Raw genomic sequence first — 57,671 nt, 5'->3', positions numbered from 1 at the left:
ATTGGCATCCTCTTTGGCTACTACCCAGTGACCAAGACGCTCGACGATGTCACCCAACTTCCACTGTGACGACCGGGACAATAGCGCCCAGCCCGCTTGACTGGCCGATACTTCGTCCCAAACTCTCCGCCAGTAGGAGCGTCGACTCATGACGCCTAGCTGGATTTCTGTACCTCCACCGAACTGGATGGATGAGACGTACTCGTCAACTTCACTTGCCGCTATCCCCGGCCCCGCGACTATCCGATGTCCCTGGGAACGAAAGAAGGTCCTGGCGAAGGCAAGATCGAGCTCATAAAACGGATCCCCCAATCGGTGCGGCACGGCGTGCACTGATACGGCCGACCGCGCACCCGCCTCGGAACCGCTAACATTCACATGATTGCCGTCGGGTGGCAGCGTCGAGAAGCTCGCCTGCGTGCCCCGGAGCAGGCTTGTGGCCAACATCGAAGCTCCCACCGCGCGCCATGGACTATGGACCTCGAGAAGCAGTGGGTCGCTGGCGTCTGAAGGCAGGAGATAGTCAACGGCATACGGCAACACCAAGGCCCGTGACGTGGACTTCCGTGTCGCTGTTAGGACCCCTTCTAAGATGCGGCCAACCATCATCGTAGAATCGATCGCGGAATGTACGGCGGCCGAGTGCAGCTCAACAGGGTCCGTAACACAAATCTGATACGGCCTCGGACCTACATCCTTGCCATGAACCTTGCGTACGCCTTCAGTTGAATAACGCAGAATCTCAATCGCAGACGACCTAGCCCAGCGAGGAATGTACGGTGTGCGCAAGGTCTGATGAGGCGTTGGATCCACCAACGAAACACTGGCCACACCACCTTTTCTGCCCGTGTGATGTCCGAGCGTGAGGCTGGCGAAAGTATCTCTGAGAAACCTGAGTTGACGTCGCCCATCGCTCCCGCGTGCACGAGAAAGGACTCGCTTGACAGCTCCAGGCCGCCCGAGGAGCCCTTCAATTGCAACTTGAAACTCTGGCTTGACAAGCGCATCACGAAGTGCCGCATCGACAGTATCCGGCGTGGCCCACTCCCAAGGCGCTGGCCTCGGCGCAGGTAGGCGTGCGTGCCTCCACGCACCATACTGAAGCAGATACGAGGTCACCACAGTCGTGACCAGCAGGCGGCGCAGTGTTTGGACTCAGACTGAGCGAAGAATGGTATTTCCTCTGCGGATGTAAAGGAACATTGTCCAGGAGGATGACTAGCGTGTGTCCACGAAACGCCTTCCCCCCAGGCGGTCCAGTGCCCATGTGCGAGGCCCTGAAGAAGCCTTTTACGAACTCGCTTAGTTCGCCGAACGTGTGCGAGAAGGCCAGGCCGGAGAGCCGCCCATAATTTCTCGGTGACCTCGGCACCCCTGGGCAGAGGGTGGAGCACCAGGCGTACACCCTCAATGTCCTCGAGATCTAGCGTCAGATGCGACGGCGCAGTGAACTGCGCTCGCCTTTCTTGTTGGAGCCGAGTAATATACATAACGTCGACGCCGACCAGGTCTGACTTATGCGGCAGATGCACGAGTCGTTGATCGAGCCCCAATTGCGTAGCTGCTGTGAGAAGTCGATCGGGTATCTCTCCCTCCACCATAGAAACCAGCCGAACCCGAGCGCCGAGGAGGAGGAACGTCATAACGGTTGAGAAGATCGTTCGAGCCTTCACTATGTCGCCCCAAACGCCTAGGGTCAGGTCCCTGAAATCAAGGCCATGGTCTAGGGCTGCAACTGCGGCGCTAACAGCTTGCGACGGATGCTCACCAGGACCATCCCCGAGGTTTAGGACTGGTTTGGACGTCCATCGAGAGATTCGGTGCGGCATACCGACCGCTGTCGTTCTGCAAGCAAAGAGATCGAAGATCTCTCCCATCACCTGATATGAGTCGGCTAAGTTTTCACCTTTGCTAATCGACAGGCGGGACCGCTCAACAATCTCTACCGCATGCAATCCGAGTTCCGCGCAGGCAGCCAAAGTCGAGAGACGCGTTCGGGTGCTCGGCTCTTCAAACTCTACGCCGATCGTACCCACGACGCCCCCCTGCACATCAAGCGCCTGACAAGCGGAGACGATTTCAGAAATGTCCCTCCTGATTACGCTAAGCATGAGCCCTCCACTCGCTACACGTCGACGTAACGGAAAGAGTGATGCGTTACAGGTCGTCGAACGAGTCGACGACCAAGTTCGGGCTCTCTGTCCCCAGCAGGTGCCGCACTTGCTCTATGGTGGGACTATCTGAGGCGACGATGAGGAAGATCCCGAGTCCAGAGATCTCGTTGATACTGACAGTCGCATCTCCTAGCTGATACCTAGTTCTGCGGTTATGCATGACGCGCTTGATTCCGTATCGAGATCCAAGGGACTCGAGTTCATTGTCCGGATTGGCAATTAGCGTCTTTTCCGTAATGATAAAAGTGTCGCCATCTCGCCGCATGCGGGTCCGGTGAACCTCACCTTCGTGACTTGTCAGCTTCAAAACATGACCAGGTGGCTGAAAGAAGTAGGTGTAGTGATAACTACTAATCCCTAGTCCAATCCCGCCGCTTCGTTCAATCTGGTCCTGGGCGGCGTCAACATCACCTATTCGCGCCTTAATTTCACGTTCCACGCTGCTCCTTCCACCGACTGTACGGAGGGTAACGCCCAGCCGTGGCCCTGCGGAACAGGTGTCGAAGACCGACACCCCTCAGTCTCTGAGGTAACACGACGTCCCAGTCGTGGTTGCCCTCAAGCAATGTTGGGCCCTGTCGGGCATCGGCGATGTCCCATCCCACAGTCTCGAGGCATGGGACGAGGTCGTGGCATCGCTGAGCTATCGCTACGACGTCCTCGATCAGGTCGGCTGATGGAAGGGGTGGAGGGGGATCCGTGGTTGGCGGTCCGTACTTGGGCATCCCCACGCCCCAGGCCGCGGTCGTCGAGCCCCAAGGCCAAGCAACGCCGCCGGCGCTCCAGTTGTCAACGACACTCCCCGCCGTGAGATTCTCGCGGAAGGCAAGGTCGACGACTGATGTCTCACCATGGCGCCGCCAGGTCAGAACGCGGAAGGTCGGTGTGGCGCAATTGGCGTGCCTGGTCAATCGAGGATCCAAGCGGCCCTCAACGACGAACCAAGCGTCATCGAGAGCAGTCGTTGAGGTCAGAGCACTGGCGCGCTGAGGCAGTGCTAGGTCTGTAGCGATGCAGCCGCTCCCCCAACGACCGGTAGCAGGCTTAACGATGTAGCGGCCAGCCGGAAGCAGTGGATCATTTCCCGGAAGCAGTGTGAAGTCCAATGTGACGGCAAAGCACTGGCTCCCAGCCACCAGCACATGAACCGTCGAGGACGGCAAGCCTGACGCCGCAGCCAACTGCTGCACCAGCCCCTTGATCTTCAGGACTGCAATACAACCCAGGCAACTATTGCCTCTCCGAAAATGGTTGCGCTGCTCATACCCAACATAGTCGCTTAGTTGCCGCCAATTGAGCGGGGCACCTATAAGTCCATATCTTGACAGGTCGGCCTCGGTCAGTCTCCGGCGGATAGCTACCGCTAGGGCCGCCGGCAGGGGCGCTTCGACCGCCTTACTTCTGATCAGCGCCCTACAAACCGGGAGAGCGTGATGCGCAAGATAGGTACTCGTGCGCACATCTACTGACGTGTCCGCAGCGCCGGCTAGGCGCAACGAAGTTGGCAGCTTCGCCACCCTTTGCAGATTTGGGCACTGAAGCCGCGCTGGCGACTTCACCCGTCTGAACCCAAGCAGTCGGCAATGGTTCGCAGGGTAGCCTCGACAACGTCGCCAAGCGCCCCGTCATTGTATATGCAGTCCCATGGGGCGCCCGATCTATCCCACTCGCTGTACAGAAAGCGGTATCGCCGTCGCGCATCTGTTCCATAGTCCGTCGCAGGCTTATGCATGAAGGTACTTCGCGATCGCTCGTCTAAGAACTCTCCTAGCACACGCTCGATTGGTGCAGTTAACTGAATCCTCGCGCACTTCACCGGACTGCCATCGAGAAGACGATCGACATTGGCTGGGTACAAAACCGCGCCCTCGAGGATAATGTGCTGAACGTTTGCGACAGAATGCACGAGTAAGTCCTCCAGCATTGCCTCTGCGGCAGAGTACTGCATCTCAAGACCGAGTCTGTGAGCGTCCTCGCTTTCAACGTTCGAGACAAGCTTCCATGCGCGGTGAGTCGGCTGCCGAAATGGGTTCGATTCCCCACCCCAAACTCTGGCCAGCATGTCTGTGCATATGATGTAGCGGATGCCGATACACGCAGCAACCGCGGCAGCTAGGGTCGACTTGCCAGCGCCTGTCGGTCCTGAGAACACCACCCAACGGGGGGCCCTATCTGTCGTCGCCTTTGCAAGATCACGACGAATACTCAGAGTTGCATCAAGTTGCTCGCAGCGGCGGAGGAGGCCCGAATCGATGTAGGTGGGATACAGGCCATTGCGTGGGCTTGACCCCGTCATCGTGAACTCGGAAGGTCGACGCCAAGCGCCGTCAGCTTCGCGAGCCGGGATGGCTGCAACTCGACGCCATAAGTGAGGGCGGTGGTGATGGCCCGGTGAGTCCGAAGGCCAGGTGCCGCAGGTGGCTCTCCACCAAGAGGGGGTGAACTCGTGATGTCCTCGATCAAGTCTCCAATGGCAGACGACACTGTGTCGGCAGATGCCCACAGATCTGCCTTAATAACAATGAATACCATGCCTCGAAGGTCCCCATGTCGAAGTCCGCACTTGACCCCCAGCAACCCACCAGCCAGCGCCTCGATCAGCACTGCGAGGCCGCTACCCTTATAGCCTCCAAAGGGAAAAATTGCCCCCTCAGTCGCCGCTGCGGCGTCAGTAGTCGGTTCGCCCTCGCTGTCCACCGCTAGTCCCGGCGGTAGTGGCTCGCCAGTCTTCGCCCTTCGCCGAACCTCGGCCGCGGGCAGCGGTGTCATGGCAATGTCGATGACCAAGGGCCCGTGCGTACTCGGCGCGCCGATCGCCAGCGGATTGGTACCTAGGACAGCTCGGCGCGCACCGATCGGCGCCACCCGTGCCTTGGCTACGCTGACGGCGATGGTGGCGTAGCGACCGGTAAGCGCAAGCTGATAAGGGTGGTAACCAGCCGCAAGAAATGTTGACGCACTGCGAGCCGCAGCGACGCCGATGCCGTGCTCGTCGGCCGCGCGACGTGCTCCATCCACGGCAGCCGCTGCAACCACCGGGCCAGGGTGCCCTTTTGCTTCGACGACAAGTCCAGCAGATGAGACGTTGTCCTCAACGAGTGGGATTTCACAGGTACGCTCTGTTCGCGTTAGCATCGCTTCAAGCATGTCGAATCCATGCGTTTGCCTACCACTAACCTCGGCATACATAACTTCGTCAGAGATGTTGGCAGCCCATATACCCGGAGCACCTGCACTCGTCAGCCGGTCCTTGATGGCGTCGGATATCTGAAGCCAGGGCAGTCGCACTATTTCTCCTTGCGGGAACCGGGTCCGGAAGGCTTCCACCCTTCCGGACGTGGATAGTAGATCACGTACGTATTTCCGGTCAGCGGCGCGTCCACGTCGAGGCGGACAGTGTTCCGATCCATAAACGCATTTGTTGAGAGGAATGGGGCAATTCGAGCTGTCTCACTTCTGTCCGTGCTACTCTTTCGAAAAAGTCTGCCAACAAAGCTCATTGCTTGGAAGTCGACAACCTTGAGCGCGGTGTCGAACTCCAGAGTAATGCTCAACCTATCGGTGGGATGATTCACGAACCAGTGATGCTCAACCTCGTCCACACCGAACAGGAAATCTTCAATGGGCGACAGAGGCGCGATGTCGTTTCGAGACAACGGCGTGTAACCAAGCCAGGGACTGCGCCATCCATACTTGGTAGTGTCCCCTTCTTTTAATGGCGGGTCGATTCCCACTTCGAAGGTGTACTTTGACGTCTGGTCCCGCACCCTGATCAATCGAAATTCACGTCTAGAATCGAGTCCGATTAGCATTATCGGCCATCCGCTCACGTCCGGCGGAGCAGGCTCACGAATCTTATAGTTCATGTACATAGAGTGTGTGCTGTCAGCGAGATTACCCCGAAGTGCAAGAATCTCGATCTGAGTCTCTACTTGAAGCAGCCCAGAGGACTGGAACCTCAATAGATGGTCGACGGCGAGGCGGCGATACGCTATACGTGGGGCGTCACCTCGACCGTTATTTAGCACCCGCGCAAGTGCGGCGAAGTACCGCATTAGCGCGATGGCGTTGTCGTCCGCGTCGGGTTTGGTTACGTCGACCGCTTCGAGCTCCCTCGGCAGAGACTTAGGGAGGGGGCGCGTTCTTGCGGCCAGAACGATCGCGACTGGGCGACCAAGTGCTTGCGCGGTTGCGGACTCCGAAATCAACCAGTCAAACGAGGCGGGATTGTCCACGCGAGGATCCTCCCACAGAACTACCGTAGCCTCCGTCTGCTCAATTAGTTTGCGCACCTTGTCGCCGATTAATTCCGGGCGAGGAGCATCTGCGGTTATAAGCTCGAGGCCCACAGCATCGGCGATCTTCTTGCAAAGCTCAGCAATGGGCGAGGGAGGGAAATGGCATGAGAGGAAGATTGGGGTTCGATCGCGCATGGACACTCCTACGACTGGGAACTGTTCAGGGCGTGCAAGGCCGCGCTCGCGCCAGAAGCACGCCCTAGGACCGCTCCCGCGGTGAGTCCCGATCCTCCCGGATAGCCAGGCCCGAACAATCCACCGACAATCTCCCCTGCAGCGAATAGACCCTTGATGGGGGCGTCCGAGTCACCGATCACCGATCCATCAATTCCCACCTTGAGGCCGCCGTAGGTGAAAGTGAGGCCAGACCTCGTCGGAAAGGCATACCAACCCTCTTGAATTGAGTAGCCCTTGCCCGACTCCAAGATAGATTCTTCAAATGTCTCCGGACTTACGGCTAACTCATGGGCGAGTTGACGCAAGGTCCGGGCAGAATAGGAGGAATCGCTGTCAAAGTAGTGCTTCGGAAATAGTGGATTAGCAACTACTTCACCCGAAAAGACCTGATAGGCGAATCCATTCGCTTTCTCGATCATTGCTGCGCCCAGGCTGGCATATGTGTGGTTACCATAGTCCTCGGACTCCTTGAAGAATCGCCGTCCGCTGGCGTCGACGACCACACCGAGAGGGTACGCATAGCGGTTCGCAGCATGCGCTTGGTGCATCTGCCCGGGATGACGATGCGCCGGCGCATCCAGGGATTGTGGTGTGGCGTGGCAACTATCCCATCTACCGGACGGCCGAGCCCCCATTGCCAGGGCGGTCTCGAGAACATGTCCGGTATTGAAGGGCACCCCGCGCAGCGGGACACTTCGCCACTTCTCGCCAAGATGCTTCACTCTCAGTCTCGTGCTCGCTTCGAATCCACCAGCAGCGAGCACGAGCGACCAGGCCTTCCATGTTCTGCCGACAGAATCCGTGACTACCCAATGACCCGAATCGAAGGCGAAGTGCTCAATTGTTGCGTTAAAGTAGATCCGGCCACCTAGGGAGAAAAAAGCCATGAGGTTCCTCCGCTGGAGGCCCTGCCCTCCGCCGTCCAAGTGAAGGTTGATGGCGCCGGGCAGGATCGTTCGCTCGTACTTCCATCTGTGCCCTATCGAGTGCATCCAAACGATGGTCTTCTCGGAACGTTCGATGATTGAGCGGATGAGGCTGCGGTCGAAACTGGGATCCGAAAGGCGCAGCCAGTCACGAAGGAAATCGGAACCAGAGTACGGATCGAATCTGTCACTCGAAGGAACACTGTCCTGTCTTCCCGACAAGAAGTCCGCCATCGCTCGTCCGTTGTGGATGAAGCGCAGGTTTTTTGTGAGACTACTGTTTCCGCCCGCTAGGTACTCCGGCGCTGACTCGAGAACCACCACGCTTCGCGCGCCTGCCTGGAGCGAAGAGATCGCGGAGAGCAGGCCTGCGCTTCCGGCCCCGATCACGACGATGTCTACGAGTTGCGACACTCTCTGCTCCTTTCACCGACTGAGGAGAGTAGTCTCGGCGATGATCTCGTGTCTCGTAGGGACGTCGAACTGAAGGGTGTAGGCACCCGCATGAAGGTTGATCCACCTAAGGTGGAATACCAACCCGACTCGTCCTTCTTGATCAGACCATCGTTCTGGACGGCTGTGATCGTGGCGTAGCAGCCAGTGCTTACTCCGCCCGCGTCGTCGGAAACGTGCACGGTGAACTTAATGTCGCGATCAGCCCGATACTGGTTCGGCCTCACCCTGTACTGGCTGTAGAAGCCGTCGATCTCCAGGCATAGATGAGAGTTCGCCGAACGTACAGGTGTAGCCGCACGAGTGGAGATGCCACGTGAACTGTCCGAGGGTGCAGGCCCCGGAGGCAACGCCGTTGCTGTGGTCGAGGCTCCTGGGTTGGTGGCGCTACTTGACGTCGGGTCCTCCACTGCAGTGCCGGACCATGTTGACGTCGGCACGTCGCCCTGACCGGCCGAACCACCACTTGACGAGATCGGTATAGGCCACGCCAGGAGCGCGACCAACACTCCCGCAGCTACGAACGTGTTGGCAGACGCGCGCCCCGAAGGACGAGAAATTCCAGGTGGCATGGACACCGCTGTTCCCTTCCTTCTGGTCCCGCCTCAGCAACCGAGCAGAGCAGAGGTAGTGCTCGACACTCCCGCATTGCGAGCCATGCCGCATTCAGTGCAAAGCTCACCAGACCCATCGGTTTCAGCCGTCAACTGTTACGGGGCAATCCACTCTCGTCACCGGGACGCAGCTCCAGCGGGCTCATGGAATGGCACTCAACGCGGTCGAGATGGCGGAACATCACGGCCGCACCGTCATCTTCTCCGGTGGCTTCACAGCTTCGCTGAGACTCTGGTTCCCGGAAACCAAGGAGGAGCACCACATCTGGGCAGGGACTCAGCTGTGGCGCATCAAATCACTCCCCGACGACCTTGTCGTCGTAGCCGGCGCGCGAGGGATGATGGCGGTTCGGCTCACGCACCGCTTTCCGGGTGTTACGCAGCCGAGTCCCGACGGTGACCCGTACGAATCGCGAGTAGACCGTACAAAGAATCGCTATCGGCGAACGTGACCGTGACACGTCCGGTCTCCTGGTCGACGCTGACCGTGTTCGACTGACGTCCTCTCATGGCTCCCCTTTATGTCAAGGCGTAGCTGAGTCGAGGTTTATGCTGGGGTGTGGTGGGTCCGGGTTGTGGCTTGTCCGAAGAGCCGATGTCCGGGGTCAGGTCGGTCACGCTGGATTGCAGAGTCGTCCCCGAATGCCCTCTCGGGCCTGCCGCATCGCTGGCCTTCTGGTCGCGCAGCATCCGTTGGTAGACCACATTGGACAGTCGGCGTTTGAGTGCGCGCATGGCCTCCATGGAGGTCTTGTCGGCGGCCTTGCGGGCGTTGAAGTAGGCGCGGCCTTCGGTGGGGTTGCGCAGCTGGACGGCGGCCATGATGTGCAGGGTCCGGTTGATGCGCCGGTTGCCCGCGCGGGAGAGCCGGTGGCGCAGTTGCTGACCCGACGAGGCGTCCAGCGGCGCGGTGCCGTTCCAGGAAGCGAACCGGTCACGGGTAGCGAATCGGGTGACGTCTCCGACGTCGGCGAGCAGCCGGGCGGCCCCAGACGGGCCGATGCCGTGCAACTCCAGCAGCGTTGATCCGCGGGAGACGACGAGCGCAGTGAGGTCCTTGTCGATCGATTTGATCTTCTTGTCGATGCCCTCGAGCTCACCGATCAGCTCGACCACGAGCCTGCGGCGGGTCTTGCCCACGATGTCGCGTGGCCGGATGGTGGCGATCGCCGCGCGGGCCTGCAGCGCGGAGAGGAAGCGTTTCGCCCCGCCGGGCAGCAGTTCGAGCAGCAACCGGTGCAGCCGGTTGATCGTCTGGGTCTTCGCGCGGCCGAGTTCGTCGCGGCGATCGACCAGCATCCCCAGAACCTGCAGGTCGGGATCGATCGCGATGGTCACCAGGTTGGGTGTGCGCAACGCGACGAGCGCGACCGAGTGTGCCTCGACCGGGTCGGTCTTGCGGCCGTTGCCGACCGCGAACACCCGCACCTGTGCGGACAGCTTCGCCGGTACGTCGACGACAGTCTCCCCGTCGTGCACAAGTCGGTGCGCAAGGTGTTTGCCGATGCCGTTGCAGCCCTCAACAGCCCAGACTCGCTCGGGAAATGCACGGCCCGCGCACAGCATCCGGCCATAACCGTCGTTGTCGGTGCCGTAGGTGCCCGTGGCCAGCACTCGAGCCTGCCGGTCGATCACCTCGATCGTCGCTGACCGCTTGTGCGGATCCATCCCGATGATCACTCTCACGATGCCTCCCTGGCCGCGGATCAAGAGCTGACAGCAAGGAGGGCACCGCTACTTCGAGCAGAACAAACCCCCTTTCGAGCCTCTCCTCACGCGGTGCCTGGTGAGACCGCAAGCCATGAGAGAGCCACACCAACGAACCGGCGGGCAGCCGCAAACGAGAGAGCGCCTCGCCAGGCACCTGGACCGAGTCTGGCCAGACACCGGTCGTGAACCAAGTCTCTAAGTAGCCGCCGAGCGTGCACGCCGGCCTCAGACGAGACAGAGTCGACGAGCCTTGGGAGCACGGAGTGGGAGCAGATTGGGAGCAGCTTCGTGCGTTGAACATGGCTGAACGGTCCTCAATGGACCTGAACGGACCCGCGCCGACCTGCAGGAGTCTCATTTCCGCAGGTCAGCGCGGTATCAGCGCCATAGTTCACACCGAAGAGGTCACTGGTTCGATCCCAGTATCGCCCACAGTGTGTTTACCTGATCAAACGGCCTGCCGATGGATTCCATCGGCAGGCCGTTTGCGTTGCGTAGGGCGGAACCGCCCTGCCAACCTCAGGTCTGCGGACTGCGAATCCACAGGTCAGCGACTTGTCACCCATCCAGCCTGTGATCTATTCGCCACTACCGAAGAGGTCACTAGGTTCGCTCTCGGGCATCATCCTTGCACCCGAAGCCTCTGACCTGCGCAGATCGAAGGCCTCTCGGTGCTCCTCGCTCCCTACTCTCGGAGCCTCGGTAGCAAAGTGGTAGCAGAATCGCCTCGTTGCACGTCACATCAGCCCCGTCGACGCGGGCATCCGAAGCAGACCAATCACTGCCTTGGCGGCGTCGATTTCAAAGCCGTGAACGTGTACGGAGTAGGCCAACACGACCTGAGTCGAGCGCGTTCCTGAGGCCTGCACTGGGCTACTTGCCGTCACGATCACGGATGAGAAGCCTGACCCGTGCAAGGCTGCCGGCGTCCTCTAGGTCCATCAGGAGATTCCGGACGGCCTGTGTCACTCAGGCATGTGTGGTGTGCGCGATGGTGCCGAGAATGCACACGCGCCTACCGGCGTGATGGACAGCGGCGAGGATGTTCTGGCGTGCGCCGGTCAGCGTGACGGTCTCGACGAAATCCATCGCCAGAACTACCTCCGCCTGAGAGCACAGAAACTCGGCCCACGTCACAGTCGCTCGGTGTGGCGCCGAGTCGACGCCAGCCGCTTTGAGGATCTCCCACACGGTCGACGGAGCGATCGTGACGCCGAGGAGGGCGAGTTCTCTGCGGATGCGCCGATAGCCTCACGAGGAGTTCTCGGCCGCCAGACGCAGGACAAGGCGACGAACCGATGCCACGGTGCGCGGACGTCCAGGCCTTCGACGCCGGCTCGCCTGGGTGTGGCGACGCTTCGCCAGGTCACGATGCCATCGCAACATCGTGTCCGGGCTGACCAGCAGTCGGAGTCGGCGCAGAGTTGCGCGGGCCAGCAGCGTCAGGAGCGCGGGGAGGAACGCCTGTCCTCAGGTCGGAGTTGTGGGCATCGATCACCGAGCTGGCGTTGCAAGACGGTGAGTTGGTCGCGAAGAGTGAGAATCTCGACGTCCTTCTCGCGGTCAGTCAGTGGCAGTAGCCGCAGCGCGGCGAAGGCGTGGGTGAAGGCAAGGTAAGCGGACCAGCACGGGACGCGATCATGCCCGACGACCGCCAGCCATGCCGCCAGAACGATGGAACGTTGACCGCAGCTCAGCCGCCGACTGCAGAGTTCTGGCACCCCACACACGCTCGTTACCTCAGCTAGGAGCCGCATGGCCCACAGAGGGCCTTCTGCGGCCATCTCGGTCAGCTGGGTCAAAGCCTCATCCGCACGGCCAGCACGGGTCTGAGCGTCGAAACGGTGGTGCAGGTAGGCGGGGGTCACTGAGCAGAGCCGGGTCGTTCCACAGCTGCAAGGCGTCTGGCAAGCGATCGGTCTTGGCCAGGAACGACGCCAGCGCGTCCCGGTAACGCGGTTCGCCAGTGCGGACGGCCGCTCGGAAGGTCTATCGCGGGCGTGCACGTCTGCGGAATACCGCGGCCAGCACCGAGATCGAGCCCGTGTTCACGCCGGAGAACACGAGCTGCGAGTGGTTGTTCCCGGCCGTCTGAGTCAGGGCTCAGGTGTTCCCGAAAGTCATGGAGAGTCGCAGTTCCGTTCCGAACGCGGATGCGTCTCGTGGCCTGTGCCTGGGAACAGGCGACTGCGCGTCGGCGAGCAGTGCTGTTGTCCTGTGCGACAACGGTGTGCCCGCCAACGCCTCTGCCGCGATCGCGCCGAGTTGCATCACATCTGTCAGCGGTCCTTCGGAGTCCTCTGCTTCTGTTCCGGCGAGGCCGATGTCGAGCAACCTCGGAAGCCGGCCGCCGTCCACGAACACGATGCTGTCCGGAGTGAGGGCTTGATGGCTGAAGCCGCGGTGATGCCACTCCTGCAACGTTCGGCACAGCGAATGCATCGCCTCGACGAACTGCGGCACGCGTGTCGCCGACAGCGGCGGAGGGAAGTACAAGTCGCGCAAGCTGGGTGCCGTCGTCCTGGCGACTACCAGCGTGATGTCGGTCGGCGTACAGGTGTGGTCGAGCAGCCGAGGAACGCCAGGAACTGCCGCTGTCGCGCTGAGCATGCGGCAAACGTCGAGCAGCACCGCGCGTCGCCGGGTCACGGCCGCGTTCGATCCGCTGGTGTGGAGCCAGTACGTAGTGACGGGGCCAGTGGCACGCATTCCGATGGACCGCTGGAACACCCAGGAACGACCCGGTCCGATCTGCTCCTCCGCCAGACTGAGCTCACCACTTTTCTGCGCTGGAGGCAGTGAAAGGACCTGCCCCATGTCGGGCAAGGGATACCGGGGCTGACCCGTGAGAACGCGGTAGAGCTCGTCCATGCCTTCGATCGTGAGTGACTCGACCACGTACCGACCCGCCGAGTAGGGCTGGAGGAAGACCGGGATCTCGTCGATCGACCGCCCTGGCAGCAGGACCGGCAGCACCTTGGGGACCCAGGTCGGCCGATCCATGGTGAGAAAGTCCCGCAGCAGGGCCGCTTCGAACTGGACTCCCCGACCGTCCGCTGCCGCGGCCGTGCCCTCCGCGCGTCGCTTGTACGCTGGTGATGCGATGACCAGCACGAAGTCGGCGTTCCGCAGTTGATCGATCATCCACACCGACCAGTCCCGCCGTTCGTGCGTGCTCCACTCGTCGAGGCGGACGTCGAGGCCGCCGCTCCTGCGGAGGAAATGCGCGAACCGGCGAACGTCCTGCCGGTGTTGATCGGAGTCGTGCGCATAGGACACGAAGACCCGAGGGCGCTTGTCCTCAACGGTCATTTGACACCTCGCGCCTCGTCCTGCGGGCTGATTCGAGCTCAGTACCGAAGAAGCCGGGGTGGTCGGAGACCAACTGTGAGTAGAGCGCGACCGCGGCGTCCGCCAAGGCGATCGCCGGTGACGTGGCGCCAGCGGCGGCGAGAGCCTCGGCACGAACGCGCAGCATTGAAGCGAGATACGGGTTGTGCAGAACCGGATCAGCCTCGGCCAGCCCCTTGAGCACGCGCAGTCCTGCGTCGGCGGCGAGCAACGCGAGGTCGTGCTTCTTCAAGGCGGACAACGCCTTCACCCGTTCCTCCTCTGCTGCCGCCGCGTCGGATGCGAACTCGTCAGATCCGGCGAACACCGCCAGCGCCTGGTCCGCAACGGTCAACGCCTTGCGGGCCTTCCCGATCTCGATCAGCGCCGCCGCCTGGGTGACCTGAGCGTGCGCCTGCATCGGCAGGTAGACCTCCGGGTCTTCCGCCGCAAGTTCGTTGAGGAACTTCAAGTGCTTCTTCACCACGCGGAGTGCCTCGTCCGCACGCTGGTTCTCCACCAGGCACACCGACAGGAGGTGCACTGAAGTGCCCAGGCCCGCACTGTGCTGTTCTGGCTCGTGCTTCGCGAGCGCGCGCCAGAGGAGGTACGCCTCTTCGCTCGCGGGCAGCATCGCCACCCGCTGATCGGCGTTCGACAACACGATCGCGTATTCGTTCAGAGCTGTGGCGAGGGTGACATCGACGTCCTCCTGTGGTCGCCGAGCTAGTAGAACGCACTCCTCCGCGACCGAGACCGCGCGAGCAAGGTCCCCGCTCTGGGCCAGCAGGTGTGCGAAGTCGGTCAGCAGCTTCACCAGCGAGGGTAAGGCGGACGGGTCGTGGCGCACGAGTCGGCGCTGCCACGACACGGCCTCGTCCAGGTCCGTCAGCGCTGTCACCACGTCGTCGGCCGCCTGCAACGCGTCTGCTCTCATCGCCAGGGCATCGACGAGTTGATCCAGGTGAGTCTCAGGCTCGATCTCGTTCAGTCTGCGGCACGTCGACACCGCTTCGTCCGCAGTCGCCAGCGCTTCATCTGCACGATCCAGCCCCAGCAAGCAGACGGTCATCACGTTCAAGGTCACGGCCAGTGACGGCCCGTGGGCACGAGGCAGGAAGTCCGCTGACTTCCGACGGATCTGCACGGCCTGCTCAGCCGAGGCCAGCGCCGCCTTGAACTCATCAATTACACACAACGCCAACGCCTCGTTGTACAAGGCCTCCGCGTACCGCGTCGGCTCAAGCTCCCGCGTTGTCTCGTACTGAAGTCGCCTGATGGACACAACCTCGCGGAAAACGCGCAACGCCTCTGCCTCCTCGCCCGCATCGAAGAGGGTTTCCGCGTAGGTCGTAAGTGCGCCGCACAACCACGTGGGGTCGGCATCCGGCGCTTCCTTGAGGATTCGCCTGTGCAGACGTGTGCTCTCCTCGGCGTGAACAGCCGCTTCCGTTGACCGTCCCGACGCCCGCAGCGTCGAGGCCAGGGTGCCGATCACTCTGGCCAGCTCGACGGAGTAGGCGTCCGGCAGTTCCACCGCGAGTTCCCGGTAGATGCCGACCGCCTCGTGTGCCGCTCGGACCGCCTCCTCGTGGTGCCCCGCTTCAGAGGAACTGAGCGCGACCTGGCCCAGAGCCAGGGCGACGTCGGGGCGATAGGCCTCCGGGTCGTTCCGCGCGAGTTGCCGGTAGTGCCGCAACGCAGCGACGGCGGCGTCCACCGCGGCGGGGTGGTCGCCCAGATCCCCCGCACGGATGGACAGGCCGTACAGGGCCATGGGCAGGTCGGCCGGGTCGAACCGCGCGCTCTTCTTGCTGAGGCGGACGAGTTCGTCGGCTGCTTCGCGTGCGCCGAGCAGATCGCCGGTCTCGGTCAGCGCGTTCACGTGGGTGTTGAGCGAGATGACTAGCCTGTGCAGATCGGCCGGATCTTCCACGGCTGTCTGACGGAGTGACACCGACTCCGTGGTGCGCAGGAGCGCCTCGCGGTGCCGCCCCCTGGCCTGAAGCCGGACAGCATGTTCGTTGAGCCGGCGTGCCAGATCCGCTTTCAGCTGACCGGACTTCCGGGATTCAAACGCGGCGCGGGCGGCTTGGGCGAGGCGATCGGCGAGGACTGCGGCCCATTCCTCCAGGGCTTGGCTTTGCAGAGGAGTCGCGTCGTACATGAGGGAGAGCAGTCCAGCGTCAGCATCAAGCGTCACCGTTTCCAGGGCACGGCGCAGCGGTGCCGGGTGCTCGACCGTGGTCGCCGCCTCCACCGCGACCGTCGCGAGTTGCCCGGAATGCCCGGTGATCAGGTCGTGGATCGCCGTCGCGGTTGAGCGGTGGATGTCCGCGCGGGCGAGGACGCGCAGCGCTCGCAACGCCTGTCTCCTCGCGACATGGGGAACCACGTCCGGCAGGAGATCCGGATCGTCCGAGATGACGACGCTGATGAGGTACTCACCGACCCTGTCAGGAACCAGCGGCCCCCAGTACGCGTTCCAGGCGGGGTACAGGGACGAGAGCCACCGTGCAGTGCCATCGCGAAGCTCCGGTGCGACGTTCATCCGGAGGAGGACCGCCTGGGCCTCGTCGCGATCGTCGGCCTGGCACAGTGCCGCCGCTCCGACCAGTCGTCGTCGCGCCGCGAGTCCCAGTCCGTCCAGACCGAACCGCGCGGCCGTGCGCTTCCAGAACTTCTGTTCGTGCCGAAGCAGGATCGCCTCGTCGTCCTCGTCCTTGGTCACGTCCACCGGGTCGACCGCCTGGAGCACCGTGATCAAGCCGGTGATCTGCAGGTTCAAGGCGCAGGCGAAGCGCTCGCCGGACACGTCCGGGAGGTTCAGGCCGGACAACGCGGTCTGAACCACGGCGGGATGGCCGACGACCTCGTGGATTCTCGCACTCAGGTCAGCGACCGCCGCGCGCAGCGCCGTCGATCTCGCGGCGGCCGTGGGCTCCAGTGGCGGCAGCGGTAGCACGGTTCCGACGGAGAACGACCGCAGCAGCGGGACCTCGCGCTGCAGCCGCGGCCACCACTCGTGCTGAGCACGGGCCAGCAACACCAGCCTGATCCGTGAGTTCGGTCTGCGAGCCAACGCTTTGCGCAGCACCGTCGCGAGTTCGACCAATTGGGAAAACCTGTCCTCGGCGTAGTCGACGACGAGCAGAAGTGGTGTGGTCACCTCATCCAGCATCGCCAGTTCTGAGCCGCCGACGCGATCGGCTAGAGATCCGGCGCTCCAGCCGCGTTCTCGGGCGAGCGCGATCAGATGGCGGGCCAGGCGCGTCTTGCCCTGACCGCCCTGCCCGGTGACGAGCCGCACCGAGAACCGGCTGGGTTCGTCGCGCCAGGACGTGAGTTCGGCGACCACGGCGTCCCGGCCGTGGAACTGCACGGCCTCCGCCTCCGGTGCCAGCAGGGAGACCGGCGAGTGCGCCTGGCGTGGTCCTTCGGTCGTCAGGATCGGCTGCAACTCCGCGGGAGCACAGGCGACAGGACCGACGTGGTCGAGAAACCCAGGGCGTTCCAACAGGGTCGTGACGGGGACGATCAGCAGGCGACGACCGCTGGTTCCGGCTTCGCGCACCACAATGCCGACCAGACACCCCTCCACCGTCGCTCCAGCCCCCGACGCTCCTTTCCAGCGCAGTTCCCCTTGAGGCGAAGGGGGAATCGGATGGTCGAGGGTGCCGCGCAGCAGACCGTCCGCGTCTGCACGGGCGTCGAGGCTGCCCGCGCCATGTGCCGTGTCGCGGAGCAGAACCGACTGGTCCGCGCGGCGGGCCGCCATGCCGGAGGGGAAACCGGACAGTTCGAACCTCACTTCACCGCGTTCGGTGGCGAGCAGGCCCCAGGCGATCGGTGGCAGGCCGGGCGGTTCGGTCCAGTCAGGTGTGTCGATGCGCAGCAACGCCGCATCGGCGTCGGCGTCGTGCCAGACGACGGTGCAGGACCAGTTTTTCGAACCGGCGGCGTGGCGGGCAATGATCGGCCCAGTCTGGTCGCGCAGCACGTGGCCCGCGGTCAGCACAAGTCCGCAGGCTAGAAGGTGGCCGGTTCCAGTACCGTAGCCAGAACTCCGTTTCACGTAGATCTCGACCACTCGGGCGTCCGGGCGTCGTCCGCTCTGGTTCTGTTCACCGTCGATGGGACGAGTATGCCTGTCGTGCGCCGTCTCGACCCGAACGACACTCGGCCGAACGTCGCCCGCGTGGTGGAGGTCTACCGGTCCGCCGACGACGAGCGGGGCTCGCTGGGATCTGGCACAGGACACCTCGTGGGCAACGACCTGATCTTGACGGCGGCTCACGTCGTCCGCGGCTGCCAATCGATGCATGTCCGGCTCGCCTCCGGCAGCGTGTTGCTGCGCTGCGAGGTCGTCTGGCAGCGCTACGACGGCCCCAACCGGGGCGTCGACGCTGCGCTGCTCCGGGTGATCGATCCGCTGCCCGCGCCACTGCGACCGACTCCGGTGCGATGGGGCAGGATGGTTTCCGGCGTCGCGTGCGAGGTCGAGGCGACCGGGTTCCCGGCGGGCATGCAGGTCTGGGATGACGGACGGCTGAAGTACCGCGACACCGCGCATTGCCGGGGTGAGATCATGCCGGGCAGCCGGATGAAGTCAGGTCGACACGACCTGCAACTGCACCGGCCGATCCCTCGTGAGGGCGTGAACCTACCGTCAGCGAAGCGGAGGCGGTCGTCGAGATGGTGCGGCATGTCAGGCGCGGCCGTGTGTGCCGGAGACCTCGTCGTGGGGATCGTGGTTGAGGACTGGGACCAGTCAGGGGGAAGCCTGGTCGTGGTGCCGTCCGGGGCGCTCCTCGCGGACACGGAGTTTCGACGCCACATCGGTGTCGCGCACGTCTTCCCGGTCGGGTTGGACGAGGTGCTGGAACGACCTGGCTCGCCGGCGCGCACACCGATCGGCCTGTTGCGTGCCGATGCCGCGACGGTGCGTTTCCACGGCCGAGACGACGTGGTGGCGGACGTTCTCGACTGGTGCGACGACTCGGACCCCTTCACCGTGCGACTGGTGACAGGTCGTGCGGGTGAGGGAAAGAGCAGACTGGCACACGAACTCGTCGGCCGACTGAAGGACGTCGGGTGGTGCGCGGGATTTCTCGACCCGACATGCCCGGACGAGCGCCTTTCCTCGCTCAGCGACGTGACCGAGCCCCTTTTTCTCGTCGTGGACTACGCCGAGGGCCGTTCGGAACAGGTGAAGAACCTGATCCGGTTGCTGGACAGTGGAAGCAGGTACGCGAACGCCAGCCCAGTCGTCCGGCTCCTGTTGCTCGCACGGGCCACGGGTACCTGGTGGGAAGGTCTTCGGACGAGCATCCGGCTCCTGCGGCACCTGCCGCAGCATCGCATCACCGTCCTGCGAGAGCTCGAACCCGGTGACGCCCGGTGTCTTGACGCCTACAAGGACGCGGTCGTCGACCTGCTGGCGGCGCTGGCGCGGATCGAGCGGTATCGGGAGGCCGTCGCGGGCATCGATCCCGCCGCTGTCGCACCGCCCTGCAGGCCGTTGCCCTCAGGCAGGGCACTCGCCGTCCAGATGGCCGCGCTCGTCGGCCTGCTGCAGCACCTCTCCCCGGTTGAGGCAGGTCAGGACGAGCCGGACGAGAAGATCATGCTTTACCACGAGGCCCGGTTCTGGGACGAGACTGCTCCGGTGCACGGTCTGCGGCACCTGCACCGCAAGACACTCCAGCAGCTCGTCGCTGCGGCGACGCTCTGCCCGGTGATCACCTCCGCGGAGGCGATCGACCTGCTCGGGCGGCTCAGCGTCCTGAACGGGGAAACGGAGAACACCAAGATCGGGGTGGCCAGCTGGCTGCACGAGCTGTACACCTCGGATGGCAGGTACTGGGACGCGTTGGTTCCGGATGCGATCGGTGAGTACCTCGTGGGCCAGGTGGGTGTGGAGTTCCCACGGCTGCTCGCCGACATCGGTGACCACGTGGACGAGAGTGGCGCCGAGCTGATGCTCGTCGTGCTGTGCCGCGCGGCGGTGCTGTTCCCCTCGTTGTCGGACTCGGTGATCCGGCAGGTCCTGTCCCGGCCGAGGCCGCTGGCGTTCGCGGCGATCACGGCGGCGATCCGCGGTGACCATCCGGTGCTGGTCGAGGCGCTGGGCCGGTTGGTCGCCATGAAAACAGTCGATCCGGGCCTGCTCGGTGACCTCGTGGCCGCCATCCCCAGGAACACCGTTGCACTCGCGCAGTGGGCGGTTCAGCTGGCTACCCGGCTGGTCGACCTGCACACCCCGGAGCCGGAGGACGGGCGTGGCGTCGCCGAGCTGGCCGAAGCGTGCAGGCAGCTCGCGTTCCGGCTTGCCGAGGTGGGACGCCAGGACGAGGCGCTCGGTCACGCGGCGGAAGCGGTGCGGCTGCACCGAGGCGTGACCGGGCGCCCCGGCGCCGCCCGGGACGGCCTGGTAGAAGCGTTGCTGGCGTACTCGGGCCGGCTGGTGGAGACCGGCAGGACGGTCGAAGCCGTTGATGCCGTTGGCGAAGCTGTGCGGCTGCGTCGTGCGATGAACAGCTCTAGTCCATCCGGCCGTGCCTGCTTAGCTGCCGCGCTTCATCAACAGGCCCTGTGTCTGCACGAAGCTGGCCGGTATGCCGAAGCCGTTGTGGCTGGCGGCGAGGCGGTGCGGATCCGCTCGTCTCTCATGGCGACGTCGAGGCACTTCGCGGCCGATCTGGCGAGTTCGAACCTGAACTACGCGGGCTACCTGCACGACGTGGGCAGGGGCCTTGACGGACTGCGCTATGCCCGTGAGGCGGTTACCGCTTACCGGGAACTCGCTGAGCGCTCACACGACACCTATGAGGTGCGCCTCGGTCTTGCACTCCAGAGTCTGACGCGGCTGCTTGCCCCGGTGGACCCGGTCGAGGCGATGGCCAGTGCAGAGGAAGCGGTCGCCGTGCATCGCCACTCCGTCAGGTCCGGCAGCGCCGGACCTCTGGTGGAGGCGCTGTCGATCGCCGTGGCCAACTACGGTCGCCGTTTAGCGGCCTGCGGGTTCACCCAGGAGGCGATCGAGGCGATGGAGGAAGCCGAGGAGCTGTGCGTCCGGCTTGCCGGCAGCCGTTCGAAGGCGGTGACAGACCGGCTGGCCGCGGTCCGGCGAGACCTCGTGGTGCTGCGCCGAGTGGCAGACTTGCCGTCATCGTGACCATCTGACGACCGAGGCGGATCATGGGCAGCGGGAATAAGGACACCGACAAGAAGGACGCTGCGGAAGGCGCCCTGTCGTCGGACGAGTGGACGAAGAGCGGCGAGGTGGACGACGAAATCGACGAACTGCCGGCGGAGTAGCCGACCATGCGGGGTGATCCTCGTGCGGTCCGGGTGCGCTGGACGTTCTCCGGAGACCAGCCGTCGCGGGTAGGGCGTGGCCATCTGCTGGACGGCGACCTGATTCTGACCGCGACGGGCGTCACCGACCGTGACCTCGCTGCTGTTCGCGTGCAACTCGCCGGATCGGCTCAGGAGTACAGGTGCGAGGTTGTCTGGCCTGCCCCTGAGACAGGCCTCCCGGCACCGGTGAGAGCCGGCGCCGTGGTTCTGCGGGTGACCGAACCCGGCTGGAATCGTCCGCCGGGGCTGCCTCCGTTGCGGTGGGGCCAGCTGGCGAGCAACCGGCCTGGGTGTTCCGTTGAAGTCGCAGGGGGACTGAACGGCGTGGTCAACGTCGGTGCGGCCGCGAAGAGACAGCGCTATCACGTGACCGTGGAACGGACGTACCGTTCGCGGATCGGTGACAGCTCCATCGGTGCGGCCGTGCTCTGCAACGACCTGATCCTGGGCGTCGTCGTGCTGGTTGAAACGGATCGTGAGTGGGCGTGGCTGAACGCGGCTCCGGTCCCGGTGCTGCTCGCTCAACCGGGGTTCCGCGAGCTCGTCGGCCCAGTGGTGGCAGAAGCCGCGGAACTGCAGCCTGTACTGGAACATCCGGAGTTGTCCGGTGCACGACCGCCTCCCGCGACCGATCGTGTTGAGGTCGTGAGTGGACTGCAAGAATGGTGTGGCAGCGACAGCTGGTTCTCCGTGCGGCTGCTTGTGGCGAGCAATACGTCAGAACGAACCGAGTTCGTGAACGAACTCCTCGTGGCGTTGCGAAACCTGGGCTGGAGCGGTGGCTCCCTGCGCGAGTCCACCGCGAGACCCGATCTGGACGTGGCCGGACACCTGACCGTTCCGACCCTTCTCGTGGTGGACAACTCGGAGCACCGGTCCGGGCAGCTGCTGGATCTGGTGGAAGCCGTGGAAAAGCGGTCACGGCCCGCGGGCGGAGCGGTTGCCGCCGCGAAGGTGAGGATCCTGCTGCTGGCAGCGGACGACGGTGACTGGTGGGAGGACCTTCGCTCAGAGCACTGGCTGCTGAGGGACCTCGGTCCTGGTGTGGTCATGTCCCTGCCGGCCCGTCCGCGATGACGAAGCTCAGGGCGACCGGGTTGAGGCCGTCGGAACTGTCAGCCGCGTACGTCCTCTTCAGCAAACCAACGCTCAATTGCTTCTTCGGCACGTTGACGCTCCCTGCGGGCCACCTGCTGCGCCTCGGCTGCCTTCTCCTCGGCACCTGAGCTCCTGTGAGCGCCGCGGCGAAGGATCGCGGCATCGACAGCGGAGTCAGCGACCAGGCACTGTGCGTGCCGAAAATTACGTCCGCACAGGTCAAGCGGCATGCTGATACTCATGAAGGACTCCACCGAGACGGTCCCGTCGAAGTACCGCGAGGCGTTCGATCCAGTCAGGCGCAAGGGGTTGAAATCGGGGTCGCAAGGGTGCTGCGGCGGCGAGGGATCGGTGGGGGCGATGCAGTTTGTAGTGCCGCTCATACGCTTGCAGCGCGTGCCGGAGATGGGCCTCGTTCCAGATCAGCGTGCGGTCCAGGAGCTCGCCGCGTAGCGTCTTGACCCAGCGTTCCATGATCGCGTTCATACGGGGTACCCGGACGCCGGTCAGGATCGTCGCGATCCCAGCACCGCCGAGGATCTCGTCGATCAGTGCGGGGTACTTGCTGTCACGATCACGGATGAGAACCCTGACTCGCGCGAGGCTGTCGGCGTCCTCTAGGTCCATCAGGAGATTTCGGACGGCCTGTCACCCAGGCATGTGTGGGGTGCGCGGTTGTGCCGAGAATGCGCACGCGCCTACCTGCATGGTGAACAACGGCGAGGATGTGCTGACGTGCCCCGGTCAGCGTGACGGTCTCGATGAAATCCATCGCCAGGACCACCTCGGCCTGGGAGCGCAGAAACTCGGCCCAGGTGACGGTCGCTCCGTGTGGCGCCGGGTCGACGCCGGCAGCTTTGAGGATCTCCCACACAGTCGAAGGAGAGACCGTGACACCGAGGAGGGCGAGTTCTCCGTGAACGCGCCGAAGCGAACCAGCACGGGACAACCAAGCCGTCGGTGCTGACGCTGGTTCGCGCGGACCAGCCACTCGGCAAGCTGGGCGTTGAAGTCGGCCGGCGAGGTGAAGCCGCGGCCGGGCAGGATCGAGGTCTCCAGATAGCCATTGGCCCGCTCGAACAGGCCCTTCGCCTCTGGATCGGCTGGGCGGCATTAGATGACTTTGATGCCGAGCGTTCCGCGGAAGGCGTTCATCGCCTCGGTCAGCTGCGGCCGCCCCGCCCGCCACTGCCCGACCGCGGATTCGTTGTCCCACGCCAAAGCCTTCGGCACCGCACCCAGCCGTTGATCAGCGCCCAATGTCCGGCCAGCAGATCCGGGCTCTGCCGTGACGGGATCATTCGCGCGGTGATCACCCGCGAATAGCCCGACACATGAACAGCACCGGCGGCCGCCCGCCTGCCCGAACCCGAGCGGGACGTCGACCGGCGGGAACCACAGGTCGCACTGCGCGAGCTCGCCCAAATGGTAGTCGGTCCGGCTGGCCGGGTCCGGCGGCGTGAACAGCGGCCGCAACTCGCACCCGGTCCTCGAGCACGGTCAACGACCTGCTCCAGCCGATCTGTTCCGCGATCGAGCCCTTGGCCAGCCGCTGATACTGCGGCGGTGCGTCGGCGGCCAGCGCCCGTCGGACGGTGTTCCTGCTGATACCGAGCTGACGGACGATCGCCTTGATCGGCGTCCCCTCAGCTCGGTGAAGACGGCGGATCTCCGCCCAGTCCTCCACGTTGAGCACTCCCTACTGTCGACGGGGGTCCGTTCACCCGTCGACAGGGGGTCTGTTTTCACGCGTCGCCGACACTCAGAACCCTCTGCGGTGTCACTGGAGCAGCGTTCGACCGAGCAGGCAGCAGTCGATCCCCGTTCGCAGAACACGCCTGTGTTCAGATCTTCCGTTGTCGCACAGCTTTGCGCTGTTCAGGCTGTTTCCGTCACGTACTCGACGTCTCCTTGGCCGAGGACGCCCTCAGCGAAGGTCACGGCACGAGCATCAGGCCTTTACGTCGACCAACGGCGCGCGTCGTCAGCCTCATAGTCCGCGCTTCCTCCGGACGACACCGCAACCGACAGGCTGGCCACGCACATCGCCATCCCGGCACCGCATTCGTCTTGCCCTGTGCAGTCCGCTGCAAACGGACTGCACAGGTACGTTCAGCCGGATTCCGACAGTCTCATCCAGACTCACTGACGAGCTTCCTGATCGTGCCTGCATCGAAGACCCAAGCCCGATCACCGACCTTTCTCCCTCCTAGCTTCTCGGCTCGTTTCACCACGGCCTGCCTGCTGATGTTCAACTGTGCGGCCACCTCTTCCGTGGACAGCAGGTCCGGTATCTCAGCCTGACGGTGTTCAAACTCGCCTTCGGTCATGGCAGCAACCGCCACGACCTCCCTCGTCCCGAGCCCGGCATGTCGAGCGGCATCCGCGGCCACGAGGATTCCCAGCTCGACAGCTTGGCGGAGAGTCTTCGCGGGCACGGTGAGCTGTGCTTGCAGTCGATTGCGGAACATGCCCCAGGAGCACTCGTACTCCGCAGGCATGTCCATAAGCAGATCAAGTTGGTCCAGAGTCGGCTCCGGTGCATCCAGGTCGACTTGAACGGAAAAGCTGTTCATCAGCCTCCTTGAAGTATGTATGCTCAGGGGTGCAGGTCCTGGGCCGGCTGCAACCAACCCAGGACCTCCTTACAGGACAGCGCTCACACCTGCCGCCTGAACCCAGCTGCGCGAAGCTGGGCCAAGCCGTTCTTCAGAGACCTACGGTCACTCGGAGTGCCGCTGAGCACAGTGACCAGGTGGCCTTCAGGGCCGTACACCGCATAGTGCTGCTTGCGGGTCAGCTTGTACGTGAAGCCCTGACGTTCGAGTTCCTTCAGAAGTTTGTCGATCTCTTTCGCCAATCGGCCTCCTTGAAGGCATGTCATCAGGTTGGCCATGCCAGACTAAACCTGAAGGGTGACGTGCGTCAACCTTCAGCATGAATATGGTTGTCGCCGGTAAACACCCTGTGACTGCGACGTGGCGCCTCGAACAGGATCGAGCAAGCTCGGACAGCCGCATTTCGATGGTCGTCCTTCACTGGTCAGGTCCAGAACGACCTCGAGACAGGGCCGATCGCGTCCGCTCGCCCCTTGAGACCAGCTTCACCGAAACGTGCAGACAACGGCAGGTGGACCGGCGGGTGCGCCGCCATGAACCACACTGGGAGGATGGGCCGTGCCCGGTACCGACGTTCAGCGGTCACAGCGGTGCTGTCGGCGGGGTCGAGCCCGACTTCGGAGCATCCGCCGGGAGATCCGGGATCGACGGCACTGCCTGCCGCAACGCTTTCGATGGGGTGCCGCACGAGCACCTCGTGAGTTCGGTCAAGGCGACGTCAGGGGCACCGAGCTCAAGATCGAGTGCGCAGACCGTGTCGTAGTAGCCATGCTTCCGCAGCAGAGGTTCGCCGCATCGCCGCACCGGACCCTTGCCCGCGCGTTCCCCCATCGGCCTGTCGGCGCGGCCGAGAAATGCGGTCGAGGTACCCGACGAGTTCGGCTCGAGTCGTTCGGAGCACGGTGCAGAACCTCGAGAGACGGGACGCATCTGAGACGAGCGCGAGGCCGTGCCGCTGCCTCCGCTCTCGGTTCGGCCCTCGCGACCTTCGCCGACAAGCGTTCGTCTACCTGGACGCGAGACCCGGAGACAAGAGTGTCAGGACGAGCCCCTGCGCACGTCGAGAGCGCTCAATGCCTGACGTCGTGCCTCCCCTGACAGCGCGGCCAACCGCTGCACGAAAGGCTCCTCCGCTACAGACGCGACCACCGAGACCTCCATTGAAGTCGAGACCGTGATCCCCGACTCGGTCGACGTCACGGCGGCCCCCTCCGGTACCGCGATGTGATGCTCGACAGGCCACCCCATCGCACGACACACCTTGATACGCGCGGCTTCGCGTTTGACCTCGGTGATCTTGCGGTACTTCGCCACGACGTCTTTCATGAGCGCGTCATGAGCCTTGAGCTCGCGACCATCCACTTTGAGGACGGTTCCGCGTGTGTTCGCCGTGAACTGCACGCCGCCCAACGCCGTGCTCTTCCCATGGGCGACGCGGACCACCCAGTCTGCGGACAGGTCGTCCAGAGCCACCGAACGCAGGTCGATCGCCTCACGTGACAGTCCTCGGAGCCGACCTGCGAGAACCGCGGCGGTGACGCGGGTGCCTTCGTCGGCACCGGTCTCTTGCTGTGGCCACGCGAGGAGTTCTCCGAGGTCGGGCCGCAGCAGCACCAGGAGCAAGGACTTCGCGCTGACCAAGGCCCGTACGTTGTGGCGGAACGGCTCAAAGTCGACTTCGACGTTGACGATCGACCGCACGCGCTGAAGATTCCGCATCACGGCTTCAAGAAGATCGGCAGGAAGGCCGGCCGTCTGGATACCCGCCGCGACCTTGTCGAGGATGACGTTGGGATCCCACGCATCGCCGGCGTCATGTTTGCCGATGGTGTCGTAGACCACGCGGAACCCGACGTGATCCGTCACCGAACGATCCAACTCCATTCGAGCATCGGGTGCGCCGTGATCGTTGAGCTCACGCCAGCTCATCCAGTCCGGCACGGTCAGGGTTGCCGGGAACTTCACCGCTCCGAGATACGCGGCCGCCACAGCCAGCTGTTCGCCACTGTCGGCGGCCGACACGGCCGCGTTGACGGCTCCGCGAATCCGGTCGATGCGTCGCCAGTCGATCGGTGCCGCCTCACTCGGCGCCGCGATTATGCTACTCGACCCGTCGGCGAACAGCGCCGGGGTGACTTTGAGGAGGTGGTCGTGGGGATGCACATTGCTATAGCCGCGTGCCGCGTGCTCGCGGAGATCTCGCTCGTCACGGAAGTGGATCGCGATGGCCTCGGCCAGGGCAACAGCTCGTACGAAAACCGCAGGGACGTCGAGCTGTCTTCTGCCGGCGACGCTCAGCGGAAACTCGATGATCACCGGTGCACCCGCGCCGCGCTCGGCGAGCACGGCGTCGACCAGTTCCCGTCCAGGCGGCCGGGTCAGCAACGGCACCCAGCCCGGACAGTGATCCAGCAGGTCGGAGTAGTACTTTCCGAACGACTCTCGTGGTGCGACCAGCCGCGAACTGAGAACACCGTTCAAGTTCATCCGGTTGGTCAGGAAGTAAAGAGCGGTAGGCACGAGTGCGACGTCAGATGGTCCTGTGGGCGCTGCCTCGATTCCGACGGGCACCTCGGCAGTCAACCCGACGGTGCCATCGTCGACAGGCACCGGCTCTCGGTCGGTGCGCGGCTCAGGCGGTACCTCGACGCCTTCCCCTGCCCCAGAGGCATCAGCGTTCTCAGGCGAGTCCGGCGCTGCTGTGCCTTCAAGAACGACGTCCTTGCCCGCGTCGGTTCCCAAGCCCTCAAGGGGCAGCCGGCCGTCCTCGCTCAAAGTTCTCGCACCAGACCTTTCACGTCGTTGAGGATCCCGGGCGGACCACCGATACCGCTGTACGAGAGGTGGAGCTCGTTCCTGGCTCGGGATGTCACCACGTAGAACATCATCCTCGCCGCCGCCGATGTCGGGTCAGCCGCCATCTGCTGTAGCTCGGGCACGAAGACCGTGTCGAACTCAAGTCCCTTCAGAGACTTGTAGTGGACGATCGTGACGGCAGGCCCGTCGAAGTCGAGGCGTCCGCAGCTCCTCTTGTCGGCGGAGAAATAGGCCTGCACGGGCAACGGCAGATGCCGCTTCTCGAGCAACGCGAGCAAGCGCTTCTGCACCCTCCGGGTGGCACACGCGATGCCGATGGTCAGATTGGTACGTCCCTTCACATAGCGGGCGACAAAGTCGGCAAGCTCCACATCGCTGTTGTAGCGCCGCAGCGTGGGAAGCTCACCGCGGCGATTCGGAGGGTCGGGGATGCCGGTCGGAGTTCCGCAGTAGTACTTCGCTGCCACCGCCGCGATCTCGGCCGTGTTCCGGTAGTTGCGCCGAAGCTCAACCCGCTCGGTCGCCTTGATAACGGCGGCGATCTCCTCAAGCGTCGTGTTCTGGTCCATGAGTTGCTGGTTCTCGTCTGCGAACACGGTGATGTTCTTGGCGAAGAACCGCGCAAGACGGTAGAAGCCGAGCGGCAGGTCTTGACCTTCGTCGACCAGGAGATCGTGCAGCACGCCGAGGTCGGGCGGTTTGGCGAAGAACCGGACCGTCATCTCTGTCCAGTCGTGATCGTAAGGGCTGCCTTCCATCGTCGGCGGTCTGTCCTTGAAGTGCGCTCGCCAAAAGCTCCAGAGCCAACTATGAAAGGTACGAATGAACCCTGCGATCTCAAGAGTCTCCGCAGCCTGCTTGGTGTACTGCTGAAGCACACTGTTGTACATGAGCAACGCAGGCTCGCGGTGATCGACCGTCTGCACCTGTGCGCGATAAAGGGCCATCACGGACTTGCCGGTGCCGGGCGGACCCGAGACCAGGTAGTTCCCGTCGAGGTCGAGGTTGTAGATGAGGTCCTGTTCTTTAGAGAGGTCCTCGAACGCGGGGAGCCTCAACTCAGTCCCCTGACTCCGTCTCCGGCAGCCTCCACCGCAGCCTCCAGCACGTCCTGGAAGTAACCCCGCACCGCATGACTACCGATGACGAGCACCCGGTCCAGCAGGTAGTTGCCACTTTCGCAACTGGTCTCCGCGAGGAGAGTGCAGGCGTGGCAGGCGGCGAAGTTGAGGCTGGCGAAGGTGGACGCCAGGTTCTCACCACAGAGCGGATCCAAAGAGCACCACATCGCGTCCTGCAGGGTTTCGATGATCGTCCCTTGCAGACGGGGATACTCCCCCTGTCGAACCAGGCCTCCCAGGGTGCCTTCGGAGTCGCCCGCAGCGGTGTAGATCAGCACACCGGCCTGTTTGGACACTCCGCCGGATTCCGTGCTGCTTCGAGCATAGACGCGCTCGCGAAGGCTGCTGGCCGCGTAACCGGACTCGAACGCCAATCGCCGCACCAACAGGTGGGCCAGGGTGTGGAGTAGCACGTAGCGCGGACTCAGAACCGGCCCGGTGCGTTCACGAAGCCTCGCGGACATGAAGGACGCGTCGAGTCGCTTTTCCAGCTCAGCTACCCGGTCGCGGACAGCATCCTCCTCCTCCCACACGGCGAGTCGACCTTCGTCGAGCGAAAGGAAGATCCCCTCTCCTCGGACATCGATCGCAGGTAACCAGGTCACCGAGGACTTGTGGCCGAGAGCGACGGACACCAGCCTGTCGCTTCCAGCGGGAGTCACTCGATGAAACCCTTCAAGCGCCCGGACTTCGCGCAGCCGGTCGGCCACCACGACCTTGTCCACACGATCCGCCAACGACGACATGACCTTGTCAGGGGTTGTCGACACAAGATCGACGTGTCTGGTTCGAAAGTAGGGGTCGTCGGAGTTGTCGGTGTCGGTGAGAAACGCCGCCCACTCCTCACTGAGAAGGTCACCAGGAGTCGCCTCGACAGCCGTTCCACGGCCCGCTGCCCGCTGCTTCTCATCCCGAACCAACGCTTTGACGAACTCCGGCTTGACTCCATGTTCGGAAACGAGCGTTTCAACCATCATCTTGAACATCTCGCCGCCCTCGTTGACGCCGAGGAGCGCCCGAAAGAAGTCATGGGCCTTGACAGCCAAGGCTATTTCGTTGTTCGCATCGGCCCGAGACGGGTTGGGAATCTCGATCGACGAGTGCACGAGCGGGAAGTAGACGTTGCTCGCACCGCGCTGGACCGCCAGCGGGATCTCCACGCAGTCCACCCGCTCGTTCCAACGCTGCCAGGGTTGACGTCCGTTGCAGCTGACTTTGATCGTCCTGAGCGAACCCGTGGACGTGATGCCCATCAGGTTCCGCCGGCTACCGCAGCTCTGACAGCGAACCTGCAGGGTGTCCAGACCACCGGCGCCCTTTCCTCCGACCGTCTCGAAGACGAGGACCTCCTTGTGACATTGACCGGCTTCAGGGCTGGGGTTCTGGGAGTGTGCCCACCGCTTCCAGTCGATGTCGTCCATGTGTCCGACAGGGCAGATCTGAATCCAACGCATCGGGACCAACTGCTTCTTGCCCGGACAATTGGCGCATGTCGGAGCCTTGCCCTCCTGTTCCTTGCTACGACTCCACCGCGTCATCCGCCGACACTGTTGGCAGAAGAGCCAGCTCGGGAATCTGGCGTAGGGGATGCCCCGTGTCGATGGGGTCCAGGCGTTGCTGCCGGCCGTCGGTGCCGAACGGAACTCGGTGACTCCGAGCGAAGCCGCCAGACGCTCGCTTTGGATCTTCTCGCCTCTGGGGCCCCAACGGAAGATGTCACACGCGACCAGCGACTCGCCCTTGAAGTCGAAGATGGCGCCTACTCCAAAGGGTACGATGGTCTGCGTCTGACGAATCTTTCGCTGCATCACGATTCCTGTCCGGTCGAGCCGCTGCTGCGATCCACCTCTACCAACGACTCGAGATCAACGTTGCGCATCGATCCGAGCGTCGGCCAGCCGTCCCCGGGTGCGTTGAAATGCTTGATGAGATTGATCTGAGCCTTGCCGTTGAAGCGGTAGTAGAGGATCTTGCTGTCCTCGTCGGCCCGCTTGGCGCGCTCGACCCAGTCGGCGATGAACGCAGCGAGATACTTGCTCGCGCCTTTCTTCTCACGCGGCTCGACTCGTTCGACAACGGCGATCAATTCGTTCGCCAGTGCTTTCACCTCACCGAGTCGGTCAAGGATCCTGCCGGCATGGCCGTCGGCGCGCAGCCCCATCCGATGGCGAACAAGAATGACCAAGGCCGCATGCATCGCACGATCGCGCGACGGCGGAGAGTACGGGGTCACGCTCGTCGGCTCCACATGTCGGTAGAGCGCCGAGTGATAGGCCCGGAAGTTCTCGTAGTGCGATCGGTCTCGCGGCTTGGTGGACCGGAACAAGCCGAACACGAGGCCTGGAGCGGTCGAACGCCCGACACGGCTTGTGGCCTGGATGTACTCGGCTGTCGCCTTGGGCTGCCCGTTGACCAGCATCAGCCCCAGCCGCGGAACATCGACCCCCACCGACATCATGTTGGTGGTGGCGATGAAGTCGATGACGGACCCGCTCGACACCGGCATGTTGAGCCGCTCGAGGAGACGTGGTTGCAACGGTCGTGAGATCGACGACGACAGTTCTTCGACGTCGTAGTCACGTTTCGGCCGACCGACGACCAGGCTGGTGAGGCGGGAGTGGATGTCGTCGCGAGCGATGGTCACGGTACGACCGAGCTCACGAAGCGAGCTGTGGTAGGCCACGACTGTCCAGTAGGCATCCTGGGCGTCGCCCGTCAGGCGGAGATCGACCGGCGCTTGCAGGAGCGCGGCACCCGAGTGGACGACCGCGGTGTCGGACGTGTGGCCTTGCGCCATGATGCCGACGTAGCGACGGCCCGGTAATTCCCGGTCGATCCGCGCGAAGTAGGAGTCGTCGGCGTTGATCCCGGCAGGCGGGAAGAGGTCGACTGGACGGCCGAAAAGTCCCATTATCTGCGCCGTCGCCCGGCGGATGGTCGCGGTGCTGGAGATGACCTTCGGCGGACGACCGCCCGACTCGCACAGCAGGTTGATGGCCGCTTCGTAGAGACCGACCGTCGTCCCCAGCGGACCGGTGAGCAGGTGCAACTCATCCTGAATGATCAAGGTCGGCGGTCGGCGATTGACGCCGTGTCCGAAAAGTCGCCCTGACTCCGGTACCCATGCCAGCTGCGCGAACTTGTCGACGGTGCCGAGAAGGAAAGTAGGCGGTGCGGCGTAGAGCGCGTCGTCGATCACATGCACCGGGATGCCCGAGCTGAACTCACATTTTCCGGACGGGCAGTTGAACGCGAACGACGTGTCCGTCGCGGTAATGCCGTAGAGAGTGTCATCTTCGTGGTGCTCGCGCGGAACGATTTCCGTACCACACCAAGGGCACCGGTCGAGCAGGAAGCGCTCATCAGTCTCCCCGGCGTCACGCAGGTCGTCGAAACGTTCACGAGCAACAGGAAAATGATTCGGCGACGTCGCCTCACCGACCCAGAGCCCGACCGAGATGGCCTCGTCTCCGAGCTCATCGGGGCATCGACGACGCAGGTACTCACACGCCGCGGTGGTGGAGGCGGTGCGCTTGAACTGGTCCGCGGTCAACAACGACAACGTGTACCGACTGAGCACCGCGGTTCCATAACCGCGCTCGCCGAGCAGAAGACGTCGCCGAAAGATCTCGAATGCGGCGACCAGAAGATACGCCTCGGTCTTGCCACCGCCTGTGGGAAACCAGATCAGGTCGACGACATCTCGGTCCTTGTGATCAGCGTCGACCAGTCCGCGTAGCGTCGTCAGGAAGAAGCCGAGCTGGAAGGGACGCCACTGGGGGCCGGTGCCGTGGATCTCCGGCTCGTAGGTCGCAGGCATGTCAGGAGCGTCATCGCGTGCACGACGACTTCCAGCCAGATCCTTCCGGCTGTGACGCATCTGGATCATCATGGCCCGGTTGGCGAGCTTGAAGGCACTCAACAGTTTGTCGCGCTCCGGATGCGTCACGAAGACCTCGATGCCATCTCGCATCCGCTTGTACGCGCGTGCGAGTCGCTCGATGACGGTTCTGGACGCCTCCGCGTACCGACCAGGCAGGGTGGCCGCCTCCTGCTCGACCCCATCGACCCATTTCTCGTACGGTTCGATGAACGACTTCAGCTCGTCCACCAGAGTTTCGGCTGAGACGGAATCATCGGCCAGCCAAGCGATGTCCCGAGCCTGCGACGAGTCGCCCTCCGCGCTGACACGAGGCACGACGTAAGAGGGCATGACCTCCGAACGCACGGCCGTGACGGTGCCGCTCTCCTCATTCCAGTCCGGCGAACAGCCGTGCCCGATCGCGAATACCCTCGCTGATCTGTGAAGAAGGCGCAGCTCTTCCTGTTCCGGGTCGTGGGAGGCAAGCCCAACGCTCGGATACTCCAGTACCTCGCTGCCACGCGGCACCTCGATGTCGAGCTCGACCTGCAGCAGCATCTCGTCCCAGTGCCGCTCGGGGTGTTCGTCGTCGGCGGTTCGTGCGTTGACGACCGTGACGGTGACCAGCGATCCGCGCGGATAGGTCCGCCAACGCATGTGGACCTCAGCCTTGCCGTCCCAGATCTCTTTGGCCTTGGAACCGGCCTCGATGTCCACCGAGGCTTCCTCAAGCGGGTTGCGCCGCCAGATCCGCTTCGCCGCCCGCGCCCGCTTGCGCGGGTCCTCATCCAGTTCTTCCGTCGGCCCGGCGACGAACTCGACGTCTTCCAGCACAGCTTTCGCCTCGGCACCGCCGAGCGTCTCGTACTCGGCTGCGCGCACCCGCACCGTCACGGTGGACGCGGTCGTGAAGAAGGAGAGCCCCTGGGAGGCCGGCAGAAAATCGTTCGCAGCGGACACGGGGTCGTCGCTGAACTGGCTCTCCTCACCGGCCTCGGTCGCGGTGGTCTCGTCGCGTTCCTCCGCCTCACTCTCGACGTAACCCTCGAACGCCACCTGACGAGGAAAGAGGATCCCCATCAGATAGCGACGGTTGGGTGGATCGAAGATGATCTCGTTCGGCCCGTCGAACGGGCCGACGAGTTGACGTCGCACGTAGTCGACGAAGTCTTGCCGGTAATCGGCTGCCGAGGTCATGACTTGGCCTTCTTGTAGACGTCCATCGCTCCGACCAAGTTCTCTTTGAAAAGGGCGCGCAGTTGATCATCGACTGACTGGTTCGTCGCCACCCACAGACCTGCGCGCGGACGACTCAGGGCGACGTAGAGCAGATCGATTTCCGCTTCCGACTCGACCGAGTCAACATCGATCACGCACACGAACCGGTTCTCCAACCCCTTGATGTCCAGGACGGAGGCCCAACTCATTCGTTGTGTCGGCCACGTCGCCGCAAGCTCCGGTGACAGCCGCGAGATACGACCACGCCGAGCGTCTCTGAGACGCGCGGCGGCTGAGGTCTCCCAGTCGCCGCGCACCGACACGATGCTGATGTGCCCGGGAAGCACCTCGTGCTCCTTCAGCATCCGGATGTGCGCTTCCAGCGCAGCCGTCTCAGCCTGCCGATCGCCGACTGATGCGAAGGTGACCTCCGGACCTGTACCGGCCGTTGACACGCCTATGTCGGCGCCGGTGCAAACACGTGTCTGGAAGGCAATCTCTCGAGTGTTCCGACAGTTGAATCGCAGTCTCGGCTTCACAGGGCCGAACGACTGGACGTACTGCAGCGCGTCAGGGTCGAAGTCGCCGTAGAGGTGAGCCTGACGGTTCTGGTCGAGAAACATCACCCACCGACCGTCGGCCCAGCCACCGACGACGGCCTTCTCCAACACTTCCAACGCCTCGAAAGTCATGAGGTCTTGGGCCTCGTCCACGACCAAGACCTCGTACGGCTCGGTGATCGAAAGTCCGCTCAGCGGCATCACATCCACCGATGCCCCCGCGAGCATGCCTCCGGCGTACGACGCCAGGACCTCGCTCCGGCAGACGAAGAGAACACGACGGCCCAACAAGGCCTGGCGACGGGCGACTTCAGCGGCCAGGAAGGTCTTACCGGTACCGGCGCCGCCACTGCAGATAACCCGCGGCTCCTCACTGATCAGATCCAGGCGGGAGAACTGCTCGTCGGTGAGGCGCAGCATCACTGTGTCGAGCAAGCTGGCGCGCGCGTCGAGCAACGGTGAGCGGTCGAACGACGGACGGAGATCTTGGAGCAGCTTGACCTGGAGGTCCTTGCCGATCGGCAATTTGCCAGCCTGCTTGCCGCGCCAGTAGGCCCGCGCGCGATCGACAGCTTTGGCCACTCCCCTGCTGAACGCCCCACGTCCGCAGTACGTCTCCTCGGCCCATTCGAAGCTGCTTGCGAGGTCCACGTCAGGGGTGATCACGACGAAGCCGAAGGCGACATCATCGATCACCTGCCCATGCCGCTGCCTCAAACGGTCACGAAGTGCGTACATGGCGGTCTGAACCTGCTTGAACGGTCCTTCGCGCGACGTCCGGTGGTGTCCGAAGCGGTCGTTGTACGTCCAGCGACCATCGCGACAGGAGACCTGACCGCCCTTGACCTCCACCGCAAGGACCATGTCTTCGAGCAATAGCACGAAGTCGAGCTCGGCGGTGAGCTTGTGGCCGTGATCCGGCAGGTTCAGCGAATGAAGAGCGACGCCGACGAGCCCGCTCGCCGCGAAGGCTTCGAACACTCGCCGCTCAGACGAGGTGATGTCCTCCGCCCCAAGTTCCGTCGGCACCATTCGCAACGGTCTCCCCCGTACCTTCGATGAAGCTTCACAGCGCCGGCCACGTTTAGCGAAACTGGACAGTTTCCCAGCTCTGAGGTCAAGTACCACCCACACAAGGATTCCTGCATCAGGACTGCCGCCACTGTGGGCGACATCAAGCACGAGAGCACATTTACCTCATCGGATTCCGACACGCAAGGATCAGTTCGGCACGACCACTTCCGCCGAGGCCGATGATCACTCCGACCAGAGGAGCGGCTGCAGAAGACCGCGTGACAGCAAGCCAGCCTGCAGTTACGAGGAGTATCACAACGAAACGCAGCGCAATACGCGAACCACCAGAACCCAAAGCAAGACCACGGTGTCTCACCCCTGCGCGACCTGCGACTCTTCGTCGCACTGATTCCAATATCATTGGAAACCGCCAGATCAGAGGCGCGAACAAACAGATCACCCCGCAGCTCACCGAACAGCCCTCCCGCATCAAAAAGTGGCCAAATTAAGGACACCAGCAGGTTCGTTTCCGGACAGACATCGCCGATGGTGTGCGAATCGCGAGCACCGCAGCACCACTGCAGCCCTGCTAACGCGAACACTCCGAACCGCGTCTGCTTGACCGGCCTCACAGACCGACGAAGCCGTCGCGCACGACCGCCGACCGTCCAACCCAGGTCGAGATACACGAAGGACTCACACAAATCGAGACTCGTCGCCCTCGGAGGTCGTCATGAAGATCCCGAACCGCACCCTCGGAGCAACAGGGCCGCAACGTGACGACCCCACCTGGCCCCAATTTCTGGGAGGGCATGCGTGTCGATCTGACGAGCAACCTCGTTAGCTTTCACTTCAGACACTGCCATGTCGCCGAAGCAGATTTTCGTGATGCGCGCTTCGTCGGGAACGCCTCGTTCGCGAGCACCAGGTTCGACGGAAAAGCGGACTTGATCTACGTGCACTTCGACGACGCCTGGTTCGACCATGCAGAATTTGAAGGACTGACCTGGTTCTACGAGAGCAAATTCGTGGGACGAGCAAGCTTCGCTGAGAAAAAAATTGAAGGTAGGGCTTTGTTTCGCGGAGTGAAGTTCGCGACTCCAGCTGATATTCCCTACAATAAAGACGATCTCGTGCAAGACACCTAGGGGCGTATCCCAGTCTCGCCGCATCAGTTGTTCCACTCAAGCCAGATCTTGCGCCAAGGGCTCGCTGACTATCAGCCCGAGTACTCCCCACGAGGGGCCTCAGAGGGCGCACCGAGCTGCTGCGACAGTCCACCCAGACAAATGACGCGTCCATCGCTGCCGCCACCCACTCCAAACCGGTAGTAAATCCGGTGGTTGAACAGCCAGCCACAAGCGAGATCCCAGAAGATCCCTGAGACGCGACCTGGAAAGGTCAGAGGCTTTCAGGTTTTTTGCATGCCGTGACAACCCCGTTTGAGGGCTTCGGTAGCAGGAGTGGTAGCAGATCGGCGTTTTTCCACGTCAGACCAGCCTCCTCGCCGAGGGCGGCAGGAACAGACCAATCACTGCCTCGGCAGCGTCGCGTTCCAGGTCTTCGACGTCCGCCAAGTATTTGTCCGAGGTGAACACATGCCTACCTACCCTCGTGTGGATCTCAAAGCCGAAACGCTTGGTTCCCTTGTTCGCCGCTGGATGAGCGACCTCACCTCAAGTCGATGTGGACCGCGACGTTTTCCACTGCAGCCGCCGACGACCACACCGAGCGCGACACCACTTCACCACGACCTGATCAGCCGACCGTGGAGCCAGGTTGTGGATCCGTGCATGGTCGGCGAGTGCTTGGTCTCTTGATCAACGAGTACGAAGCTGCAACATGATCCACAGGTCAGGCCCCGTTGGGCCACGTTTGTTGTTCCGCGCGCTGCGGCAGTTGTGCGTTGCGCACTCAGACAAGTCTGTTTGCCCATTGCACAAGGGGACAACGGGGCTTTCATCGTCAGGGTCTGTAAATGGGAAGCGCAGCGGACCTGTTGTGGGTAACGATCATGCTCGGCGCGATGGCTGTGATTGGCGGAGTGGGAGGTGCGTGGGGAGGCCGGTGACCGCCGCGCGACGCGACAACAAACAGTGGGCTCGTGATCAGGCCCATGAGGATCTTCGTTGGCAGCGCGATCAGAACCGTGTTCACGCCCAGCGGCAACACGAGGTGAACCTGCACTGGAGGGAAGCGCGCGCAACGACCTACTCGGCGGCGCTTGCTGTGTTCGATGACTGCTTCAAGGCCTGCAACGCCCTTCTGCACCGAGTTGAGCACCAACCGCTTGAGCTATCTCAGTTCTCGCTGCTGGACGAGCGCAAGCGCGTTCGGGAGATCGAGATCCAGCTCTGGGAACGGCTGGCATCCATCGAGCTTGTCGCAACGAAACGCGTCAGGATCGAGTTGGTCAGACCGATGCGCGTTGAGCTGTCTGTGGACACGTCGGCGGATCTCCGATCCGTCGATGATCCCGGGAATTCGCTTACCTCAGGACGACCATCCGATTCGACTTCTTGATCTTCAAAGTTGAACTCGTCGGCAGGGTTGCCCTGGTATGACCGGCTGCGTGACCTGGTACATCGGTGCGGCGTTCGAAGAGCTGGTGGTCAGCTCTGTGCGGTGGCTGGTTGGCCGGCGATGGCGGTGAGCCGGAGTTTGGTCTCGTCCTCGCTACCGGGCGCGGCTGTCATGATGACGATCTTGAGCTCGGAGTCGCCTTCGGTCAGGACGTCGCAGTCCACCGTGACCGGGCCCACCAACGGATGGTGGATCGTCTTGCGGTCTTCGCGGTGCGCGCCGACTTCCCCGTTCGCCCACAGGGCGGCGAACCTGCTGTTGCCAGCGTTCAGATCATGGACGAGCGCTGTCAGGCGGGCGTCGTGCGGGTAACGACCGGTGGCGCGGCGCAGGTCGGATACGACGGCAGCATCGGTGGCGTCGCGGTCGGCCTCGCTCACCGGCCACCGCGCTAGGTGAGGGGCGCCGCCGTCCAGCGGAAACCTGTCACGGGCGAAGTTGCGCAGCCCGGGTGACGACGCGGCGGGGTCACCGAGAAGAGCCGCCCACCCGCGGTTCCACCACACCAGTTGCCAGTCCGCCGCGAACACAGCGACCGCCGCGTCGCCCAGGCGGGCTAGCACCCGCTGCACGCCGGGCGGCAGGTGGTCGGAGATCACGCCTTTCGACGGTGCAACGAGCTTCGCTAGCCGATACAGGTGGTCCCGCTCCGCGGTGGACAACTGCAGAGCGCGCGCCAGGGACGCCACGACCGACGCCGAGGGTGTCGTCGCCCGGCCCTGTTCGAGACGCACGACGTAGTCGACCGACACCCCGGCCAGGTCGGCCAGTTCCTCCCGCCGCAGTCCCGATGCCCGCCGTCCACGCGCCGACCGCAGCCCGGCCGCCGACGGAGGCAGACGATCCCGCCACACGCGGATCATCGCGCCGAGCTCGCTTCCGGATGTCCTCGTCACGAGGTCCATCCTCCTGCCTGTGAGGGCGGTTGTCCGGCTGTGAGGGTGGTACTGGTCTTCCTACCGTCGAACCGTTCCTGGTTCACCCGCCGGTGCGGGACCAGCATCGAACGCATGACGATCATCTTCATCACCGGAGCCAACAAGGGGCTCGGCCACGAAACCGCCCGCCGCCTGATCGAGCTCGGCCACACCGTCCTGACAGGAGCTCGCGACCAGGCACGAGGTGAGGAGGCCGCCGCCGCGCTCGGTGCGCGCCACGTTCTCATCGACGTGACCGATGACGCGTCCGTCGCGGCGGCGGCGGCGAACGTCGGCCACCACGAGGGCAGGATCGACGTGCTGATCAACAACGCCGGGGTGCGCGGCCCCTCCGGGGGAGACCTCGGAGACCTCACCGGCGCCGATGCCCTGGCCGTCTTTGAGGCCAACGTCATCGGCGTCGTCCGCACCACGAGCGCGTTCCTGCCCCTGCTGCGCCGCTCGGACGACCCGGTGATCATCAACGTCAGCAGCGGCATGGGCTCCCTCGCACTCACCCACGACCCGGCCCGGCCCGAGTCGCGCGTCATCGCACCGCTGTACACCGCGTCGAAGGCGGCGCTCACGATGATGACGACGCAGTACGCCAAGGGACTGAAGGACATCCGGGTCAACGCCGCTGATCCCGGCTACACCGCGACCGACCTCAACGGTCACAGCGGCTTCCAGACCGTCACGGAGGGCACGGACGCGATCGTCGCCCTGGCCACGGAAGGTCCCGGCGCCGGGACCGGACGCTTCGTCTCCCGCGAGGGCGAGATCGCCTGGTCGTGAAGCCGGCTCAGGTTCCAGCGACTCGCCGGTCCGCGGCGCGACGTCCTAGCGAAAAGTGGTGCGCAGTTCACCGATTCCAGCGATCGTGCTGATCAGGACATCACCCGAGGTGAGATAGCGGGGCGGCGTCATCCGGTTGCCGACCCCCGCCGGCGTCCCGGTGAACACGAGGTCCCCCGGCTGAAGCGGACAGATCGCGGACAGCCGTGCCACGAGGTCTGCGACCGAGAAGATCATGTCCTTCGTGGACGCCCGCTGAACGACCTTTCCGTTGAGGGTCGCGCTGATCGCGAGGTCGTCCCGGTCCTGGACCTCGTCGACCGTCACGAGCGCGGGGCCGGTGGGACCGAACCCCGGAAACGACTTGCCGAGCGAGAACTGCGGTGGTGTGCCGCGCATCTGGACGTGGCGGTCGGACAGGTCCTGACCGACCATCAGGCCGGCGATGTGCGGCCACGCCTCGCCGAGCGGGATCCGGTGGCCTCCTCTGCCGATCACCACGACGAGCTCGACCTCCCAGTCGACGCGGTCGCCGGACAGTTCGACCGTCGCATGTGGACCGGTGAGGCAGCCGGCGAATTTCGTGAACACCAACGGGTCGGACGGCGGCTCGTAGCCGGCCTCGGCTGCGTGCGGCGGGTAGTTCAGCGCCACCGCGAAGATCTGGCTCGGCCGGGGCACCGGTGGCCCCAGCAGGCTCGGGTCGAAGTCGGCCGCGCCGGAGAGATCGGCTGTGTGCGTCCAGGGGTGGAAGTCCTGCCACTGCTCCAGCGCGGCCATCGGGTCCGGGCCGAAGCGGCCGCCGCTGGCCTTCTCCACGTCAAGAGCTCTGCCGCCGGCGAGCAGCACGAGGCGACCAGCGAGATTGGCGATGCGCATCGGTCAGATCCACCCGTCCGCCGTGGGCGGGGGCGTGCCGTGGGCGTCTTCCCACGACACCACGCGGTTGCGCAGCACACCGAGCTTCTCGATCTCCGCCTCGACCACGTCACCGGGCTTGAGGTAGTTCGCGAACGGGTCGTCGGTGCTCGCCGCGACGCCCGCCACGGTGCCGGTGGTGATGAGGTCGCCGGCGCTGTAGGTCTGGGGCGAGTGGTAGGCGACCAGTTGTGGGATGGACACGGACATGCGGCCGGTGTGGGACTTCTGCCGCACCTGGCCGTTGACGCGCAGCTCCATGTTCAGGTCGTGCGGGTCGCCGACCTCGTCCGCCGTGACGATGTACGGGCCGATCGGGCAGAACGTGTCGATCGCCTTGGAGAACGAGAACACGCCGGACTCCATCTCGCGGCGCTGGATGTCGCGGGCCGTGATGTCGTTGAAGACGAGGTAACCCGCGATGTGCTCGGCGGCCTGGTCCGCGGAGAAGAACTTCCCCGGTGTGCCGATGACGACGGCCATCTCCAACTCGTAGTCCAGCTCCCGCGTGAGGTGACCGGGGTACACGACGTCGTCGTCCGGGCCGATGATCGCGTCGACGTTCTGGAAGAACACGATCCCCTTGTTGACCGGGTGCGACCAGTTGACCCGCACGAGGTCCTCGTGGTGCTCACGGAAGTTCCCCGCGGTGTGGAAGAACTTCTTCGGCACGATCGGCGCGCGCAACCGGACCTCGGCCAGCGGAACTCGGCGGCCGGTCTCGGGGACGTCGCCTCCGCGCTCGAAGTACTCACGGGTGGAGGACGTGTCGAGTTCGAGCACCAGGTCGTCGGCGATGCGGCCGACGCGGTGGTCGTCGAAGGTCACGAGTTTCATGGGCTCCCCACTCGGAAGACCCGCAGCTGGAGTGCGAGCGTCGAGTAGTAGCCCACCAGCGCGGTCAGTTCCACGACCATCTTGTTGCCAATGATTGACACAGTCGAGGCGTAGGTCTCGTCGTCCGCGTCGCATTCCCGCAGCAACACGCGGACGAACGACACGGCCGACAGTTCAACGGTGTCAAGACTTTCCGGCACTTCACCCGCGCGGACGGCTGCGAGCTGCTCCGGGGTCACGCCGGCGGCCAGTGCGGCCGGTTCGTGCGCGAACCGTTCGAACTCGCAGTCCCAGTGCGCGGCCGTGGCCAGGATGGCGAGCTCACGGATGCGGCCGCTCAACGAGGTCTCGTAGCGCACGGCAGCGCCCAGTCCTTGCAGGGCCGCGCCTACCGCGGGTGCGAAGAGCATGGCGTTGAACGGACCGTTCAGGCGTCCGGTGTCGTCGGTCAGCGCGAACGGTCCGTTCGCGCGCGGGCCACCGGTGATGACCTCGTAGAGCGCCCGCTGCGCCGGGTCCAGATCGGCGGGCGTGAGGTGCGGCAGTCTGGTCATGGCCGCCATCTCACCAACGCGACCGGAACAGCCCGCCCCATGTGCCAACCAATGGCACACCGGCTCCCGCTCGCGGAGGCAGGCTCCTAGCGTCGGACCTCGGTTCCGCCGACGGAGGAGCAGAGTTGGACTGGCTGGGTCTCACCGGACGGCGCGCGCTGGTCGCGGGTGCCGGCGGCATCGGTGCCGCGGCGGCGGTCGCGCTCGCCGCGGCAGGCGCCGACGTCGTGGTCACCGACGTCGACGACAGCAGGCTGGACGAGGTGTCGCGGGCCGCGGAGGCAGCCGGTACGAAGCTGCGGACGAGCCTCGCGGACCTCACGAACCCGGCGGCGGCGAAGGCCGCGGTCGAGGGAGCGGCCGCATCGCTCGGCGGGCTGGACGTGTTCGTGCACGCCGTCGGCGTCAACGACCGGCGTCCCGTGCTGGAGACCCCGGACGAGGTGTGGGCGCGGATCGTCTCGATCAACCTGGACAGCGCGTTCTGGACCGCACGGGCGGCGGGCGGCCTGATGGTCGGGGCGCGCCGCGGCCGGATCGTCTTCCTGTCCTCGGTCTCGGGGCTGCTGGCCCACGCCGAGCACGCCCCGTACGCCGCCACGAAGGGCGCGGTCAACCAGCTGTGCCGGGTGATGGCCAGGGAGTGGGCGGCGCACGGTGTCACCGTCAACGCGGTCGCTCCCGGCTACACCGAGACCGGCCTGACCAGTGCCCACCTCGACAAACCCGGCATCCGCGACGGACTGACCGCGCTCGTGCCCGCCGGACGGCTGGGCACGGTCGACGACCTCGTGGGACCGATCCTCTTCCTGTGCTCCGACCAGTCGGCGTTCGTGACAGGGCATGTCCTGTACGCCGACGGCGGCCGCACTCTCGTCTGAAACGGAGACCGACGTGACCCATCCCCAGCGGTTCGCCGGCAAGACCGTGCTCGTCACGGGCGCCGGTACCGGGTTCGGTGCCGAGATCGCCGTGCGCGCGGCGCAGGAGGGCGCGGACGTCGCCGTGCACTACCGCTCGTCGCGCGACGGCGCGGAACGCACGGCCGAGCGCGTCGAACAGCAGGGCCGCAAGGCGTTCCTGGTGCAGGCCGACATCGCCGAACGCGACCAGGTCGTGCGGATGGCCGACGAGGCGTGGAGCCACTTCGGCCGCGTCGACGTCGCGATCAACAACGTCGGCGACGTCGCCCGCGAGCAGATGTCGTGGCGTGAGGTCACCGAGGAGTCGGTCGACCACGTGCTCGCAGTCGACATCAAGGGAACCCTGTTCTGCACGCACGAGTTCGGCGACCGGATGCTCGGCCAGGGCGGCGGGGCGATCGTGAACATCGGGTCCACGGTCGTCGTGCGGGGCAGCGCGCGGGCCCCGCAGTACGCGGCGGCGAAGTACGGGATCATCGGACTCACGAAGTCCTACGCCCACGCCTTCGCCCCGGTCGTGCGGGTCAACGTCTTCGCGCCGGGGTTCATCGAGACGGAGGCGACGCTGGGCCGTCAGGACTGGCGGTCCGGACGCGCCGAGACGTTGCGGGACAACACCCCGATGGGCCGGATCCCCCGCCCAGAAGAGCTCGCGGGCGCGGCGTTGTTCCTCGCCACCGAGGACGCCGCGCACATCACCGGCGGGTTCGTGCTCGCCGATGGCGGTTACAACATGATCGGTGCATGATCAACCGACGACGAGGACGGTCAGCATGGAACACCGAACCCTGATCTTCTCCGGTGGCAACGTCTTCGACGGCACCGGCTCCCCCGCCGTGCCGGGAGACGTCGTGGTGCGCGGCGACCGGATCGAGGCCGTGCTGCCCGCCGGCACCGCCGAGGCCGGCCCCGACGACCACGTGATCGACTGCCGTGGCACCACGGTCATGCCCGGCATGGTCGAGTCGCACAGCCATCTCACGTTCCCGTCCGCGGTCGGCCACATCGATCCGTCGTTCAACCCGCCTCTCGACGTGAGCTTCTTCCACCACATGCCCACGCCGGAGGAGCACCTGGCCATCGCCGAACGCAACGCCCGCATCCTGCTCGACCACGGGTTCACCAGCGCCTACTCCGCCGGGTCGCTCACCCCGGTGCCGACCGAGGTGTGGCTGCGCGACAGGATCGCCGCGGGCGTGGTGCCCGGTCCACGCATGCGCGCGGCGTCGTTCGAGCGCGACAACAACCCCGTGCGCATGGGACCTGCCGGGCCGGTACCTCAGGAGAGGGGGCCGGACGCGGTCCGCGCGTTCGTCAAGGAGCAGGCGGAGCTCGGCTTCGACAGCGTGAAGCTCTTGATGAGCAACGACGACGTGTTCGTCGACGGTGGCTCGATGGTGACCCAGTACACCGCCGAGGAGGCCGGCGCGGCGGGCGAGCAGGCCCGGGAGTCCGGGGTGTGGCTCAACTGCCACGCGCAGGCACCCGAGTCGATCAAACTGGCGGTCCGGGCCGGGTTCCGCTCGATCTACCACTGCTCGTACGCCGATCAGGAGGCGATCGACCTCCTGGAGGAGCACAAAAACTCGATCTTCCTCTCCCCCGCCGTCGGCATCATGTGGGCCAACGTCCACGAGGGCGCCGAGTTCGGCATCGACACCGCGCTGGCGGAGAAGATGGGTTCGGTGCGGTCGCTGGAGGCGATGACGGAGCTGTACCCGGAACTGCGCAAGCGCGGCCTCCGGGTGTTGCCGGGCGGCGACTACGGGTTCCCCAACAACCCGATCGGCCGCAACGCGCGGGATCTGGACCTGTTCGTGCGCCTGTTCGGCTACTCCCCCGCAGAGGCGTTGCGGGCCACCACGCAGTACGGCGGCCAGGTCCTGGACCTGCCGGTCGGCTGGCTCACCCCGGGCTACCTCGCGGACGTGCTTGTCGTGCAAGGGGATCCGACCGAGGACGTGACGGTGCTCCAGGATCCGGGCAACCTGCTGGCGATCGTGCAGGGCGGCCGGTTCCACAAGCTGTCCGGAGCGCTGGCCGCGTGAGGTCCGAGCACGGCGTCGTCTACCGCGAGGTGCTCGGATTCCGGCCGTTGGAGCTCGACCTGCACCTTCCGGACGATCCCGTGGCGACCGTCGTGTACCTGCACGGCGGCGGGTGGCGACGTGGTTCCCGCCGCCACCCGGTCGTACCGGATTTCTTCGAACGCCTTGTCGCGGAAGGGTTCGCGGTCACGGCGGTCGACTACCGGCTCAGCGGCGAGGCCACGTTCCCCGCCCCGCTGGAGGACGTGCTGGTCGCGCTCGACCACCTGCGGCGCCCGGTGTTCCTGCTCGGTGAGTCGGCCGGCGCGCACCTGGCACTGCTCGCGGCGCTCAGCAGCGCGAAGGGAGTGCTGGGCGTGGTGGCGTGGTTTCCGCCGACCGATCTGCTGGCCATGCCGGGCGGACCGGACTCCCGTGAGGCCGGGTTGCTCGGCTCAGCGCCAGACGAGGTGCCTGACCTCGCCCGCGCGGCAAGCCCGCTCACGCACGTCCACGCTGCCGCACCACCGGTGTTGTTGATGCACGGCGACGCCGATGACCTGGTGCCCCTCGAGCAGAGCATCAGGATGGCGGACGCGTTGCGGACGGCGGGTGCCCCGGTCGAACTGGAGATCGTTCCCGGCGCACGGCACATGTGGATCGACGCCGACACGGAGTCCGTTGTGGACCGATCCGTGGCCTTTCTCCGCTCGGTCATGAGGTCCGCGTGACGCGGGGAATCCAGTTCCCGGTCTCCACGGCGTGACCCAGCGGAAACAGCGGGTTCTCGGTGCCGCCGGGGAGGTCCTCGGGGTGGGCCGCGACGGCGGCCATGGAGCTCGGCAGTTCGAACGGGAGCCTGCCCTCCGGCCGCTCGTGCCCGAACACGACGTCCAGGACCGCCTCGTCCTCGGCGCCGAAGTCCGCGACCAGTCCCGCCGCGTGCTCGGCCAGTTCCGGGATCACGGCCGGGCGTTCCAGGAAGACGTCGACCACGGTGGGCACGACGGCCATGAGTCGCAGCAGGTGCTCACGCTGGTCGCCGGACAGGTCGAGCCGCCCCTGGTGGAAGAACGCCTCCGGCAGCCGCGGCCTGGGCTCGTGCGGGGTGGCGATGCGCACGAGCGCGACGTCCGCGTCCTCCGGATCGTCCACAACGGACGCGTAACGCGCGGCCACCTGCGGGTCGATTCCCTCGACGTAGAGCCGGATTCCGGTGGCGAGCGGCAACACGCCGTTGTTGCCGAGCAACACCATCGACCTGCGTTGCACCTCAGCACCGTCGGCCACGAAGTCCGCCCGGCCGACGATCCGCGCGGCGCGTTCCTCGTTCACGTACCGGTTCTCGAACAACCCGAGCCGGAACATCAGGGTGAGCACCCGGCGCACCGAGTCGTCGATCCGCGTCTCGGTCACCTGCCCGGTCGTCACCAGCTCGACGACGACCTCCGGACACCACTCGCCCCCGAACTGGTCGACGCCCGCCTCCAGCAACTGCCGCGCCCGCTCCGCCCGGCTGAGGTGGGTGAGTCCCCACGCCCGTGCGGGCCACACCGATCCGTCCGGCAGCACCGAGTCGGTGAGCAGCCCGAAGTCGGTGCAGACGAGACCGTCGAACCCCTCGCCGCGCCGCAACTGCCCGGCGATCACCTCCGCGTCGAACGCGAACCCGACCTCCCGCAAGCCGTGAACGCCGACCGGACGGCCGTAGTACGGCATCACGGCCGCGGCGCCCGCCCGCAGCGCCGGACCGAACTGGGCGCGGTGCAGTTCGTAGCGGCCCGCCGGATAGACCTGCTCCTGACCGGACGGGAAGTGCGCGTCCTCGCCACCGGCCTGCGGACCGGCGCCCGGCCAGTGCTTGACCATCGCCGCCACCGAGGACGGGCCGACGTACGGCCCCTGCAGCCCCTCGACGTAGGCACCCGCGAGGCGGCCGACCAGTCCGGGTTCCGCACCGAACGTCCCGGAGATCCGGCACCAGCGCGGTTCGCTCGCCAGGTCCGCCATAGGATGCAACGCGAGCCGGATGCCGACCGCCGCGTACTCGGTCCTGACCACCGACGCGAACCGGCGCACCAGCCGCTCGTCGCCCAGCGCTCCCAGTCCCAGCGGTTCCGGCCAGCGCGAACAGTTGCCGGACGGCACGGACGTCAGCGGGTTCGCGTTGGCCGAGTGCCGCGGATCCGACGACACCAGCACGGGAATGCCCAGCCTGCTCCTCTCCGCGAGCGCCTGCACGCGGTTGTGCCACCGGGCGAGCGGGCCTGCGGAGACCGGCGCCATCAGGCTGAGGCACCGCAGGTGCAGGTCCTCGACCGCGTGCGTGGTGGGTGCCACCGGCAACGGTCCGTGCGACTGCTCGACCAGGTCGCCTTCCGGGCTCGCCGCCACGGGTGCGTGGCAGAGCAGACCCGCCTTCTCCGCCAGGGTCATCCTGCCGATCAGGTCGTCGGCGCGGACTTCGGCGGGATGCTTCGGGTCCTGATACAGCTGCATGGGCCGATCATGAGCCCGGGAGCGGGTTCATCCACATCGGTGTGTCATTCAATGGAAACGGTGCGGCGTGCGCCGAGTTCTCGTGAGATGCCGAGCGCCGCGGTCTGCACGGCGAGACCGAGCCTGCGCGGCTGGGCGACCCGTTGCGGCACCAGCACCCCCAGCACCCCCGGCACGGTGTCGTCCGGCCCGAACACCGGCGCCACCACCGACACGATCGACTCGTGCTCGTCGTCGCGCCGGAAGATCGCGAGCCGTTCGCGGCGCACCTCCGCGAGCGTGCGCCGCAGCTTGTCCGCCGGGATCAGCCTGTTGTCGGGCTCGCTGTAGACGGGCCGGGAGAGCAATTCCTCCTGCACCTCCAGCGGCGCGAACGCGAGCAGCACCAGACCGACACCGGTCGAGTGCAGCGGAAGCCTGCCTCCGATGCGGTAGTCGACCGGGGCGGCGTGCCGGGAGGACAACCGTTCGACGAGCATCGCCTGCATCCCGTCGCGCACCGCGAGTTGGACGTGCTGCCGGGTGACTTCGGCGAGGTCGTTCATGAACGGCAACGCGACGTGCCGCAGCCCGTGGCCGCGTGGGGCCAGGGTGGCGACCTCCAGCAGGCGCAACCCGACCGAGAACCGTCCGCCGGTGTCACGCTCAAGAGCGCCCCACTCGACGAGTCGGTTCGCGAGGCGCAGTGCGGAACTCGGCGGCATCTCCGTACGGCGGCTCAACTCCGCCAGCGACAGCGTGCGGTGCTCCGCGTCGAACGCCGCGAGCAGTGCCAGCGCCCGGTCCACGACGGGCTCCCCGTGCGGTGGCCGACGCCCCCGCTTCCGCGCCGGCGTTTCATTGGTTGGCACGAACGCAGACCTTACCCGAGGCCGGTGGCCATCCTCGCCCGTAACTGCGGCGAAAGGTGCCCAACGATGAGCGCTTTCCTCGAAGACCAGCCGATCGAGTCCGTCTCCTGGCGGAACCCCCGCGGGGGTTTCCTCTTCTTCCTGGGCCTCGCCGCCGTGGGCGCGGGCATGGGAAATCTCGTCCCCGCCGTCCTGACGACCTCCCTCAAGGCGACGGTCATCGACCCCTCCGGCGCGACCACCCTGCTGTCCACGGTGATCGGCATCAGTGCCCTCTTCTCGTTGCTGTCCTTCCCCGTGCTGGGACGGCTCAGCGACCGCACCACCGGACGGCTGGGCAGGCGCAGGCCGTTCCTGCTCCTGGGCGCCGCGTTGTTCGTCCTGGGCGCGGTGCTCATGCTGGTCGGGCAGAGCACCCCGGTGCTGGTCCTGTCCGGCATCGCCACCGCGCTCGGCTTCAGCTCCGCCACCGTGGCCTGCACCGCGGTCGTGGCCGACCAGTTCTCCCCCGACCGCCGTGGTCCGGCGTCCGCCATCGTCGGGCTGAGCCTGCCGGTCGGTGCGGTCGTCGGGCTGTTCATCGCCCAGCTCGTCGCCCCGAACCTGGGAGCGATGATCCTGCTCCCCGCAGCCGTCGCCGCACTCGGCTGCGTGCTGTTCGCCTTCCGGTTGTCCGACCCGCGCTGGACGCGCAAGGAACCCTTCGGGTGGCTCGACCTGGCGCGCACGTTCTGGGTCAACCCACGCCGCCGGCCCGACTTCGCCTGGGCCTGGCTGAGCAGGCTGATGGTGTTCCTCGGCGTGGCCGCTATCCAGGCCTACCAACCGTTCTACCTCATCGTGGTGCTGCACTACCCGCCCGCCGAGGTCGCGAACGCGGTCTTCCTGTCCACATTGGTCCTGACCGCGACGGCACTGCTGTTCGCGCCGCCGGCCGGGAAGCTCTCCGACCGCGTCGGCCGGCGCAAGCCGTTCGTCATCGCCGCCGCGGTCATCTTCGCCGCCGGGCTGACGACCGCCGCGTTCGCCACGTCGTTCGGCATGTTCCTCGTGGCCACCGCGATCGTCGGACTCGGTCAGGGCGCCTACTTCGCCGTCGACATCGCGTTGATCACCCAGCTGCTGCCGGACCCGGACAACCCCGCCAAGGACCTGGGAATCATGAACATCGCGAGCACGCTGCCGAGTTCCCTGATCCCCGCGATCGCGCCCGCGGTCCTCGCCATCGGCGCGACCGCCGCCGCACCGCAGAACTTCACCGCGTTGTTCGTCCTCGGCGCCGCCGCGGGTCTGCTCGGCGCGTTCTTCATCCTGCCGATCCGCCGAGCCTCCTAGGAAGCACCGATGACGAACCCGATCACCTCGACGGTCGTCGTGGACGACGGCACCGAGATCGCCGTCCACCGCTGGGACTCGCCGGTCGGGGACCTGCCGCCGGTGCTGCTCCAGCACGGTTTCATCAGCAACACCCTGCTGGAGTGGGCAGGCCGCGGGATGGTCGCCGCGCTGCTCGCCGCCGGCCGCACCGTGATCGGTGTGGACGCCAGGGGCCACGGCGCCTCGCAGAAGTCCCCCGACCCGGCCCGCTACGGCGAAGAGCGAATGGCGGCCGACCTCCGCACCGTCATCGCCCGGCTCGACGTTCCGGCGGTCGACCTCGTCGGCTACTCCATGGGATCGGTCGTCTCCGCGATCACCGCGTCCCGCGAGCCGTTGGTCAGGCGGCTGGTGCTCGGCGGCACGGGTGCGGGCCTGGTCGAACTCGGCGGCGTGGACACCCGCGTGATCCCCACCGCCGATCTCGCGGAGGCGCTGCTCACGGACGACCTCTCCAGCCTGCCTCCCGCACTCGCGGCGTTCCGGGGGTTCGCGGACGCGGTCGGCTCCGACCGTCCGTCGCTGGCCGCCCAGGCGTTGGCCGCCCACGCCGGACCCGTCGACCTCGGTGCCATCACCGCGCCGACCCTCGTGATCGCGGGTGACGCCGATCCACTCGCGACCCGGCCGGAGGTGCTGGCCGCCGCAATCCCCGGTGCCTCGCTGAGGCTGGTCGCCGGAGACCACATGACCGCGGGTGGCAGCCTCGAGTTCCACACGACGGTCATCGAGTTCCTCGCCGAAACGCAGGAGAGCGGTTCGTGACGGAGCTGCCGGTGACGTGGTCGGCCACGTGGATCTCGCCGACCGACGCGCGGGGCACTCCCGGTGCCCGGCCCGCGTACGCCTTGCGTGGCGAACTGGTGGTGACCAAGCCCGTGCGCAGTGCCGTGTTGTGGGCAACCGCGCACGGGATCTACGAACTGACCATCGACGGAATGCGCGTCACCAGGGACGAACTCACTCCCGGGTACACCGATTACACGCACCACCTGCAAGTGCAGCAGTACGACGTCACGTCGCTGTTGCGGCCGGGTGCTTCCGAACTGCGCGCGCTGCTCGCCGACGGGTGGTACCGCGGCCAGGTCGGCCTGACCCGCGCCGCGGACCAGTGGGGAGACCGCACCGCGTTCCTCGCCCAGCTCACGATCACGTACGAGGACGGCTCCACGACGACGACCGGCACCGGGGACTCGTGGCAGTGGTCGCACAGCCACATCACCGTCGCGGACCTCATCGAAGGGCAGCACGAGGACCGCCGATTGGTCGGTGTTCACGACTGGCGACCGGTTGCCGCGCAGGCGGTCGGCACCGAGACCCTCGTCGTGTCGCCGTCGCCGCCGGTGCGAGCCATCGAGGAGATCGTCCCCGTGGCAGTCACCGAGGTCGGTTCCGCCCACGTCGTCGATCTCGGGCGCAACATCAACGGCCGGGTTCGGCTGACCTCGCTCGGCCCAGCGGGTACCGAGTTGGTGCTCACCCACGGCGAGGCCGTCGACAGCGACGGCGACGTCACCACCGAACATCTCGTTCCCGACGTCCCTTTTCTGCCGCAACCGCTCACCGCGGGTCAGGTCGACCGCGTGGTGTCCGCCGGTGTCGACGGTGACGTGTTCGAACCCCGTTTCACCACGCACGGTTTCCGCTACGTCCGCGTCGAGGGCCATCCCGGCCCGCTGTCCACTGTGGACGTGACCGGAGTGGTGGTGCACACCGACCTGAGGCCCCGCGGCACGTTCCGGTGTGACGACGACCGGGCGAACAGGCTGCACGAGGCCGCGGTCTGGAGCTTCCGCGGCAACGCCTGCGACATTCCCACCGACTGCCCGACCAGGGAACGGGCCGGGTGGACCGGTGACTGGCAGCTGTTCGCACCGACCGCGACGTACTTGTACGACGTGCACGGCTTCTCGGTGAAGTGGCTGCGAGACCTCGCCGCCGCTCAGTGGACGGACGGCACGCTGAACAACATGGCACCCATGCCGGTCGCCGAGCGCACCGGTCCGCTCCGAGGTCTCAACGGCTCAGCGGGTTGGGGTGACGCGATCGTCCTGGTGCCGTGGGAGCTGTATCAGGAATACGGCGACGTCGCTGTCCTCGTTGAGATGTGGCCGCACATCACGCGCTGGCTCGACCGCGCGCGGCGACTGGCGGCCGCGGCCAGGCACCCGGACAGGATCGTTCGGCGTCCCGAACCCGCTGCACACGAGAAGCACTTGTGGGACAACGGTTTCCACTGGGGCGAGTGGCTGGTGCCAGGTGAGGACGTGTCCGACTTCGCCGCCTTCATCGCCGCGGACAAGGGTGACACGGCCACCGCGTACCTGGCCTGGTCGGCCCGCCACGCCTCTGCGATCGCCGCATTGCTCGGCGACACAGCATCAGCAGCACGGTACGACGAGCTCGCGGAAGCAGCCTCAGCCGCCTGGCGCGCCGAGTACGTCAACGCCGACGGACACGTTGTCCCGCACACTCAGGCGAACCTCGTCCGCGCGCTGTCCTTCGGACTGGTGGCGGACGAGCACCGGCAACGGGTCGCCGACGACCTGGCCGCCCTCGTCACCAGCAAGGGCAAGCACCTCGGCACCGGCTTCCTCGCCACGCCGCTGTTGCTGCCCGCGCTGGCCGACCACGGACACCTCGACCTCGCATACGCACTGCTGTTCCAGAACAGTCCCCCGTCCTGGCTCACGATGATCGACCGCGGGGCGACCACCGTGTGGGAGAGCTGGGAGGGGGTCGACGAGAACGGAACGCCGCACGAGTCGCTCAACCACTACTCCAAGGGCGCCGTCATCTCTTTCCTGCACCGGTACGTGGCAGGGCTGCGACGGGTGGAGCCGACGTGGCGGCGGTTCCGCGTCGAGCCTCGCCCCGGTGGAGGCATCAGGTCCACCTCAACCACACACACAACACGGCACGGGACCATTTCCGTGGCCTGGCGGCTCGACGACGAAAGATTCGCTCTCGAGTTGGACGTGCCGTCCGGAACTGTCGCCGAGGTGCGGCTGCCCGGCGAAACGGCCCATGAGGTGGGACCTGGCATCCACCGCCTTGCCTGTCGGATGCCGGACCACGGCACAGAGGCCTGACCCTGGCGCCGTGTCGGCGTGACCCAAGCTCCACCGGCCCACAAGGCCACCCGACTGGTCGTCACATCAGCCAGAGCATCTCTACGGAGAGTAGAGATGCCGCTTCCCTTCAGCCTCGTTTGTCATCCATTCGGCCCACCCGCCCTCTACTCACCGCCAGACAGCAGGGCGATCACTGGGCCGGTCGTGGCCACTTGGCGTGAGAGCGGTTTCACGCCCCGACGATTGGTCCATACCTATTGCCGTAGTCCCACGGGATCGGTCGTACCGCGCACGACCGACATGACAAGAGGAGTTCCGAATGTCGACACCCCGGTTCCTGAAGCGCGCCGGAGTGGCCGTGGCCGCGCTCGTCGCCACCACCGGCGCGCTGGTGCTGCCCGCCACGACCTCGTCCGCCCAACCGTCCACATCGGACGCGTCCTTCGTGGTGAGCGAGGCTCAGTTCGACCAGATCTTCCCCGGCCGCAACAGCTTCTACACGTACAGCGGTCTGACGGCGGCCCTCGACGCCTACCCCGCCTTCGCCAACACCGGCGACGACACGGTGAAGAAGCAGGAAGCCGCAGCGTTCCTGGCCAACGTGAACCACGAGACCGGCGGCCTCGTTCACATCGTGGAGCAGAACCAGGCGAACTACCCGCACTACTGCGACGCCGGCCAACCCTACGGCTGTCCCGCGGGCCAGGCCGCGTACTACGGCCGCGGGCCGATCCAGCTGAGCTGGAACTTCAACTACAAGGCCGCCGGCGACAACCTCGGCATCGACCTGCTCGGCAACCCCTACCTCGTCGAGCAGGACGCGGCCGTCGCGTGGAAGACCGGCCTCTGGTACTGGAACACCCAAAGCGGCCCCGGCACGATGACCCCGCACGACGCGATGGTCAACGGCCGCGGTTTCGGTGAGACCATCCGCAGCATCAACGGCTCCATCGAGTGCAACGGCGGCAACCCGGCACAGGTGCAGAGCCGGATCGACAAGTACACGCAGATCACCGGGATCCTCGGAGTCCCGGCCGGCGACAACCTGTCCTGCTGACCTGACCGCGGCGCGAGGGCCTTTCAGGCGAAAGGCCCTCGCGCAGTCGCACGCACGGGTCAGCTTTGCAGAGGGTTCTGCCCCATGCGCTGCTCTCCGATCCGCGCGGCCTCCCTGACAACAGAGAACCCGTAGCCGACCAATTCCTCCTGCTCGTAGTCCGCCAGCGCGCGGGAAAGGCCGACCCGTCCGTCTACAACGGACTGCAGTGCGCGGCCGAGCAGGGCGGCGTCACGCATCGCGATGTTGGCCCCGCGACCGAGCGTCGGTGTCATGGCGTGAATCGCGTCGCCGAGAAGAGTGGCGTTCGCGGGGGTGTCCAGCACCGACGGCACGCTGGTGTACATCTGCACCGAGAAGAAGGAGCCGGAGTCCGCGCGGCTGACGAGTTCGGCGGCACGGCCGGGCCAGGCGCCAAGAATCTTGGCCGCCACCTCGCGGAGTGCGTGCGCGTCCAGGTCGCGCACGCCGTCGAAGTACTCATGACGGCCGCCGACCACGCACACGACGTAGTCCTCCTTATCACGCATGGAGATGCCGGCCGCGTGTCGCCGAGCTGCTTCAGGGGGAGCCACCGGGAACCGCACAGAGCCGAGCCCTAGGAAGACTTTCCGTTCATCTGAAGCGATGGTGAAGATGTCCGTGAGCGTCTCGGCCGGTACCAACGGCTCCGCGACCGGAACCGCCACGCGTCCGTAGATCGCGGTGATCCCGGCGTCCACGGTGCCGCACTGCGGTGCACGCTGATCACGCACGACCGAGCGAATGCCGTCCGCACCGACCAACACGTCACCTCGCGCGGTCGACCCGTCGGAAAAATAGGCGGTCACACCGCTTTCGTCGCTCTCGTAGTGTGAGAGGCCACGGCCGAACCGCACCACGTCGTCCATTCCGGCGAGCAGGATCTGGCGCAGCGTCGCCCTGTCGACGTTGCGGTGTTCATCGCGTTCCGGCAAGCGTTTGATGACCGAGAGGTCGGTCTTGAGGATCGTCGTGAACGGTTCGGTGCGTTGTGCCGTCGCCTCGAACACGGCGTGCAGCTCGTCGGTCAGCACTTCTCGGAGGGCGTCAAGCCCGTCGGAGTCGAGGTGCAGGCGATAGCCCTGGGGCCGATCCCACGGGCTCGTGTCGCGTTCGAAGACGGCGACGTCGATTCCGCGACCGCGGAGCGCATGGGCGAGGGTGAGGCCGCCGAGACCGGCACCGATGATGAGAACCTTCAAATCAGACACGGTCGTCCTTTGGTCGATGGTCGACAAAGGACGCACTGGTGACCTGATCACAGGTACTTGCACGAACGCTCACGCGTCACCCGGACTACCTACCGGGCAGTGACTTTCGCACGTCGCAGCCGACCCTAGGTGCGTTCTCACGATCCGGCAAGCTGGTGCGTCGGCGGCGACGCTCTAACCCTGGCCTCAGGTTCATCGGAGACCATGAGCGGCAAAAGCATCGACTGGAGGGGGCGGGCCTGCGTGCGGATCATGATCGCGGATGACGAGGCGGCCATCCGTGAGTCGTTGGAGCGGGTGCTCCAGGTCGAGGGTTACGACACCAGCACCGTCGCCAACGGTCTCGCCGTGCTCGACGGGATCGACGGCGACGAGCCGGATCTGCTGATCCTCGACGTGATGATGCCCCGCCTCGGCGGGGTGGAGACCTGCCGGCGGTTGCGGGCTGCGGGCCGGGATCTGCCGGTGCTGATGCTGACCGCACGGGATCAGGTCTCCGACCGGGTAGCCGGGCTGGACGCGGGCGCCGACGACTACCTGCCCAAGCCGTTCGCCACCGAGGAACTGCTGGCCAGGGTTCGGGCCCTGCTGCGCCGCCGCGCGACGGGTGACGACGAGTCGCAGATCCTGACGTTCGCGGACCTCCGGGTCGATCCCGACAGGTTCGAGGCGTGGCGGGGCGGGCGGCCGCTCCGTCTGACGCGGACCGAGTTCTTCCTGCTGGAAGTCCTCGTGCGCAACGCGACCCGTGTGTTGACCCGAGGCGAGCTGTTCGGGGCGATCTGGGGCTTCGACATGAGCGTCACGTCCAACAACCTCCAGGTGTACGTGAGTTACCTGCGCCGCAAGATGGAGGCCGAGGGTGAGCCGCGATTGATCTACACGCGGCGCGGCCTGGGGTACACGTTGCGCGAGACTCCTCCGTGAACAGGCCCGCCGGCCGGGGCTCGCGGCGGCTGACCCGGTGGTGGCGTCGGCAGTCCCTGCGGACCAGGATGACGGTGATCGCGGCGACGGCCATCGCGGCCAGCGTGTTCATGGCCTTCCAGGTGGCCAGCGAGCTGCTGGACCGGGAGCTGCAGGACACCGCGGAGGAACAGCTGCGCGCCGACTCCCGCGTCCTGGCTGCGAGCGCGGAGCGCGCCGGTCTGGCGCAGGTCGAGCTACCGCCGTATCCCGGATCCGGTCGGCTGGTGCGGGTCGTCCTGCCCGACGGCTCGGTCCGGACGCCGGTCGGCCAGCCCGCGCTGCCCCCGGTCAGCGAGCAGGCCAGGCGCGTGGTGCAGGGCGCGTCGGCCGACCTGGTGGAGGCGGGCGACAGCGACGAGGACGGTTACCTCGTCTACACGCTGCGGGCGGGCGATGGCGCGGTCCAGTTGGCCCGCGTGGCCGACGACAGCCCGATCAACCAGTTCGGGTTGGGCATGCTGCTGATCGGGCTGCTCTGCGTGGTCTGCGGCGCCCTGGTCGGGCGGGCCGTGGCGCGGACCGGGCTGGCACCGATCGACCGGCTCACCGCCGCCGCGGTCCGTGTCGCGCACACCCGGGATCTCGACGCCGACATCCCGGACGAGGGCGGCGGGGAGATCCGGCAGCTGATCCGGTCGATCAACGACATGCTCGCCGCGCTCCGGGACTCCCGGCAGGCCCAGCGGCTGCTCGCCGAGGACGCCGCCCACGAGCTCAAGACCCCGCTCACCAGCTTGCGCCTCAACATCGAACTGCTGATCCGGCTCGATCGGCGCGGCACCCTGGGCAGCGCACTGTCCTCGGAGAGCCGGACCCGGCTGCTCAACGATCTCGGCTCCCAGGTGGCCGAGCTGAGCACCCTTGCCGCCGAGCTGACCGACCTGGCGCGCGGTGACGTCAGCGACGAGAGCACCGAACTGCTCGACCTCGCCGACGTGGTGGCGGCCGCCGCGACCCAGGCGTGTTCCCGCACGCCCGACGTCGAGGTCGTGCTCGACGTGACCTCCGTGTGGGTGAGCGGGCGTCCCGCCGCGCTCCAACGGGCGGTGCTCAACCTCATCGACAACGCCGGCAAGTGGTCCCCCGCGGACCAGCCGGTCCAGGTTCGGCTCCGTGCCCAAGGCGCGTCGGCGGTGCTCGAGGTCGACGACGCCGGGCCGGGCATCGACGCCGCCGACGTACCGCGGGTGTTCGACCGGTTCTACCGTGCCGACAGCGCTCGGGCGTTGCCGGGATCCGGTCTGGGGCTGTCGATCGTGCAACGGGTCGTCGACGCCCACGGCGGCCGGGCCACCGTGGGCCGCTCCGCACGCGGTGGCGCGTTGCTTCGCGTCGACCTTCCTGCTGTTCCGCTGCCACGGCTCACCACCGTCAGGCCGTGAAGGATCCGGGACGGGACTCGTTCCCCGTCCCGGATCTCCACGCACTCACCGTTGCAGCACAAGCTCTTCGTCGTCGGCAAGCGGCCGTTGACCGTCCTGCGACACCACCGGCCGGGACAACCGGCTCGGCCACCACATCCGCCGGCCGATCAGCAGGGTGAGGGCGGGCACCAGGACCGACCGCACCAGCAGGGCGTCGAGCAGCACGCCGAAGGCGACCAGGAACCCGACCTCGATCAGCATCACCAGCGGAAGCGTGGTGAGGACCGCGAACGTGGCCGCCAGGACCAGGCCTGCCGAGGTGATGACGCCACCGGTGGCGGA

41 protein-coding genes and 1 pseudogene (1 of these 42 cut by a window edge) are annotated in these 57,671 nt (G+C 65.5%); 15 read left to right on the top strand and 27 right to left on the bottom strand.

What is annotated here, in order from left to right; genetic code table 11:
- Window positions 1-1,115: 1,115 nt before the first annotated feature.
- The 9 genes from ACIQF0_RS26330 to ACIQF0_RS26290 form a co-directional block, all read right to left on the bottom strand.
- On the bottom strand, window positions 1,116-2,111 hold the full coding sequence (locus ACIQF0_RS26330; RefSeq protein ID WP_401033379.1) for a hypothetical protein: 996 nt from the start codon (window positions 2,109-2,111) through the stop codon (window positions 1,116-1,118).
- A gap of 46 nt (window positions 2,112-2,157) precedes the next feature.
- On the bottom strand, window positions 2,158-2,613 hold the full coding sequence (locus ACIQF0_RS26325; RefSeq protein WP_401033377.1) for a hypothetical protein: 456 nt from the start codon (window positions 2,611-2,613) through the stop codon (window positions 2,158-2,160).
- Window positions 2,603-2,899 carry a sugar-transfer associated ATP-grasp domain-containing protein gene (locus ACIQF0_RS26320; protein ID WP_401033905.1) on the bottom strand — a complete coding sequence of 99 codons (297 nt, stop codon included), beginning with the start codon at window positions 2,897-2,899 and terminating at the stop codon, window positions 2,603-2,605. Before ACIQF0_RS26320 ends, ACIQF0_RS26325 begins: the two co-directional genes overlap by 11 nt.
- Window positions 2,900-4,466: 1,567 nt before the next feature.
- Window positions 4,467-5,462 carry an Ldh family oxidoreductase gene (locus tag ACIQF0_RS26315; protein ID WP_401033375.1) on the bottom strand — a complete coding sequence of 332 codons (996 nt, stop codon included), beginning with the start codon at window positions 5,460-5,462 and terminating at the stop codon, window positions 4,467-4,469.
- On the bottom strand, window positions 5,462-6,607 hold the full coding sequence (locus ACIQF0_RS26310; protein WP_401033373.1) for a hypothetical protein: 1,146 nt from the start codon (window positions 6,605-6,607) through the stop codon (window positions 5,462-5,464). The genes ACIQF0_RS26315 and ACIQF0_RS26310 overlap by 1 nt, the downstream gene beginning before the upstream one ends.
- 8 nt (window positions 6,608-6,615) lie before the next feature.
- Window positions 6,616-7,989, bottom strand: a complete 1,374-nt coding sequence (locus ACIQF0_RS26305) for an FAD-dependent oxidoreductase (protein WP_401033371.1) — start codon at window positions 7,987-7,989, stop codon at window positions 6,616-6,618.
- Between the two features lie 1,172 nt (window positions 7,990-9,161).
- Window positions 9,162-10,310 (bottom strand): IS110 family transposase, encoded by a 1,149-nt coding sequence (locus tag ACIQF0_RS26300; RefSeq protein ID WP_401033902.1) that lies wholly within the window; start codon window positions 10,308-10,310, stop codon window positions 9,162-9,164.
- A 2,145-nt stretch (window positions 10,311-12,455) separates the two neighbouring features.
- Window positions 12,456-13,664 (bottom strand): SEFIR domain-containing protein, encoded by a 1,209-nt coding sequence (locus ACIQF0_RS26295; protein ID WP_401033369.1) that lies wholly within the window; start codon window positions 13,662-13,664, stop codon window positions 12,456-12,458.
- Window positions 13,654-17,700, bottom strand: coding sequence for a hypothetical protein (locus tag ACIQF0_RS26290; RefSeq protein WP_401033367.1), 4,047 nt, complete (start codon window positions 17,698-17,700; stop codon window positions 13,654-13,656). The genes ACIQF0_RS26295 and ACIQF0_RS26290 overlap by 11 nt, the downstream gene beginning before the upstream one ends.
- A gap of 135 nt (window positions 17,701-17,835) precedes the next feature.
- On the opposite strand from ACIQF0_RS26290, the gene ACIQF0_RS26285 reads away from it, so the two are divergent.
- Window positions 17,836-20,859 (top strand): trypsin-like peptidase domain-containing protein, encoded by a 3,024-nt coding sequence (locus ACIQF0_RS26285; RefSeq protein WP_401033365.1) that lies wholly within the window; start codon window positions 17,836-17,838, stop codon window positions 20,857-20,859.
- 149 nt (window positions 20,860-21,008) lie between these two features.
- A complete protein-coding gene (locus tag ACIQF0_RS26280) occupies window positions 21,009-22,121 on the top strand; it encodes a hypothetical protein (RefSeq protein WP_401033363.1) in 1,113 nt (370 codons plus the stop codon).
- A gap of 38 nt (window positions 22,122-22,159) precedes the next feature.
- On the opposite strand, the gene ACIQF0_RS26275 is transcribed toward ACIQF0_RS26280, so the two are convergent.
- The 10 genes and pseudogenes from ACIQF0_RS26275 to ACIQF0_RS26230 all read right to left on the bottom strand — a co-directional run bounded on the left by ACIQF0_RS26275 (window position 22,160) and on the right by ACIQF0_RS26230 (window position 35,370).
- On the bottom strand, window positions 22,160-22,384 hold the full coding sequence (locus tag ACIQF0_RS26275) for a hypothetical protein (protein ID WP_401033361.1): 225 nt from the start codon (window positions 22,382-22,384) through the stop codon (window positions 22,160-22,162).
- Window positions 22,362-22,769, bottom strand: coding sequence for an integrase core domain-containing protein (locus ACIQF0_RS26270; RefSeq protein WP_401033359.1), 408 nt, complete (start codon window positions 22,767-22,769; stop codon window positions 22,362-22,364). The genes ACIQF0_RS26275 and ACIQF0_RS26270 overlap by 23 nt, the downstream gene beginning before the upstream one ends.
- 294 nt (window positions 22,770-23,063) lie before the next feature.
- Window positions 23,064-23,838 (bottom strand): annotated as a pseudogene (locus ACIQF0_RS26265) (helix-turn-helix domain-containing protein); the annotation flags it as partial.
- Between the two features lie 436 nt (window positions 23,839-24,274).
- Complete coding sequence (locus ACIQF0_RS26260; RefSeq protein ID WP_401033357.1) at window positions 24,275-24,718, bottom strand: hypothetical protein; 444 nt, start codon at window positions 24,716-24,718, stop codon at window positions 24,275-24,277.
- Between the two features lie 83 nt (window positions 24,719-24,801).
- On the bottom strand, window positions 24,802-25,002 hold the full coding sequence (locus tag ACIQF0_RS26255) for a hypothetical protein (protein WP_401033355.1): 201 nt from the start codon (window positions 25,000-25,002) through the stop codon (window positions 24,802-24,804).
- A gap of 796 nt (window positions 25,003-25,798) precedes the next feature.
- Window positions 25,799-27,535, bottom strand: a complete 1,737-nt coding sequence (locus tag ACIQF0_RS26250) for a hypothetical protein (RefSeq protein WP_401033353.1) — start codon at window positions 27,533-27,535, stop codon at window positions 25,799-25,801.
- Window positions 27,532-28,635, bottom strand: a complete 1,104-nt coding sequence (locus tag ACIQF0_RS26245; protein ID WP_401033351.1) for a hypothetical protein — start codon at window positions 28,633-28,635, stop codon at window positions 27,532-27,534. Before ACIQF0_RS26245 ends, ACIQF0_RS26250 begins: the two co-directional genes overlap by 4 nt.
- Window positions 28,632-30,506, bottom strand: coding sequence for a DrmB family protein (gene drmB / locus ACIQF0_RS26240; protein ID WP_401033349.1), 1,875 nt, complete (start codon window positions 30,504-30,506; stop codon window positions 28,632-28,634). The genes ACIQF0_RS26245 and drmB overlap by 4 nt, the downstream gene beginning before the upstream one ends.
- On the bottom strand, window positions 30,506-33,757 hold the full coding sequence (locus ACIQF0_RS26235; protein WP_401033347.1) for a helicase-related protein: 3,252 nt from the start codon (window positions 33,755-33,757) through the stop codon (window positions 30,506-30,508). Before ACIQF0_RS26235 ends, drmB begins: the two co-directional genes overlap by 1 nt.
- On the bottom strand, window positions 33,754-35,370 hold the full coding sequence (locus ACIQF0_RS26230) for an NERD domain-containing protein (protein WP_401033345.1): 1,617 nt from the start codon (window positions 35,368-35,370) through the stop codon (window positions 33,754-33,756). Before ACIQF0_RS26230 ends, ACIQF0_RS26235 begins: the two co-directional genes overlap by 4 nt.
- A 794-nt stretch (window positions 35,371-36,164) precedes the next feature.
- Between ACIQF0_RS26230 and ACIQF0_RS26225 the strand changes: the two genes are divergently transcribed.
- Both ACIQF0_RS26225 and ACIQF0_RS26220 read left to right on the top strand, forming a co-directional pair.
- Window positions 36,165-36,500, top strand: a complete 336-nt coding sequence (locus ACIQF0_RS26225; RefSeq protein WP_401033344.1) for a pentapeptide repeat-containing protein — start codon at window positions 36,165-36,167, stop codon at window positions 36,498-36,500.
- Between the two features lie 919 nt (window positions 36,501-37,419).
- Complete coding sequence (locus ACIQF0_RS26220; protein ID WP_401033342.1) at window positions 37,420-37,875, top strand: hypothetical protein; 456 nt, start codon at window positions 37,420-37,422, stop codon at window positions 37,873-37,875.
- A gap of 89 nt (window positions 37,876-37,964) precedes the next feature.
- On the opposite strand, the gene ACIQF0_RS26215 is transcribed toward ACIQF0_RS26220, so the two are convergent.
- Window positions 37,965-38,840, bottom strand: coding sequence for a helix-turn-helix transcriptional regulator (locus ACIQF0_RS26215; protein ID WP_401033340.1), 876 nt, complete (start codon window positions 38,838-38,840; stop codon window positions 37,965-37,967).
- A gap of 105 nt (window positions 38,841-38,945) precedes the next feature.
- Here ACIQF0_RS26215 and ACIQF0_RS26210 point away from each other — a divergent pair, with 105 nt between their 5' ends.
- Window positions 38,946-39,647, top strand: a complete 702-nt coding sequence (locus tag ACIQF0_RS26210) for an SDR family NAD(P)-dependent oxidoreductase (protein ID WP_401033338.1) — start codon at window positions 38,946-38,948, stop codon at window positions 39,645-39,647.
- A gap of 45 nt (window positions 39,648-39,692) precedes the next feature.
- Here ACIQF0_RS26210 and ACIQF0_RS26205 read toward each other — a convergent pair whose 3' ends face one another.
- Genes ACIQF0_RS26205 through ACIQF0_RS26195 form a run of 3 tightly spaced genes read right to left on the bottom strand, consistent with a single transcriptional unit; the run spans window position 39,693 to window position 41,956 of the window.
- Window positions 39,693-40,526: a fumarylacetoacetate hydrolase family protein gene (locus ACIQF0_RS26205; RefSeq protein WP_401033337.1), complete on the bottom strand. Its 834-nt coding sequence runs from the start codon at window positions 40,524-40,526 to the stop codon at window positions 39,693-39,695.
- Between the two features lie 3 nt (window positions 40,527-40,529).
- Entirely contained in the window at window positions 40,530-41,402 is an 873-nt protein-coding gene (locus ACIQF0_RS26200) for a fumarylacetoacetate hydrolase family protein (protein ID WP_401033336.1), read from the bottom strand.
- Window positions 41,399-41,956: a carboxymuconolactone decarboxylase family protein gene (locus ACIQF0_RS26195; RefSeq protein WP_401033334.1), complete on the bottom strand. Its 558-nt coding sequence runs from the start codon at window positions 41,954-41,956 to the stop codon at window positions 41,399-41,401. Before ACIQF0_RS26195 ends, ACIQF0_RS26200 begins: the two co-directional genes overlap by 4 nt.
- 125 nt (window positions 41,957-42,081) lie before the next feature.
- On the opposite strand from ACIQF0_RS26195, the gene ACIQF0_RS26190 reads away from it, so the two are divergent.
- From ACIQF0_RS26190 to ACIQF0_RS26175, 4 genes are read left to right on the top strand one after another with little or no spacing between them, the layout of a single operon-like run.
- Entirely contained in the window at window positions 42,082-42,837 is a 756-nt protein-coding gene (locus tag ACIQF0_RS26190; RefSeq protein ID WP_401033332.1) for an SDR family NAD(P)-dependent oxidoreductase, read from the top strand.
- Window positions 42,838-42,850: 13 nt separating this feature from the next.
- On the top strand, window positions 42,851-43,627 hold the full coding sequence (locus ACIQF0_RS26185) for an SDR family NAD(P)-dependent oxidoreductase (protein ID WP_401033331.1): 777 nt from the start codon (window positions 42,851-42,853) through the stop codon (window positions 43,625-43,627).
- A gap of 25 nt (window positions 43,628-43,652) precedes the next feature.
- On the top strand, window positions 43,653-44,927 hold the full coding sequence (locus tag ACIQF0_RS26180) for an amidohydrolase family protein (protein WP_401033329.1): 1,275 nt from the start codon (window positions 43,653-43,655) through the stop codon (window positions 44,925-44,927).
- Window positions 44,924-45,637: an alpha/beta fold hydrolase gene (locus ACIQF0_RS26175; protein WP_401033328.1), complete on the top strand. Its 714-nt coding sequence runs from the start codon at window positions 44,924-44,926 to the stop codon at window positions 45,635-45,637. The genes ACIQF0_RS26180 and ACIQF0_RS26175 overlap by 4 nt, the downstream gene beginning before the upstream one ends.
- Here ACIQF0_RS26175 and ACIQF0_RS26170 read toward each other — a convergent pair.
- The gene (locus ACIQF0_RS26170; RefSeq protein WP_401033326.1) at window positions 45,621-47,405 is read right to left on the bottom strand and encodes a glycoside hydrolase family 3 protein; all 1,785 of its coding nucleotides are present in this window, start codon (window positions 47,403-47,405) and stop codon (window positions 45,621-45,623) included. The two genes, ACIQF0_RS26175 and ACIQF0_RS26170, sit on opposite strands and share 17 nt — an antisense overlap.
- Before the next feature lie 44 nt (window positions 47,406-47,449).
- Entirely contained in the window at window positions 47,450-48,193 is a 744-nt protein-coding gene (locus tag ACIQF0_RS26165; RefSeq protein WP_401033324.1) for an IclR family transcriptional regulator, read from the bottom strand.
- A gap of 129 nt (window positions 48,194-48,322) precedes the next feature.
- On the opposite strand from ACIQF0_RS26165, the gene ACIQF0_RS26160 reads away from it, so the two are divergent.
- The 4 genes from ACIQF0_RS26160 (at window position 48,323) to ACIQF0_RS26145 (ending at window position 53,764) form a co-directional block, all read left to right on the top strand.
- A complete protein-coding gene (locus ACIQF0_RS26160) occupies window positions 48,323-49,591 on the top strand; it encodes an MFS transporter (protein ID WP_401033322.1) in 1,269 nt (422 codons plus the stop codon).
- A gap of 9 nt (window positions 49,592-49,600) precedes the next feature.
- The gene (locus ACIQF0_RS26155) at window positions 49,601-50,398 is read left to right on the top strand and encodes an alpha/beta fold hydrolase (RefSeq protein ID WP_401033320.1); all 798 of its coding nucleotides are present in this window, start codon (window positions 49,601-49,603) and stop codon (window positions 50,396-50,398) included.
- On the top strand, window positions 50,395-52,725 hold the full coding sequence (locus ACIQF0_RS26150) for a family 78 glycoside hydrolase catalytic domain (RefSeq protein WP_401033319.1): 2,331 nt from the start codon (window positions 50,395-50,397) through the stop codon (window positions 52,723-52,725). Before ACIQF0_RS26155 ends, ACIQF0_RS26150 begins: the two co-directional genes overlap by 4 nt.
- A gap of 301 nt (window positions 52,726-53,026) precedes the next feature.
- On the top strand, window positions 53,027-53,764 hold the full coding sequence (locus ACIQF0_RS26145; RefSeq protein WP_401033317.1) for a chitinase: 738 nt from the start codon (window positions 53,027-53,029) through the stop codon (window positions 53,762-53,764).
- Between the two features lie 59 nt (window positions 53,765-53,823).
- On the opposite strand, the gene ACIQF0_RS26140 is transcribed toward ACIQF0_RS26145, so the two are convergent.
- A complete protein-coding gene (locus ACIQF0_RS26140; protein ID WP_401033315.1) occupies window positions 53,824-54,996 on the bottom strand; it encodes an FAD-dependent oxidoreductase in 1,173 nt (390 codons plus the stop codon).
- A gap of 243 nt (window positions 54,997-55,239) precedes the next feature.
- Here ACIQF0_RS26140 and ACIQF0_RS26135 point away from each other — a divergent pair, with 243 nt between their 5' ends.
- Both ACIQF0_RS26135 and ACIQF0_RS26130 read left to right on the top strand, forming a co-directional pair.
- The gene (locus tag ACIQF0_RS26135; protein ID WP_401033899.1) at window positions 55,240-55,923 is read left to right on the top strand and encodes a response regulator transcription factor; all 684 of its coding nucleotides are present in this window, start codon (window positions 55,240-55,242) and stop codon (window positions 55,921-55,923) included.
- The gene (locus ACIQF0_RS26130; RefSeq protein WP_401033313.1) at window positions 55,920-57,347 is read left to right on the top strand and encodes an ATP-binding protein; all 1,428 of its coding nucleotides are present in this window, start codon (window positions 55,920-55,922) and stop codon (window positions 57,345-57,347) included. Before ACIQF0_RS26135 ends, ACIQF0_RS26130 begins: the two co-directional genes overlap by 4 nt.
- 45 nt (window positions 57,348-57,392) lie before the next feature.
- On the opposite strand, the gene ACIQF0_RS26125 is transcribed toward ACIQF0_RS26130, so the two are convergent.
- A protein-coding gene (locus tag ACIQF0_RS26125; protein WP_401033311.1) for an MMPL family transporter crosses the window boundary here: on the bottom strand, window positions 57,393-57,671 show its end. 1,869 nt of this gene lie beyond the right edge of the window; the window shows 279 of its 2,148 coding nt (coding positions 1,870-2,148); its start codon lies off the right edge, out of view — the gene reads right to left on this strand; its stop codon occupies window positions 57,393-57,395.

The sequence above is a fragment of the Lentzea sp. NPDC092896 genome, from assembly GCF_044754905.1.
In the GTDB taxonomy this organism is placed as follows: Bacteria; Actinomycetota; Actinomycetes; order Mycobacteriales; family Pseudonocardiaceae; genus Lentzea.
The sequence above is the reverse complement of the archived record's forward strand: the minus strand, read 5'-3'. Positions and strand labels throughout refer to the sequence as shown.

Coding starts and splice junctions, on each gene's coding strand:
- ACIQF0_RS26330 (WP_401033379.1), bottom strand. CDS start 2,111: ATGCTTAGCGTAATCAGGAGGGACATTTCTGAAATCGTCTCCGCTTGT.
- ACIQF0_RS26320 (WP_401033905.1), bottom strand. CDS start 2,899: ATGCCCAAGTACGGACCGCCAACCACGGATCCCCCTCCACCCCTTCCA.
- ACIQF0_RS26310 (WP_401033373.1), bottom strand. CDS start 6,607: ATGCGCGATCGAACCCCAATCTTCCTCTCATGCCATTTCCCTCCCTCG.
- ACIQF0_RS26300 (WP_401033902.1), bottom strand. CDS start 10,310: ATGGATCCGCACAAGCGGTCAGCGACGATCGAGGTGATCGACCGGCAG.
- ACIQF0_RS26295 (WP_401033369.1), bottom strand. CDS start 13,664: ATGACCGTTGAGGACAAGCGCCCTCGGGTCTTCGTGTCCTATGCGCAC.
- ACIQF0_RS26280 (WP_401033363.1), top strand. CDS start 21,009: ATGCGGGGTGATCCTCGTGCGGTCCGGGTGCGCTGGACGTTCTCCGGA.
- ACIQF0_RS26275 (WP_401033361.1), bottom strand. CDS start 22,384: ATGAGTATCAGCATGCCGCTTGACCTGTGCGGACGTAATTTTCGGCAC.
- ACIQF0_RS26270 (WP_401033359.1), bottom strand. CDS start 22,769: ATGGACCTAGAGGACGCCGACAGCCTCGCGCGAGTCAGGGTTCTCATC.
- ACIQF0_RS26260 (WP_401033357.1), bottom strand. CDS start 24,718: ATGAACAGCTTTTCCGTTCAAGTCGACCTGGATGCACCGGAGCCGACT.
- drmB (WP_401033349.1), bottom strand. CDS start 30,506: ATGCAGCGAAAGATTCGTCAGACGCAGACCATCGTACCCTTTGGAGTA.
- ACIQF0_RS26235 (WP_401033347.1), bottom strand. CDS start 33,757: ATGACCTCGGCAGCCGATTACCGGCAAGACTTCGTCGACTACGTGCGA.
- ACIQF0_RS26230 (WP_401033345.1), bottom strand. CDS start 35,370: ATGGTGCCGACGGAACTTGGGGCGGAGGACATCACCTCGTCTGAGCGG.
- ACIQF0_RS26225 (WP_401033344.1), top strand. CDS start 36,165: ATGCGTGTCGATCTGACGAGCAACCTCGTTAGCTTTCACTTCAGACAC.
- ACIQF0_RS26215 (WP_401033340.1), bottom strand. CDS start 38,840: ATGGACCTCGTGACGAGGACATCCGGAAGCGAGCTCGGCGCGATGATC.
- ACIQF0_RS26210 (WP_401033338.1), top strand. CDS start 38,946: ATGACGATCATCTTCATCACCGGAGCCAACAAGGGGCTCGGCCACGAA.
- ACIQF0_RS26205 (WP_401033337.1), bottom strand. CDS start 40,526: ATGCGCATCGCCAATCTCGCTGGTCGCCTCGTGCTGCTCGCCGGCGGC.
- ACIQF0_RS26200 (WP_401033336.1), bottom strand. CDS start 41,402: ATGAAACTCGTGACCTTCGACGACCACCGCGTCGGCCGCATCGCCGAC.
- ACIQF0_RS26195 (WP_401033334.1), bottom strand. CDS start 41,956: ATGACCAGACTGCCGCACCTCACGCCCGCCGATCTGGACCCGGCGCAG.
- ACIQF0_RS26180 (WP_401033329.1), top strand. CDS start 43,653: ATGGAACACCGAACCCTGATCTTCTCCGGTGGCAACGTCTTCGACGGC.
- ACIQF0_RS26170 (WP_401033326.1), bottom strand. CDS start 47,405: ATGCAGCTGTATCAGGACCCGAAGCATCCCGCCGAAGTCCGCGCCGAC.
- ACIQF0_RS26160 (WP_401033322.1), top strand. CDS start 48,323: ATGAGCGCTTTCCTCGAAGACCAGCCGATCGAGTCCGTCTCCTGGCGG.
- ACIQF0_RS26155 (WP_401033320.1), top strand. CDS start 49,601: ATGACGAACCCGATCACCTCGACGGTCGTCGTGGACGACGGCACCGAG.
- ACIQF0_RS26145 (WP_401033317.1), top strand. CDS start 53,027: ATGTCGACACCCCGGTTCCTGAAGCGCGCCGGAGTGGCCGTGGCCGCG.